The organism is Brucella haematophila, from assembly GCF_005938105.1.
GTDB classification, from domain to species: domain Bacteria; phylum Pseudomonadota; class Alphaproteobacteria; order Rhizobiales; family Rhizobiaceae; genus Brucella; species Brucella haematophila.
The window spans coordinates 1-48,551 of the sequence record NZ_VCPE01000025.1 but is presented as its reverse complement, the minus strand read 5'-3'; the positions used below and the strand labels follow the sequence as shown (position 1 = coordinate 48,551).

Genomic DNA, 48,551 nt, shown 5'->3' with positions numbered 1-48,551 from the left:
AGCCAACACTAAGTCAACCACTTTCACCAGAACTCAAGGACGAAGCAACCTGCCGCTAGCAGCGTCGCCGCCCTCGTTGTGGCGCTATATAGGCCCCCAGCTCTCAAACTGTCAACACGCGTTTCACCAAAAAAGCGATTTTCTTTTCCACAGAGAGAAAGACAGAAATTTACTCCTTATTCATCAATCTGAACAGGTGATTCTGACGCGGAAGCCCAGCCCATTCGCTCGGCGACATCATCCGCAAGCGCTCGCATCCGCCGGCCGATCTCAACAATCACTTCGGGACGAGCCTCTGCCGCCATCATGGAAAGAGCAATGCCCGCGCTGGGACGGTGCGGCTGTTCATAGATTGCAGCGCCAATACAGAACATGCCTTCGCGCAACTGGCCGTCATCAAGGGAATAGCCCTTCTCTTTTACACCAGCCATCTCGACTTCGAGTGCTTTCAGCGAAGCGACGCTCGCCGGTGTGGCGAGATCCGGCCAATGTTCCGGAAGATGACGCACCCGCTCCTCATCCGGCATTGCCGCGAGCATCGCCTTGCCTGTCGCCGTAAAGACTGCGGGAACACGCATGCCGATGCGGAACGTAATCCCGAGCGGCGCGGTGGAATTGCGGCAGGATAGATAGATGACATCCGGACCATCGAGATGTGAAAGCGTCAGCGTATAGGCGCCAAGCCCCTCTGCCTGCGCGACCGCCTCATGAAACACCTCGACAATATCGCTACCCGCCAGAAAGACATTGGCCCAGCGCACCGACTGCGGCCCCATGGAAAAGCTGCCGTCATTATTGAATTTGAGAAGCTTCAGATGAACCAATGTCTGGCAAAGCCCATGCACGCTGCTTTTGGGTAATCCGGCCTGACGCGCAATATCGGATAGTTTCAGCGCCCCGCTTATGCCGTCACCGGCCTTGGCGATTAGATCCAGTATCTGGGCCGCGCGCATGACCGCCGGAACCAGTTTGAGGGAACCTGCCTGGTCAGTCATCGTTTCATTCCTGTGCTTGCTCGCCATCTGCCCAACAGATCATCGGCTGAGTGATTGACTTTGGTCGGCATGATCTGTTTAATTCAATATATCGAAGACTGTTCAATATATTGAACAATTAATCAATGCAAGACCGGGACGGAACATCTGACATGATCACCTTGAAAGACCCCTCGCTGCTTCAATCGAAATGCCTGGTCGACGGTCGCTGGATCGATGCGGCTGACGGCAAGACCATCAATGTGACAAACCCGGCTGATGGCTCGGTGGTCGGCACCGTCCCGTCGCTGTCGGTGGACACGATCAAGGACGTTATCGATGCTTCCGCCAAGGCGCTGCCCGGCTGGGCCGCGAAGACCGCCAAGGAACGCGCCGGCATTTTGCGCAAATGGTTCGACCTCATTGTCGCCAATGCAGACGATATCGCGCTGATCATGACGTCGGAACAGGGCAAGCCTCTGGCCGAAGCGCGCGGTGAAGTGCTCTATGCCGCGTCTTTCATTGAATGGTTCGCGGAAGAAGCGAAGCGTGTCTATGGCGACACCATCCCTGCCCCGCAGGTTGGACAGCGTCTGACGGTGATCCGCCAGCCGGTCGGCGTCACCGCAGCAATCACACCATGGAACTTCCCTGCGGCCATGATCACCCGCAAGGCTGCACCCGCGCTTGCTGCTGGCTGCACAATGATCGTGCGCCCCGCCGATCTGACCCCGCTGACGGCTCTGGCGCTTGGCGTTCTGGCTGAAAAGGCTGGCATCCCTGCTGGTGTGTTGCAGATCGTGACCGGCAAGGCACGCGATATCGGTGCCGAACTGACCAGCAATGATATTGTGCGCAAGCTTTCCTTTACCGGCTCGACCGAAGTAGGCCGCCTGTTGATGGCGCAGTGCGCACCGACGATCAAAAGAGTGTCGCTCGAACTTGGCGGCAATGCGCCGTTTATCGTCTTTGACGACGCCGATCTCGACGCCGCTGTGGAAGGCGCGATGATTTCCAAATATCGCAATGCCGGTCAGACCTGCGTTTGCGCCAACCGCATTTATGTTCAGCGCGGCATATACGACAAGTTCGCCGAAAAGCTCGCTGAAAAGGTCAAGGCGCTGAAGGTTGGCAACGGCACGGAACCGGGCGTCGCCATCGGCCCGATGATCGAGGAAAAGGCGATCACCAAGGTCAAGGCGCATATTGAAGATGCCGTTTCGAAAGGCGCAAAGCTCATCACCGGCGGCAAGGAACTGGGCGGCCTGTTCTTCGAACCGGGCATTCTCACCGGCGTCACGTCTGACATGGCCGTCGCGCAGGAAGAGACATTCGGCCCGCTGGCTCCGCTTTTCGCCTTCGACACGGAAGAAGAAGTGCTGGCCATGGCCAATGATACGATCTTCGGTCTCGCCGCTTACTTCTATACAGAGAACTTCAGCCGTGCGATCCGCGTCGGCGAAGGCCTCGAATATGGCATGGTCGGCCACAATACCGGCCTGATCTCCAACGAGGTCGCTCCATTCGGCGGCGTCAAGCAATCGGGTCTCGGCCGCGAAGGCTCGAAATACGGCATCGAGGAATATCTAGAAACCAAATATATCTGCAGCGCCTACAAGCGCTGATCGTTGCAATGTAATGAATGAGACGGCGCGCATTGTTCGCGCCGTCTTTTTTATTTATAGACGGTGCAATCGCAACGACGGCTATCCGCCGCACATTATCCGGACAATCCATGCTGCGCCGCCTTTACGACTGGACGATCTCACTTGCCTCCCGAAAATCAGCCGAATGGTGGCTGGCCATCATCGCTTTCGTGGAAAGTTCGGTTTTCCTTGTCCCGGCAGATGTTCTGTTTCTGCCAATGGCACTGGCCCGTCCGGAACGCGCCTGGCGCTATGCCTTTATCGCCACCGTTTCGTCGGTGCTTGGCGGTATTGCGGGCTGGTATCTCGGCTATCACGCCTATGAACAGATCGCCAAGCCGGTGCTGGAAATGTATGGCAAGCTCGACACGTTCGAGCAGCTGCGCGGCACGACCAGCGCCGACGCCATTTTGCTGATGCTCATTACATCTGGCCTTGCCCATCTGCCGCCGATCAAGGTGGTGACGATCCTGTCGGGCGCGGCCGGCGTCAATATCTGGCTGTTCATCGCATCGGCAATCGTAGCACGCGGCGCGCGCTTCTATTTTCTGGCCTGGCTGCTGCGCCGCTATGGCGAGCCGATCCGCCATTTCATCGAAAAACGCCTTGGCCTGATCGCCAGCGCCGTGGCGGTGGTGCTCATCGCCCTGTTTTTTGCTGTGAAATATCTTCACGCCTGATCCGGCTGCCTCACGCCGGTCAAAATAAATTGCTTGGAAACAAGCCTCTATCTTAGTTTAGCTGCATATAAAGAGCTGCGTCAGGAAATTTCAGATGGCATTTGCACTCAATAATCCGGTTGGCAAGGTTCAGGTTTGGACCGCTGGCATCATGACGGTCGGTCTGGCCGCAACCGTCGGCACCGCCCTTGGCTTCGAGCACCTTGCGGGCTTCATGCCATGCAAGCTCTGCCTTGAAGAGCGCATGCCTTATTATATTGGCGTACCGGTTCTGGCAGTAGCGTGGCTTTCTTATGGATTGAAGTGGCCGCCAATCCTGACGCGCGGCCTGATCCTGATCGGCGCGCTGCTGATGACCTATGGTCTGGCGCTGGCCGCCTATCACACGGGCGTTGAGCTGAAATACTGGCCCGGCCCCACCGATTGCAGCGCGGCGACGATGAAAGTCACGCTGGATGCGGGTAATCTCTTAGGTGACCTCAACACGCATCCGCCTGCATGCGACAGCGCACCCGGCTTTTTCCTCGGTCTGTCCTTTGCCGGATGGAATGTCGTCGCAAGTCTGCTCTTTGCAGCCATCGGCTACTACGGCGCTTTTGCGAAGAGTGGGAAGTAAGGGAAGATTCTGAGGGGGCTTAGGTCTTCTTTTTTCGCATATTGTTGTCGCAAGATTGCTACGCGGTTTTGCGCAACATGCGTCAAGGCTCCAGTTCGACATCCCAATACAGAAAATCGAGCCAGCTATCGTGCAGATGGTTGGGCGGGAAAAGACGACCATTATTGTGCAGATCCTGCACGGTCGGCATGACCGGCTTTTGACGCGGCCACATATGCGCAGCGGCAGGCATGAGACCGCCCTTGCGCAAATTGCATGGTGAGCATGCGGCGACCACATTTTCCCACGTCGTCTCGCCGCCATGGCAACGCGGGGTGACGTGATCGAAGGTCAGGTCATGCGGCGAGCCGCAATACTGGCACTCAAAACGATCACGCAGGAAGAGATTGAAGCGCGTAAACGCCGGATAGCGTGGCGGCTTCACATAATCCTTCAGGCAGATCACACTCGGAACACGCATGGAGAAAGACGGCGAGGAAACGATCTGATCGTATTCCGCGACGATATTCACGCGTTCGAGAAAGACCGCCTTGATCGCATCCTGCCATGACCAGAGCGATAAGGGATAATAACTGAGCGGACGATAATCCGCATTGAGGACCAGAGCGGGCAAGCCACTCGTCGAGACGGTCCGGGGTGAGACTGCAATGGTCAAGGACGCACCTCCTTCAGAGCAACTCCGAGAAAGGGCGAAAACGACGACTTTCCAAGCGGAATTGCGCTCTTCATCGGAGCGCCGCGCGTCCATTGTGGGCGCAACAACGACGCTCCAACCTCGCGAGGACGGGACTGCAATCAGCAGAAAATCAAGCTTCTGCGAATCGAAATACCGTCATCAGCTGATGCGGATAATGTAAGCCCGACGTGACAGGATTGTGAAGCGGAAACGCATTTATGCCACCGGAAACACGCAACATTTACAGAAGCATCTACAAAAGTGGGGCCGCCTCGCGCCCCTTGATTGCCGCGTAATAGGCCCAGAACAATCGCGCCGCAACGCCGCGCCAGGGCGCCCAATCTTCCGCCAAAAGCCGCAACGCTTTGGCGTCCGGGCGCGTTTCATGCGCGAAGGCATGGCCGACGGCTGCTTGCAGCGCCACATCGCCCGCCGGAAACACATCCGGATGACCGGCTGCAAACAGCAGATAGACTTCAGCCGTCCACGGCCCGATGCCCTTTATCGCCGTGAGAGCGGCAATAGCTTCCTCCGCAGGCAAGTCGCAAAGCCCGTGCAGATCAAGCCCGTCATCCGCCAGCGCCTGCGACACAGCCAGAAGCGTCCTTTGCTTGGGCCGCGACAGGCCGGCAAACCGCCATGCCTCCTCGCCGCCGTCAATATAGGCCTGCGGCGTCAGCGGATCGATCGCCTGTTTCAACCGCGCCCAGATGGCCGCAGCGCTTGCGGTTGAAACCTGCTGCGCCACGATAATGGAAGCCAGACTTTCAAAGCCGGGCTGTGAGCGGCGCAGCGGCACGGCATGGGCGCGGCTGCGAATATCGGCCAGCCGCTCATCGGCAAGCACCAGCGCTTCGAGGCCTGCCTCTATATCGTCCAATGTATCGATGCGCTGCATGCTGTGGCCTTTCATTTCAATCACCAACAAAGTACCAATGTGCCTCAATGACAATCAATAAGAACCGGCAACTGCCACAATCATGACCAGACCCGTCTTTCGCTTCGCACCAAGCCCCAATGGCCAATTGCATCTCGGCCATGCCTATTCAGCCCTTCTCAATGCACGCATGGCGAACGAAATCGACGGTCGCTTTCTGCTGCGCATGGAAGATATCGACACGGCGCGCTGCACGCCGGAGCTTGAACAGGGCATTTACGACGATCTGCACTGGCTTGGCCTTTCATGGGAAAAGCCCGTGCGCCGCCAGTCGGAACATTTCGGCGAATATCGCAATGCGCTGACAAAACTGGCCGACAAGGGCCTCGTCTATCCAGCCTTTCTCAGCCGTGGCGAAGTGCGCGAGCGGATCGGTGAAGCCCACGCCAAGGGCAAGGACTGGCCGTCCGATCCCGACGGGACGCCGCTTTATCCAAGCGGCGAGCGCAACCTCTCCGAAAAAGAGCGGCTGGAACGGATCGTCTCGGGCGTTGCCTATGCCTGGCGTCTTGATATGGAAAAGGCTCTGGCCGCTGCGGGCGAGCCATTGTTCTGGGAAGAAAGCGGCACGGGGCCGGATGGCGAAACGGGGCGCATTGCCGCCGACCCCGCCAAATGGGGTGACGTGATCATCGCACGCAAGGACACGCCAACCAGCTATCATCTTTCCGTGGTGGTGGACGATGCCCTGCAAGGCGTTACCCATGTCGTGCGCGGCAGCGATCTCTTCCAAGCGACCGCAGTGCATCGTCTCCTGCAAAAGCTCCTCGACCTGCCGGAACCACTTTATCACCACCACCATCTGGTGTTGGGTGATGACGGGCTGAAACTGTCGAAAAGCCGCAAGGATACCGCTCTTGCATCGCTACGCGAACAGGGTTCCACCCCGAACGATATTCGCGACATGTTGAAACTGGAGCGGTGATTTTCGCCCCAGCGTCACAAATGATGTGCCCGCGCACCGATTGACGAAAGCGCGCCAAAGCGGTTCAAAGGCAACAGGATAGCTGGCGGTAAAAGCGCTGGCGATAGTTGTGTTTATTCTGAAGGAGGCCAAGCCATGAGCAATTACGTCGAAATCGAAGGTTTGCGTGTTGCCCCGGAACTCGTGGAGTTTCTGGCGAAGGAGGCCGCCCCCGGCACCGGTGTAGATCCGGACACGTTCTGGAAAGGCTTTGCCGCCATCGTTCGCGATCTTGCCCCGAAGAACCGGGCGCTTCTGAAAAAGCGCGACGACATGCAGGCGAAGATCGACAGCTGGTACAAGGAAAACCGCGACAAGGGTTATAGCCAGGCGGATTACCAGCAGTTCCTGAAAGATATTGGTTACCTCCTGCCGGAAGGCGGGGAGTTCTCCGTTTCGACCGCCAATGTCGATCCGGAAATCACCCATATTGCCGGTCCGCAGCTCGTCGTGCCGGTCATGAACGCACGCTATGCGCTCAACGCCGCCAATGCACGTTGGGGTTCGCTTTATGATGCGCTTTACGGCACCGATGCGATTTCCGATGCCGATGGCGCGGAAAAGGGCAAGGGCTACAATCCGAAGCGCGGCGAAAAGGTTATCGCCTGGGCGAAGAATTTCCTCGATGAAAGTGCTCCGCTTGCCTCCGGCAAATGGGCCGAAGTTGCTGGCCTTTCCATCAAGGATGGCAAGCTCGACATCAAGCGCACCGATGGCTCCGCCACGGCTCTCAAAGACCCAAGCCAGTTCAAGGGCTATAATGGCGATGCCGCCAACCCGACCAATGTGCTGCTAGCCAAGAACAACATGCATGTCGATATCGTCGTCAATGCCGATCATCCGATTGGCAAGACCGATCCGGCGCATATTGCCGATATGGTTCTGGAATCGGCCATCAGCACGATTCAGGATTGCGAAGATTCGATTGCCGCCGTCGATGCCGAAGACAAGGTTGCGGTCTATCGCAACTGGCTCGGCCTGATGAACGGCAAGCTGGAAGACACGTTCGAAAAGAACGGCAAGCAGATGACGCGCCGCCTCAATGGCGACCGCAGCTATCACGGTGCCGACGGCTCCGGCCTGACGCTCAAGGGCCGCTCGCTGATGCTGGTTCGCAATGTCGGCCACCTCATGACCAATCCGGCCATTCTCGACACTGAGGGCAATGAAGTGCCGGAAGGCATCATGGATGCAGCCTTCACCAGCCTGATCGCCCTGCACGATATCGGCCCCAATGGCCGTCACATGAATTCGCGCGAAGGTTCGGTCTATATCGTGAAGCCGAAGATGCACGGCCCGGAAGAAGTGGCTTTCGCCAATGAAATCTTCACCCGGACCGAAGAACTGCTCGGCATGCAGCCCAACACGCTCAAGATGGGCGTGATGGACGAGGAACGCCGCACGACCATCAATCTCAAGGAAGCCATTCGCGCCGCCAAGGATCGCGTTGTGTTCATCAATACCGGCTTCCTCGACCGCACCGGCGACGAGATCCATACCTCGATGGAAGCTGGCCCGATGATCCGCAAGGGCGACATGAAGCAGGCCGCTTGGATCGGGGCTTATGAGCAGTGGAATGTCGATATCGGTCTCGAATGCGGCCTTTCCGGCCACGCGCAGATCGGCAAGGGCATGTGGGCCATGCCTGACCTGATGGCGGCAATGCTGGAACAGAAGATCGCCCATCCGAAGGCTGGTGCAAACACCGCCTGGGTGCCGTCGCCAACCGCCGCCACGCTGCACGCCACCCACTATCATCAGGTGGACGTTGCCGCCGTTCAGGCAAAGCTGAAGAGCCGCCCGCGCGCCAAGCTCGACGATATTCTGTCGGTGCCGGTCGCCAGCCGTCCGAACTGGACGCCGGAAGACATCCAGAAGGAAATCGACAACAACGCACAGGGCATTCTGGGCTATGTCGTGCGCTGGGTTGATCAGGGCGTCGGCTGCTCGAAGGTGCCGGACATTAACAATGTCGGCCTGATGGAAGACCGTGCGACGCTGCGTATTTCCGCCCAGCACCTCGCCAACTGGCTCTACCATGGCGTTGTCACGGAAGCGCAGGTCATGGAAACCATGAAGCGCATGGCCGCTGTCGTCGACAAGCAGAATGAAGGCGATGCGCTCTATCGCCCGATGGCTGCCAACTTCGACATGTCCATTGCCTTTCAGGCTGCCTGCGACCTCGTCTTTAAGGGTCGCGAACAGCCGAACGGTTATACCGAGCCGGTCCTGCATCGCCGCCGTTTGGAGCTGAAGGCGCAGGGCTGATTCTAATATTCTTGAAAACATACCTTTCACATTCTGAAACTGTGAAAGGTATGTTTCATGAGAGGACGCCTAATACCACAAGTCGATAAGTGCTGATTCTGAATCTGATTTATAGTTCAGGAAAAACACAACAAACGGAGTCTCTTCTTTTGAGCCGCTGAAAATTGAAATTACAGTATTTAGCTTGATCTGCATTGCAAAATCATCATTTGAAATGAATAATCTAAATGCACCTCCGCCACTTCTGTATGCAACGTAAATTCCCTTGTCGCCGCCCTCCGGTGCCACGCCGTGATACTCAAGTGAAGAAATAATTACACTATACTTAGATCCTGAAATGAAATCATTGCCTTTATAGACATCTATATTTCTACGTAGACTCATATCTATATCCTTATATTTATTATTAAAAGTAATTTTTCTGATAAAGAAACAATATATTAAAAATATATTAAATTAAACTGCCATTCGTAGCAGTTGCAGCTCAATGTATCCGAAATCGCTTGACTCCATTATAATAGATATTATTTCTAACATAATGGAAAATGCAATCGAACAACTCGACAATGCCATTGGCGAGAACCTGCGCCGCCTGCGTCTGGCGCAAGGCATGACGCTGGATGCGCTGGGCGATGCTTCCGGTGTGAGCCGGGCCATGATCTCGCGGATCGAGCGTGGCGAGACAAGCCCGACGGCCCAGCTTCTGGCGCGCATTTGCGCCGCCCTTGGCACTTCGCTTTCGGCCTTTTTCGGCGATGCGGAAGCTCCGCCCTCGCCCCACCTTCCCCATGATCGCCAGCCCGTCTGGCGCGATCCCGACACCGGCTATGTGCGCCGGTCGGTTTCTCCACCCGGCACCGGCTCGAATGTCGACATGATCGAGGTCGAGTTTCCAGCTGGCGGCAAGGTCACTTTCGCGCCGCAGACCGCCAATGCTGGCATCACGCAGCATATGTGGCTCTTTGCCGGTGAGATGGAAATGACCGTTGGCGACACGCATTACAGCCTCAAGCCCGGCGACTGCCTTTATATGCCGATCATGGCTGGTATCACCTTTCACAATCCAGGCTCGACCCTTGCGCGCTACGCCATCGTGCTCGAACGCCGCGGCAGCCTCTGAAAGACCGACCAATGATTCACGTTCTCAATGCGGAAGAAGCGAAACGAGCCATCCCCGCGCTCGCCGAAATCCTGGCGGATTGCGTCATGGGTGGCGCATCGGTCGGATTCATGGCCCCGTGCGAGCCGCAGGATTTTACGCCGTACTGGACCCGTATCGCCCGCGAAGCCGAGAACGGCGATACGCTGCTCATCGTTGCTGAACATGAAGGCGAGATCGTCGGCACGGTTCAGCTTGGTCTCTCCCAAATGCCCAATCAGCCGCACCGCGCTGACCTGAAAAAGCTGCTCGTCCACCGCAAGGCGCGCGGCCTCGGCCTTGCGCGCAAACTGCTGGAACAGGCAGAACTGCAAGCTCGCAGCCGAGGCAAAACACTCATCTGCCTCGACACAGTCACCGGCAGCCCCGCCGAAGCGATCTATACGCATCTTGACTGGCAGCCTGTCGGCATCATTCCGAATTACGCGCTTTTCCCCGATGGTAGCCCCTGCGCCACCACGATCTTTTACAAAGGCATCTGAAATGACCCTCTCCATCCGCCATGCGACGGCAGCCGACCTCCCGACGCTCCTCGCCATCTATAATGATGCGGTCGAAAACACGCTCGCCATCTGGAATGAAACACTGGTCGATCTGGAAAATCGGCGCCTATGGCTCGAAGGCCGCAATCGCGACGGGTTCCCGGTGCTGGTGGCCGAGCGCGACGGCAAAGTCGTCGGCTATGCCAGCTATGGTCCTTTCCGGCCCTTTGAAGGCTTCCGCCATTCGTCCGAACTGTCGGTTTATGTAGCAAGCGATGCGCGGGGCGGCGGCATTGGTCGCGCCTTGCTGGCCGAGCTGGTGGAAGAAGCGCGCCGCCGCAAGGTGCATGTGCTGGTGGCTGGCATTGAAGCGGGCAATGCGGCGTCCATCGCGCTGCACAGATCGCAGGGTTTTGAGGATTGCGGTACCTTGAAACAGGTCGGCCAGAAATTCGGCCGCTGGCTCGATCTGACCTTCATGCAGAAGATTCTCTGATCTATTCAATATAGAACAATAGAAAACGCAGCGGGTTATTGCCCTGCTGCGTTCTTTTTGTTTATACAAGCGCATTCGCAAGGACCCGGTGAAAGCCCGGGTGGCTCTTCTGGCCGCCTATCCGCCAGACAACGCAACAACATCCCCATTTTTACAATCGGCCATGTTGAATCGGACGGCTCTCAACGCCCGTCTTCTATTTGCGGAAAATTCAATGACACGTCTTGCTGCCTACCGCCGCGAGTGGTTCTCCAATATTCGCGGCGATATTCTTTCCGGCATCGTCGTAGCACTTGCCCTTATTCCGGAAGCCATCGGCTTTTCGGTCATCGCCGGGGTCGATCCGAAGATCGGCCTTTTCGCTTCCTTCGCCATTGCCTGCGTTTCCGCCTTTACCGGCGGACGCCCCGGCATGATTTCAGCCGCCACGGCTGCAACCGCCGTGGTGATGGTCTCACTCGTCAAGGAACACGGGCTGCAATATCTCTTTGCCGCCACCATTCTGATGGGCTTCCTGCAAATCCTTGCAGGTTTCCTGAAACTCGGACGCCTGATGCGCTTCGTGTCGCGGTCGGTCATCACCGGCTTCGTCAATGCGCTGGCGATCCTCATTTTCATGGCGCAGTTGCCGGAACTGATCCACGTGCCGGTCCAGACCTATTGGATGATCGCGGGTGGCCTTGCCATCATCTATCTGTTCCCGCGCCTGACCAAGGCGATCCCCTCCCCGCTGGTTGCCATTGCCGTTCTCACCGCACTGGCCTGGTGGAGCGGGATGGATCTTCGCACCGTGGGCGATCTCGGTGAATTGCCATCCGCATTGCCGGTTTTCGCCCTGCCACAAGTGCCGCTGACACTCGAAACCTTGCAGATCATTCTGCCCTATTCGATCACGCTCGCAGCGGTCGGACTGCTCGAATCGCTGATGACCGCCCAGATTGTCGACGACATGACCGACACGACCAGCAATAAGAGCCAGGAATGTATCGGTCAGGGCACGAGCAATATCGCCTCGGCGCTGATTGGCGGCATGGGCGGCTGCGCGATGATCGGGCAATCGGTGATCAATGTTTCGTCCGGTGGACGCGGCAGGCTTTCGACCTTCGTGGCGGGGGCCTTTCTGCTGTTCCTGATTCTCGTTCTCGACGATCTCGTGCGCATCATTCCGATGGCGGCACTGGTGGCCGTGATGATCATGGTATCCATCGGCACATTCTCGTGGCGGTCGATCCTCGATCTGCGCCGCAACCCGCCATCCTCGTCCTTCGTCATGCTGGCAACGGTCGTCACCGTCGTTTCAACGCATGATCTGGCGAAAGGCGTGCTTGTTGGCGTTCTGCTTTCCGGCGTGTTCTTCGCGGGCAAGGTCGCCAAGATGTTCCGCGTCACCGAGACCGAAAACAGCGACGGCAGCGAACGCATCTATACCGTTCAGGGCCAGATTTTCTTCGCTTCGGCGCAGAATTTTATCGCCGCGTTCGATTTCTCCAAGCCTGCCAAGAAGATCACCATCGATGTCAGCCATGCACATCTGTGGGACATCACTTCGGTTGGCGCACTGGACAAGATTGTCCTGAAATATCGCGCCAGCGGCACCAATGTGTCGGTGATCGGCTTTAATGAAGCCAGCGCCGATATGGTGGATCGCTTCGCCGTCCACGACAAGGAACCGGGTGCCGCCAAACTGGCGGCGCACTAAACATAAAAAAGAAAGGGCCGCTGATGCGGCCCTTTTGTTAGCTCCTGTGTGGAACAGCAGTCCCAACCGGCAGATCATCAAGGCCGATGGCCCCTTCCACCTGATCACTGCGCGCCATGAGATAGAGGCCGAGACCGCTGGTCAGCACAGCGATAAAGACCAGATACCAGGCGTGTGCCATCGGGTTGACCGCGAGCATCGTCGTCACGATCACGGGCGTCAGGCCACCGAATACCGCATAGGAAATGTTGTAGGAAAACGACAGGCCCGAGAACCGAACCGGGGCCGGGAATGCGCGCACCATGACATAGGGCACCGCGCCAACCATGCCGACGGAAAGTCCCATGACCGCATATAGCGCAAACAGCACCGGCAGCGACGTGCCGGCAAAGCTGTAGAAAACGAAGGTGGCGATGCCAAAGAACACACCGGCCACCGCAAAAAAGCGCCCGCTACCGATGCGGTCGACAATCGACCCGGCAGTCACTGTGCCGAACATCAGGAAAAGCGTGCCGAAGCTGGTCGCGGCAAGCGACTGCAACGGGCTGTAGCCGTAAAGCTTTTGCAGGAAGGTCGCGGTCATCAGCGTGGTCACGACGATACCGGCTGACAGAATCCAGGTTAGAAGCACGGAAATGATGACACCATGCATATGCTCGCGCAGCACCGTCTTGAGCGGCAGCTTGTCCTTGAGCAGATGGCTGTTCTTCATTTCGGTAAAGATCGGCGTTTCCGCCAACCAGCGCCGTAGATAAACCGCGAGCAGACCAAAAATACCGCCAATGAAGAACGGAATGCGCCATGCATAGGCGGACAGTTCTTCCGGGGTAAAAATCCAGTTGATTGCCGTTGCGATCAGCGAGCCAATCATGATGCCGAGCGTCAGGCCGGAACAGAGGAAGCCACAGGCCATGCCGACCCGGTTGGCAGGCACATGTTCCGCCACAAAGGTCCAGGCGCCGGGAACCTCGCCGCCAATGGCCGCGCCCTGCAACATGCGAAAAACGATCAGCAGGATCGGCGCGCCGACACCCAGCGTCGCATAGGTGGGCAGGCAGGCCATGGCCAATGTCGAGATCGACATCAGAAACACTGAGAAAGCGAAAACCCGCTTGCGACCGAACTTGTCGCCGAAATGCGCCAGCACAATGCCGCCGACCGGGCGCACCAGATAACCGGCTGCGAAAATGCCGAAGGTCTGGATCATGACCAGCCAGTCCGGCATGTCCGGTGGAAAGAACAGATGCCCGATCACACTGGCAAAGAATACGAAGATGATGAAATCATAAAACTCCAACGCGCCGCCAAGGGCCGAAAGGCCGAGGGTGCGGAAATCCTGTCCGGTGAGTGGACGGGGGCTATTGCCTTGCGCGTGTGTGTTCATCGATGCCATCGATCCTGTTCTTTTCTGGCTTTTCCGTCATGTCATTGCTTTACAAAACCCCGTTTTACCGGAGCCGAAATGTAATGCGCCAAACAGCACTGCATCGCAAGACTTGACTTTCAGCATGCTGATTATAAATTTAGAATAATTCTAAACTGATGGATATGATTATGCTGAGTCGATTTTTCCGCAACGGTCGCCGCCCGTTCGATTCGCTTTCCGAACAGGAAATACTGGCGCTTGCCATCTCGTCTGAAGAGGATGATGCGCGCATCTATCTTGCTTACGCCGATGGCCTGCGCGAAGAGTTCCCGCAATCGGCCAAGATTTTCGAACAGATGGCGGAAGAAGAGCACGGGCACCGCGATGCGCTGATCGAGCGGCACCGGGCGCGGTTCGGCGACCATATTCCGCTCATTCGCCGCGAGCATGTCAGCGGCTATTACGACCGCAAGCCCGACTGGCTGGTACGTCCGCTGGGCATCGACAAGGTGCGCGACGCGGCGTCTGAAATGGAAGATCAGGCCTACCGCTTCTATGTGGAAGCGGCGAAGCGCGTCACCGATGCGGGCACGCGCAAGCTTTTGGGCGATCTGGCGCTTCAGGAAAAACAGCACGAGGTGAAGGCCGAATCGCTGGAACATGAACTGACACCCGAAAACGTGCAGGACGAGGAACGCGCGCTTGAGCGCAAGCAGTTCATCCTCACCTATGTCCAGCCCGGCCTTGCAGGCCTGATGGACGGTTCGGTCTCGACCCTTGCGCCGATCTTCGCTGCCGCCTTTGCCACGCAGGATACCTGGCAGACATTTCTCGTCGGCCTGTCAGCCTCGGTTGGCGCGGGCATCTCGATGGGTTTCACGGAAGCCATTCACGATGACGGCAAGCTGTCGGGTCGCGGATCGCCGATCAAACGCGGCCTGTCCTGCGGCATCATGACGGCACTCGGCGGCCTCGGCCACGCTCTGCCCTATCTGATCACGGATTTCTGGACCGCTACGTCTCTGGCAGTCGTTATCGTGTTCTTCGAACTCTGGGCCATCGCCTTCATCCAGAACCGCTTCATGGAAACGCCATTCTTCCGCTCGGTCCTGCAAGTCGTGCTGGGCGGCGCATTGGTTCTGGCAGCGGGTATTCTGATTGGCAACGCCTAGGCTTTTATGTCCTGTGCGAGCGCCATGGTCCCCTCAAAGCCATCAATGGCGATGCGGCCCTGCCGGGAGACAGTGACAAAACTGTTTGCCGGTACAGCCATCCAGTTGGCGGCTTCGCCATCCAGCGGCTCCGACACCACACAAATGCCGGACGATGCGCCAAGCGTCGCGGTATAAAGCGTCGGCGCAAAAGCATCAGTGGCATAGCGGATCGCGTAAAGCTGGTTGCCGTCTGAGAAGGCAGCGGTCAACCGCAGAAATGGCGGCACATCGGCCTTCCCGGCTTCGTCCACAATCGTGGCGACCATGCGCTTCATCGCCTGAACCGGATCACCGTCGAGGCCGAATTCCAGCATCAGCAGAAAGATCAGTTCGGAATCGGTTGCGCCGTGCTTCTGCGCATAGACGTGATCGCTCAAATGCGCTTCAAGCCTGCGGCGCAATCGGTCGAAACTACCGATCTGCCCGTTATGCATGAAGCTCCAGCGCCCCGAAACGAAGGGGTGACAGTTAGAACGGCTGGTCAGCCCGCCTGTCGAGGCGCGCACATGCGCAAGAAAAAGGCGCGACCGGATTTGTCGCGCCAAGCTACCCAGATTCTGATCGGACCATGCGGGCAGAATATCCCGATAAAGGCCCGGCTCGGTGCGATGCCCATACCAGGCAACGCCAAAACCGTCGCCATTTGTGCGTGTTTTGGCTTCATGCGCGTCGTGGCTCTGCGCCACGAGCGAATGACAGGGAGACGAAATAATGTCTTCCAGATAGGTCTCAGGTCCGAGATAGGCTGCCCAACGGCACATGTGCGATCCGATACAAACGTGTCGCCCGAAAGCGGAAACCGCGTAACTCAGCGACCTCTGTTATGCGTCCGCTCGTAAAGCTGACGGACAATGGTGCTCGCAGTCTTTTCGAACAAAAATGGCAAAAATGCATGGATCAAAGCAGCAAATGCCGCTCCAAACAGCTTGAATGAAAACCGCGATGCAAAGGCCATATGCTCGAAATAGGTCTCATCGACCGATGAGGGATGTTCGGTGAAAATGCGGGTAATACGCGTGGTCATTGCAAATGCTCCCGTTTGATTGAGAAATTCTTTCTCTTTTGTCTGGCGCCAAAGCGCCCTTCTGGAAAATCATTTTAGCAAGAATGCGGAAGATGAAATCTCAAAATATCCTTGAAATTAGTATAGAATTGGGACAATCATCCCACCATGATAGCTTCACTTGACGAAATTGATCGCAAAATATTGGGAGAACTGCAGATTGACGGCACGTTGTCTGTTGATTCTCTATCGGAACGCGTGAACCTTTCGCGCAACGCCTGCTGGCGACGGGTGAAGCGCATGGAGGAAGAGGGCATCATCAAGGCGCGCGTCGCGCTGGTGGATGCCGAGATGGTGGGCTGCGGCCTGTCCGTTTTCATTCTGGTGCGCACATCCAGTCACGATCCGCAATGGCTGTCGAAATTCCGCAATGCCACGGCGCGGTTTCCGGAAATCGTCGGCGTCTATCGCATGACGGGCGATCTGGATTATGTGCTGAAGGCGCGCGTTGCCGACGTGAAAGCCTATGACCGGCTTTACCAGCAGTTGATCGCCAGCGTTCCGCTGTCGGATGTTTCGGCTTCCTTCGTGATGGAGGAGATCAAGGAAACCACCGCCGTTCCGCTCGATATGCGCTAAAACCGTTGCTTCTCACAACGGCATGCCTACATGGCAAAAGTGCGCATTCTCGTTGATGGCGCATTGACGGAAGGAAACCTCGTGAAAAGATTTGACGGAAAGCGGGTACTCATCACCGGCGGAACGAGCGGCATGGGGCTGGCCGGCGCTCGCCGCATCATTGCTGAGGGTGGCACGACCGTCATCACGGGACTGAACGACGAACGCCTCGCATCGGTTGCGCAGGAACTGGGCGACAAGGCGCAGGTGTTGAAGAACGACGCTGCCGATCCGGCCTCGGCAGAAGCGCTGGCTGCGGCTATTCGTTCGAAGGGCGGACTGGACGGCCTGTGGCTGAATGCTGCCTTCGCAACCATCGGCGCGCCGGAACAGATCACGGCAGCCGCCTTCGATGACATGATGGCCGCCAATGTGCGCGGGCCGGTTCTCCAGCTTGCCAGCCTGTCCGATCTTCTCAATCCGGGTTGTTCGGTGGTTCTGACCTCCTCCAGTTCCACATATGAAGGCGCTGCGGCGACAAGCCTTTATGCGGCCACCAAGGGCGCCGTTGTCGCCATGGCGCGATCCTGGGCTTCGGCGCTGGCCCCGCGTGGCATACGGGTCAATGTTCTGGTGCCCGGCCCCATCGAAACCAACTTCCGGCATTTTCTGCCCAAGGAAGCCCGCAACGGTTTCGAGCGTTTCGTGCTGGATCAGGTGCCGCTCGGTCGCGCTGGCACCGCCAACGAGGCAGCGGCGGTGGCTCTGTTTCTGCTTTCCGACGATGCATCCTATGTCACGGGCAGCCAATATGCTGTGGATGGCGGCCTCATCATGCACTGACGGGGAACACTCCATCCGATAAAAACATGATCCTGTGCCGTACTATCATTGCAAAACGCCAAATAGGCGGTACACCTTTGATCTGTTTTCACGTATGAGCGTCGCCAATTTGAATCCCCGCAGGAAAGGCTCCCTCATGACCGCAGCATCCGCTCAAGCACCAACGCTCGGCATCATTCGCCTCGAACATGCGAATGGCCTTGATCTCCCCGCCTATGAAACCTCCGGTTCCGCAGGCATGGACCTGCGCGCGGCCGTTGCCGAAGACCGGCAGATCGTGCTGTTGCCCGGACGGCGGACGCTGGTGCCAACCGGCCTGATTTTCGAAATCCCGGAAGGCTATGAGGTGCAGATTCGCCCGCGCTCCGGCCTCGCCTTCAAAAATGGCATCACCTGCCTCAACACGCCGGGAACCATCGATTCCGATTATCGCGGCGAAGTGAAGGTGCTGCTGGTCAATCTGGGTGACGACGATTTCCGCATCGAACGCGGCATGCGCATCGCACAGGCGGTCTTTGCGCCGGTGGTGCAGCCGAAAATCGAGGAACGCGCCGAAGTGACCGAGACCGCACGCGGCGCTGGCGGCTTCGGCTCGACCGGCACAGCCTGATCGAGTGAGAACGACGATTGAAAAAGCCGGGCATTTCGCCCGGCTTTTTTGTCTGGAGTTTACTGCGTCAGCGCCGCCTGTTGGCAGATCACGCCGGTAACCTGCACATCAGCTTCACCCAACTTGACACCGAGGAGATCGAGTAGACCGAAGATCAAGTTGTCAACGGCAGGTGCGACCGGGGTCAAAATCGCGCCAACGAGGCCGAGCACTTCTCCCAGAGACAGTTTGATGATCCCAAGTATAGACAGATCAATCTGGATATTCTTCAAAAGAGAAGCTGAAAGCGATGACACCACCTCTTGGGAATATGCGGTTTGCGTCTTTTTATTTTCGATGTCGCTATAATTAAAAGTCAACAACGTTGTCTTCTTATTTCCTAAACTGATCGCCGCCTTAGCATTGAGATCGATTCCGTTTATTACGGGAATACCCAGCACAACAACCCTCACAGAGGCAATACTTGCCTGCTGCACTGACGGTCTTTGATTGAAATCAGTAAAAGAGCTACCAACATCCCCAAGGTAAACACCGGCCAAACCTGGCGTTGCAGCAACAACCACTTTCGCGCTTTTGGGACCTGAGGGACAGCTTACACTTTTCAACTCGCCCTCAGCCGAAGCAATATCAATTGCTAACGGCAAGTTCAGATTGAGTAATTCAACCCCTAGGAGAGCACCCGAGCCGGTGCCTATAGTTATGTTGAGCTGCAGCCTGATTTGAGCTGTCCGCACGAAGGAGCCGGCAGCACCAACTCTGAAAAACGGTGTCTGCTGTGCAGGCTCTCCGATCGTGAGGCTAACAGTGATTTTGGTTAACCCCAAAACGCTCACACCACTACCCAAAGAGATTTGATGCTTTCCGCCGAGCATGGCTGCGGCAGTAATCATCTGCAACACATTGGCTGTTATGTTGTAATTGCCCGCTGACCCGATGCTGGCGTTCGCCAGAGAACCAAGCCCCAACAGTTTTCCTACCGGCAATTTGGTGGCAAGCGCCGCCGCGTCTTTTCCCAAAAGATTAAGTGCCGCCTTGGCCGTCGCATTGTTGGTCACGACATCGGCCATCACCTTTGCCAGCACGCCCACCGAGACGTTTGTATTCAACAACTGATCATATGTTCCGGCGGTCAAGCCGACCTGCGGAGCAAGCTTGTCGAGAAAGCCAAGCAGATTGATATCGGTGGCGGCTAGCGCGTTATAATCCACCAGCTTGAGATTGAGAGAAGTGCCCAGCAAGCCGCCCAGCAGCCCATTGAGTACGCTCTGATCCGTGTTCAGACTGGCCAGTCGTGAACCGATGGAAAAAGCCGCTTCCGCATGGGAGGCAGCCATACCACTCGCACCAACTGCAGGGCGATCCATCAGCGCCTGACCGAAATAGAGATTGCCGGGCTTTGCGAGCGTCACCCGCACAGCATCAGGGCTTGTGCCGCCCGCCACGAAACGCGACCCCACAGCCACCGATTTATCGGCGGTGTAGTTGCCGGTCTCCACCCAGACACGTGTGAGATTATCCGTCTTGCCCTTGACCACAGAGGGGGCATACGTCCCCGTCATCATGACGGGAGTGAGCCCATTGGCCAGCAATTGCTTTTTGACGGCGTCGCTGGCAGTTCCAATCGCGCTTGCACCACTGATCGCGGCGAGATCGGCCATGTTCTGCAATTGTCGTCGCTCCAGATAGAGCGAGCTTGAATCGATGGTGAGAGCGGCAATTGCCAGAAATATCGGCGTGACAAGGGCTGCCATGGTGGCCAGATTGCCGTTGCGCGCCTGAAGAAAACGTAAGGCCCCCGCCCACATATCATGTTCCCCCGAGCCGGATTGTCGAAGCACGCGTGATCGTCTTGCCGGGTAGCGGCAATCCGGTCATCAAATTCCAGATCGGCAGATTGGCCGCGTTATAGCTGATCGTGACCGTAAACTGGCTCGGATCCGACGCCGCATTGTCAATCGTGGTCTGTATCTGCGCTGGATTGATCAGCGAATATTTGGCCGCGTTTTTCTGGATATAAGTCGCAGCCAGCGTTTGCCGCTCCGTCGCGTCAATCCCCGCAAGCGCCGTGCGTGTTGCGTCCGCAGCAAGTTGCTGCACCGCATTTGCCGCCCCCAGATAGATGCCGAAGGCGATGACGCCCATCAGCAGCAACAGAAAAACCGGTGCCAATATCGCAAACTCAACTGCCGCAGTTCCCGCTTTATTGCGGGAAAAAAGAACAGTCGATTTTAAACTATCAGGAAGCCGTATTTTTCTTTTCAATAAGGGGAGATTAATCGTTCTAACTGTGCCCCCACAGTCCATATGCCCTCCCGTCCAAGAGCAGATAAACTTAGTTGTATATACATTACGAATGAACGTGCTTCATGCACGCGCACTCAACTGTTCGCCAGAAGAAATGCGTTCGATTTTATTATCGTAATTACTCATGATATCGCCGTCTACACCATATCAACATAAAATAATTTAATAAAAGCTAAATAGATAGAAGCAGCAAAACCTTATTCAACTCAAGGTAAATTATAACTACAGGTTGCATAAGAAAATAACTAAATGAGCGCCTATCCTTGTCTACAAGCACCTGCGCCCAACGCTTGCCCCTTCCCGTCCGCCAGCGCGCGCAACGCCGACAATGGCTGGTTGCATGACAAATATTTAAGGTGAAATCTTGAGTGCGAAAGTTTAGATACCGCAAAGCACCAATTTGTTGGGATAAACATTCGCGCGCACCAGCGATCAGGCGCAGCGGCTTTCATCCCTCAATGGTGTTTTCAGGGACAAATAAGAGCTTTCCCGCGTGAGTGGGGACTCAGGAATTCAGGGGGTTTTCGTTGCGCACATCTTCCGCTTCATCCGGTTCTGACCAGAAGGCTGCATCGCCGCAAAAGCGCACTTCCGTCAGGCGTCGCCGCTGGTGGTTGTGGCTGCCTGCCGCGGCCATTGCTGTGGGTGCTGGCTGGTATTTCTATGATGCGCGGGCCGCCGTGAACGAAAAAGGCAGCTATCTCGCTGAAACCGTTACGCGTGGTGACATCGAAAATGCGATTACCGCCGTTGGCACACTCAGCGCCCTGCGCAGCATCAATGTCGGCGCACAGGTCTCGGGCCAGCTCAAGGCCGTGAAGGTGGAAATCGGCGATCAGGTCAAGGAAGGCCAGTTCATCGCCGAAATCGATCCCTCTCCCTTTGAGAAGAAAGTCGAAATCGCCAGCGCGCAGCTCGACAATCTGAAAGCCCAGCTTCTCAGCAAGGAAGCGCAGCTCACGCTGAAGAAGCTGAATGCGGCGCGGCAAAAATCCCTGCTTGCCACGCAAGGCGTGTCCCAATCGACGGTCGATCAGGCCGAAGCAGACCTTTCCATAGCGGATGCCGATGTGAAAGCGCTTGGCGCACAGATTCGCCAGCAGCAATCGCAATTGGCCAGCGACACGGTTGATCTCGGCTATACCAAGATTAACAGCCCCATGGAGGGCACGGTTGTCGACCAGTCCGCCAAGGAAGGCGAAACGCTGAATGCATCGCAGACGGCGCCGACCGTCGTGACGGTCGCCGACCTCAAGGTCATGACAGTTGAAGCGCAGGTTTCCGAAGCCGATATTTCCAAGCTCAAGCCCGGCATGGAGGTCTATTTCACCCTGCTCGGCCAGCCGGACAAGCGGTTCGCAGGCACCCTGCGCCAGATCAAGCCGACACCAGCGACGGAAAACAATGTCGTGCTTTATTATGCGCTGTTCGATGTGCCGAATCCGACCGGCGAACTCATGATCAATATGAGCGCGCAGGTCTATTTCGTGATCGATTCGGCCAAGGATGTGCTGCTCGTTCCGACCTCCGCTCTCAGCTTCAAGCGCCGCGATCCATCCGGTAGCCTGGAAGGCCAGCAGGCCGAACGCCCACAGGGCCAGCGCAAGGGACCAGGCAATGGCGACCGCCCACGTGACGGGCAGTACCGCGGAAAGCCACAAGTCATCGTCAAGGTTGTCGACGCCAGCGGCACACTCACCGAGCGCACAGTTGAAATCGGCGTGCGGAACCGTGTGCAGGCCGAAGTGAAAAGCGGTTTGGAAGAAGGCGACAAGGTCGTCGTCACCAGCGCTTCCAGTGGCGGACCTGCCGGAAGTTCAAACGCACGTGGCGGTCGTCGCCCCGGCGGCATGTCCTTCTTCTGATGACAGCGCCCATGCAAGACGCGCCCCTCATCCGGCTTGAAGGCATCAGCAAGACCTATCACAACGGCGACCTCGCCGTTGAGGTTCTGCATGGTATCAGCCTCGATATCCATGCCGGCGAATTCCTCGCCATCATGGGTGCATCAGGTTCAGGCAAATCCACCCTCATGAATATTCTGGGCTGCCTCGACAGCCCGACAGGCGGGCGATATCTGCTCGACGGCGAGGATGTCTCGACACTCGATGCCGACGCACTTGCCGCATTGCGCCGCCGCACATTCGGCTTCGTCTTCCAGAGCTATAATCTGATCTCGACATCAACCGCGCAGGAAAATGTCGAGGTTCCGGCGATCTATGCCGGAATGCCCGCTGCCGAACGTCACGAACGTGCTGCCGAATTGTTGAACTCGCTGAAGCTCGGTGATCGTATCGACCACCGCCCCAACCAGCTATCAGGTGGCCAGCAACAGCGTGTTTCCATCGCGCGCGCCTTGATGAATGGCGGCCGCATCATTCTCGCGGACGAGCCGACAGGCGCGCTCGACAGCCAGAGCGGCGAGGATGTGATGGAACTGCTGCGCTCCATGCACCAGCAGGGCCATACCATCATTGTCATCACCCATGCCCGCGAGGTGGCGGAGCGCGCAGACCGGCTGATCGAGATCAAGGACGGTGAAATCCTTTCCGATACGACCAAGCGCGACATTCCGGACCGGCAGGCTCCGCAGCGTTTGCAACAGGCGGGCGACGGGCATGCGGCGCGCATTGCCGATATTTCGGAAGCCGTGAAAATGGCCATGCGTGCCTTGCGGGCCAATATTTTCCGCACGGTGCTGACGCTTCTCGGCATCATTATCGGTGTCAGTTCGGTGGTGACGATGCTGGCCATCGGCACCGGCGCGCAAAACTCGATCCTCGACCGCATCAACGCCATGGGCACCGATCTGGTGCTCGTGCGCCCCTCCATGCCGGGCTTTCGCGGGGGCAGTATTGCAACGCTTGTGCCTGCCGATGCGGACGCGATTCTCGAACTGCCGAACATCAAATCGGCTGTGCCGGAAGTGACAGGCACGGTCACGCTCAGACGCGGCAATGTCGACTATCAGTCACAGGCCAACGGCACGGTTCCGGCTTTCTCGGAGGCCAAGTCCTGGAAGCTCGCGACGGGCGATTTCATCACCCAGAACGATATGACGTCCTATGCGCCGGTCGCCGTTCTTGGGGCCACGGTGGTCAAGACACTGTTTCCGGATGGCAGCAACCCGATCGGACAACATATTCTGATCCAGAAAATCCCGTTTCAGGTCATCGGCACGCTGGAGCCGAAAGGTGCGGGCTTCGGCGGCACCGATCAGGACGATGTGGTTGTCGTTCCGCTTTCGACCGGTAATCTGCGGCTGTTCGGCCAGAAATATGTGCGCACCATCACTGTTCAGGTGAAGGATTCGGATCTGATCAACACAACGCAGGAACAGATTCAGGAATTGCTCGACCAGCGCCATAAGCAGCGCGACACGATGATCACCAACATGTCGTCGGTGCGTGACGATGCGGCGGCCATGGGCAGCACCATGACGCTGTTTTTAGGATCCGTCGCCGCCATCTCGCTTCTGGTCGGCGGCATTGGCGTGATGAATATCATGCTGGTCAGCGTGACAGAGCGCACACGCGAAATCGGCGTGCGCATGGCGACCGGCGCGCGGCGGCGCGATATCCTCCTGCAATTCATCACGGAAGCGCTCACCGTTTCGGCCATTGGCGGCGCTTTCGGCGTGGTCATCGGCCTTGGCGCTGCTGCCATTGCCGGTTGGGCAGGTCTTTCGGTCGGTTACAGCATTGGTCCGGTTCTGCTGGCGTTCGCATGCGCCTTCGCCACTGGGTTGGTCTTCGGCTTCCTGCCAGCTCGCAAGGCGTCGCGCCTGCTTCCAGCCGTGGCGCTATCGTCGGAATAGGCCAAAACAAAAGCCGGTCTGGACAGAACCAGACCGGCTTTTCACTATCGATAATCTGACTGCTGCTTTACTTGAACATCAGCGGCACGCTGACCGTTTGACGTGCCTCGGCAAGCGCTGGCGGCGGAGCGGGTACAGGCGAAGCGCGGCGTACCGTTTCCAGCGCGAGTTGATCAACAGCTGGGTCACCTGATGAACCCATCACACGAGTCGACAAGACGTTACCCGAAGGGTCTATGGTGAACGTTACCGTCACAAGACCCTTAGCATTGCGCATTTTACGCTGAGCATACCGGGCATTGCGGATCATATGGGCCTGCACCTTCGACTTCCACTTGTTCGAAGCGGCACCAGCCGATGCGTTGTTTTCGCCACGACGGTTTGCAGCAGCGCGGGAACCATTGTCGGCATCCATACGCGGTGCACTCGCCTGTCGGGTTTCCTGAGCCTTTTCAGCCTTCTTGGGCTTCGGCTTCTCAACCTTTTGCGGCTTTGGCTTTTCAACTTTCGGCTTTTCGACCTTCTTGGGTTCCGGTTTCGGCTCGGGCTTTGGTTCCGGCTTTTCAACCGGCATAGGCACGGCCACTTCCGGCTTTTCGGCCTCGACCACATCCGGAATGATCTCTTCCGGCTTCTCCTGAACTTCTGGCTCTGGTTGCGGCTCGGGTTCCGGCGGTGTCACCTGTTCTGGCTCCGGCGGCGTCGGTTCTTCAGGCTGCGGTTCCGGCTGAACAACGGGTTCAGGCTCGACTTCTTTCGGAGCTTCTGCCGTTTCCGGCTGCGCCTCGTCGGCAACCTGCTCTTCCATCGGAGCCATAGGCTCCGGCGCAAGCTCGACCACCATGGCCGCGACCTGCCCGCCATCCGGCTGATCTTCTTCCTGCGCCAGATGAATGGCGTAGGCTCCAGCCGCATGCACTGTCAGGACAAGAATGCCCGCGCCGATCCAGCGTCCCGCATCATGCCAGAAGGAATGATGATGGGCGTCGGCAGAAGCCACCTTCACGGGAGGATGATCGGGCGGTAGAGCATTCATTGGGCAACTCCGGGCGTAGCTCCGGGTGCAGCCCCTGCCGGGGCAGGCGTCTGAGTTGGCGCTTGCGCAGGGGCTGCCGCTGGTGCCGATGCACCGACGGTTTCAAGGCCGACCAGCGCGATCTTCAGATAGCCCGCCTCTCGCAGCAAATTCATGATGCGCATCAGTTCTTCATAAGGGACAGCTTTGTCGGCCCGCAGGAAAATACGCGTTTCCTTGTTCTTCTCGGACAGGCCGTCCAAAGCGAGGCCGAGACGCTCGCGTGCAACCACATCATTGCCGACGCTGATGCTCAGATCGTCCTTCAACGTCACATAAAGCGGCTTGTCGGGACGTGGCGCAGCAGCAGCGGTCGACGCAGGCAGGTCAACCTTCACATCCACGGTCGCAAGCGGCGCTGCCACCATGAAGATGATCAGCAGAACCAGCATGACGTCGATGAAGGGCGTTACGTTGATCTCGTGATTAAGCTCGAGATCGTCACCGCCGCCTTCGCGAATTTTACTCGCCATGACGCCTACTCCGCTGCGTGCAGCGTGCCTTCACGCACGCCGGCTGCCCTGAAATCCAGATCACGGCTGACCAGACGTTCGACACCAGCCGATGCATCGGCCAGAAGCGAACGATAGCCAGTGATCGCACGGGCAAAGACGTTGTAGATCACAACCGCCGGAATAGCGGCGACGAGGCCAATAGCGGTGGCGAGCAGCGCTTCAGCAATACCCGGAGCCACAACGGCCAGATTGGTCGTCTGCGCTTCACTGATGTTGATGAACGAATTCATGATGCCCCAGACGGTGCCGAACAGACCGACAAATGGTCCGATGGAGCCGATGGTGGCCAGAATGCCTGTGCCCTTGGAGAGGCGACGGCCAGCCTTGGCTTCGATACGCGACAGGCGCGACGAAACGCGCTCCTTGAGGCCCTCGCCCCCGGCGCGTGCCAGCGCAGGGCTGGAGAGACGAACCTCATCTTCGGCAGCGCGCACCATGATGGCGCCCGGGCCCTTGACGCCATCAAGTGCACGGACAGCATCGGAAAGCGTTGCGGAATGACCGATGGTCTTCAGCGCCTTGTTGGCGCGGCGGCGCGCACCCGCCAGTTCGAGCGACTTGGCGACCCAGATGGTCCATGTTGCGAGCGAGGCAAGACCGAGACCGATCATCACCGCCTTCACAATCCAGTCGGCAGCCATGAACATGCCCCATGGCGACAGGTCATGCGGCAGGCTGGCATCTCTTTCTTCTACTGCTGGCTGACCAGCGATGACGGGCTGCGGTTCGGCCTGTGGGGCCGGAGTTGAAGCAGGAGCCTGCGACTGTTGCTCTACAGGCGCTGGCTGTGCTGCCGGAGCGGATGGCGCAGACGCTGCTGGCGCTGCTGGCTGGGTGGTCGGCTGAGCGGCTGCGGGAGCCGCTGAAGGATTGGGCTGCGTCGCCTCTTGAGCCAATGCCGGACCAACGCCCAGCAAGACAATGCCCATCGCCGCAGCCATGAAGCCCTTCCGACAGAAACCAGTCATCTTGATCGCCTTTTGATTGTTCAACTCGGGCGCCAAGGACGACCCATCACGCAGGCCGTGGCGCTGCTTGTTGGCCTCTTTTTAACCCCCAATAATATGATGATGCAAGTCATGTTTTATTGTGACAGCCATTTTCTGCAACCTTTTGGGTAAGCGCGGCCTGTCAAACCCCTTATAAATAGCTGTTGCATAATGTGGGCAAATCAGACCTGATGATCATGCCGGAAGCGTTCATCTCCCCCAGGAGGCGTATGGACCGGCAGGAGGAGCATGCACATGATGCACAAAGACATTCAGGCACTCGAACATGCGGCAAGAACCGCCATGGCGGGCAATGATGATCCGCTGCCGGCTCCGCAGCGCGCGCTGAAACCAGCCCATGTCGGCCTCGCCTTCCTGATGATCGCTGGCGCGGCCTATCTGTTTCTCGTCTGATATTGTCTGACTGGCCGCGATGAACGCGAACGGACCTTGTTCTCAACAAGGCCTGTGGCAGACTTGCCCGTTTACCATGACGCATAAGAAGTGGCGCGCAGCGTTGCCGCGATCCGCTATTGCGTGCAACCATTGGTGACGAAAAGCGTTGTTACAACGACAATCCGTTATGACAGGAGGCCAGACATGGCGCGTGCATCCGCGAAGACGAGCAAGATCGAAGAAAAGATCGAGGAAGCGTTGACCGATTCGACGACCGAGGACTTGCAGACGCAAGTCGAGCAGTTGAAGGAAGACATCGCAGCCATCGCCGCGACACTCGCCAACCTTGGCAACCAGACCGTCCGTGATGCCAAGCGCAGCGCGAAGGAAACCTATAAGAGCGCCTATCTGCAAGGCGGCGATGTCGTCGATGAACTCTGCGGAAAGGCGCAGGATCTGGAAGCGCAATTGACAGCAACCGTGCGCGAACGTCCGATCACGTCGCTCGCAACCGCGCTCGGCATTGGCTATCTGCTCGCCCTTCTTTCCCGCCGCTGAGGCGTCCCATGCTTAAAGCTTTGGCACCCATTCTGACCGCTCTGGCTGGCGAAGAAGTGAAATTTGCCGTCAGCCAGACGCGACGCGCAGCGATTTTCGGCGTGGCGATTGCCATTCTCGGCATCATCACGGTCACATTTCTCTGTGTCGCCGCCTTTCTGGCGCTGGCACAGGCCTATGGCGGCCCGCTTGCCGCACTGATTCTGGCCGCGATTTCGTTGATTCTGGCGCTGCTTGTCCTCGCGGTCTTGAAAATTCAGGCCGCAGCCGAAGCCAAAAAGCGCAAGCAGCGGATCGAGGCAGACAAGTCGGCGATGATGGCGACAGCCGCATTGGCGACTATCCCTTCGATCCTGAAGCGACCTATATTGGCAGCAGCCCTGCCGCTGGCAGGTATCGCATTGGTGTCGCTGCTTTCAGACAAGAAGAAGCGCCCACCCAAGGCCTGATAACAGAGCCATGAAAACGAAAACACCGGAACCTGTTCCGGTGTTTTTCTGTTTTCGACAGGAGTTCTTTTTTACTGCGCAGCCGCGTCGGCATTATCCACCAGTGAAGCAAGACGCACCGATACACGTGAACCGGGCCGACCTTCTGCCTCGCCATAGACCGGCTTTTCACCGAACTGCATGCAAAGCTGCTCGACCACCAGCGTGCCGAGACCGTTCTTGTCGCCAGGCTTCGCAGTCCCCTCCGCACCCCAGCCGACACCGTCATCTTCCACCGCCAGAACCGGCACGCCATCCGCATCCGCCTGGAAACTGACGGCAATCTGCCCACCGGGTCTCCCCTTGAAAGCATGTTTGATGGCGTTGGTGACCAGTTCGCCGACAATGATGCCGATGGTCGTCACATCACGGGCTTTCAGATCAAGCTGCGCAAAATTCGTCACGATCTCGATCTGGCGGTCCTGACCGATGGCGTTGCGGATATCGTTGACAACCGTGGTCAGAAACTCGTCGACGCGTGCGGTTTCCATGTCCTCGCCCAGCCGCAAACGCCGATGAGCCGTTGAAACCGTCTGCACCCGGTCGCGCGCTGCCGACAATGCGGCCCGCGCATCTTCGCTGCGCGCCTGCCGCATCTGCAAGCCCAACAGGGACGAGACGGTCGCCAGAGAATTGCCGATACGGTGGTTGGTGTCCTGAAGCAGAAGCTCGACGCGATAACGCTCGCGCTCCGCAATCCGGCGCTCTTCTTCCAGTTCGGCTGTGCGTTCGCGCACCCGCTGTTCGAGAATCTCGTTTTCAGACCGAAGGGCCGTCTGGCCTTCGAACATGGTGCGCGCATAACGCTGCACCCGGCTGAAAAGAAGCCAGCCCAGCACTGCCGCCGAAGCCAGCGCCACAATGGATGTCGCCGTCATCCAATAGCGCATCCGGTTGATGCGCTCATTGCGCTCGGCAAGCTGCTTTTCTTCCACATCGATGAAGTCCGACACGGTGGTGGACAATTGGTCCATCAGGGCCTTGCCTTCATCGCTGCGTACCCGCTCCATAGCAGCAGCGACATTGCCGGACGACGCCAATTCCACCGTCTCACGAACATCCGCCTCTTCCCGCTCGATCAGAGCGCGGATCTGCTTGACCCGCGCATCCTGCAACGGATTGGGGCCCGACAGCGCTTCCAGATCGGTCAATGTCTGATCGACGGACAGAATCGAATTGCGATAGAGATCGAGATGCGCCTCATCCAATGTCAGGAGATAGCCGCGACGGCTCATCTCGATATTGTTGGCAAGCCGGGCAACCTTATCCACCTGCTGGCGCAGGGTATAATTGCGTGAAATATCGACAACCTGATGCGTAACACTCGATGAAAGAAACAGCGTCATCACAGCCGAGAGCAGCACGAGTCCGAGTGATACGATAACCGCGATCGGTTTCGGCGAAGACTGAAGCAATCTCTGCAACACGGCTGATGGCAAAACGCGCCCCAATACAAATTGATGACCCACCTCTGATAGCAAATATCAGTGACGGCTAACCTTCAAGTGGCTGGAGCAAAAAACTATCATTGCGAGCGAAAATAAATGTCGCCGGACGGCGGCATCGCGCTTTTTAGATCAAAACGGCACAGAAACCTGTGCACCTTTGTAAAAATCTGGTCCCTTGAGTCGGGATTGCAGCTCTAACCTTTTGTTAAAACCGCATTTTATACCGCCGGATCACGAAGCCCGGCGGCAAAATAAATCAGGCAAAGCTTCGCAAGGTCACGCGGGAGGAATCCGCATCCGGACCGTAATCGCCTTCACCCTCGATCTTGAGGATTTCCTGAAGACGGGTCCGCGCGCGGCTGACACGGCTTTTGATCGTGCCGACGGCGCAACCGCAAATCTCGGCCGCCTCTTCATAAGCAAAGCCTGAAGCGCCGATCAGAATGATCGCTTCGCGCTGATCGTCTGGCAATTGTTCCAGAGCCGCACGGAAATCCTGAAGGTCGAGCGTGCCATATTGCGAAGGATGCACGGCAAGCTGTTCACTGAATACGCCATCCGTATCCTGCACTTCGCGTCCGCGCTTGCGCATCTGGGTATAGAATTCATTGCGCAGGATGGTGAAGAGCCAGGCCTTCATATTGGTGCCCATCTCGAAGGTTTCCTGCTTGGCCCAGGCCTTCATGATCGTGTCCTGCACCAGATCATCTGCCTTGTCATGCTGCCCGATGAGCGACACGGCAAACGCACGCAAGCTTGGCAACGAAGCCAGCATCTCGCGCTTGAACTGCGCCCCCTGCGGGGCATTGCCATCAACCGACGGACCGGGTGCTCTGTCCACGCATACTCTCCTGTTCAGCCTGATCGAGTTTTTCGAGAAGATCGAGGAAACGGTCCGGGATCGTCTCATCTTGAATCGAGGCGTATAACGCCTTGAGTTTCAATCCGACTTCACAATTGGGTCCTAATATGTCCTTCGGGACGCGCCGCGATACTGTGGCGCCATTCGTATGAAGGTTATCTTTATCTGTCATATTCTATCATTCTAGGCGGGGAGCCCTGTCCTGTTTGTTACAAAGCTTCTGTTGGACGAGGAATGCACCAGCCCCAAAAAAGTTCCCCGAATTATGCCGATAGTTCGGAACTTTTTTCAAGCCGCGTCGTTTTGATCCGTAATGCCGCGCCCGGTTGCGCGATGATCGCGCTTGGCCAAAAGCTGGTTCAAGCCGGTTATTCCAACCGGATTCATGCGAATGTAAAACAATGCGGCACATGAGGAGTTCCATTATCATGACGTTATCGACGCGTATCGCGCCGCACCTTCCCTATCTTCGCCGTTTCTCCCGTGCCCTTACCGGTTCTCAGGCCTCCGGCGATGCCTATGTGGCTGCGGCGCTCGAAGCCCTGATCGCGGATGTGAGCATTTTCCCGGATACATCGTCGGACCGTATCGGGCTCTATCGCCTGTTCAGCGACCTTTATAAGACCGCATCGATCCGCGTTCCGGAACAATCGTCAGAGATCGGCTGGGAAAAGCAGGCAAACCGCAATCTTGCGCATATCGCGCCCCTCCCGCGTCAGGCATTCCTGCTGGTGGCGGTGGAAGGCTTCAATGACAAGGAAGCCGCCGAGGTGCTCAATGTCGACGACGCCGAACTGGGCCGTCTTCTTTCCTCCGCCTCGACGGAAATCTCGCGTCAGGTCGCAACGCGCCTGATGATCATCGAGGATGAACCGCTGATCGCCATGGATATCGAGCAAATGGTCGAAAGCCTCGGTCACGAGGTCGTTGGCATCGCCCGTACCAAGGACGAGGCGGTTGCGCTTTATGAAAAAGAAAAGCCGCGTATGGTTCTGGCCGATATCCAGCTTGCCGATGGCAGCTCGGGCATTGATGCCGTGAACGAGATTCTGAAAGACGACACGATCCCGGTCATCTTCATCACGGCCTTTCCGGAACGCCTGCTCACTGGCGAACGTCCCGAGCCGACCTTCCTCGTCACCAAACCGTTCAATCCTGACATGGTGAAGGCACTGATCAGTCAGGCACTGTTTTTCGAAGAGGCCTCTCAAGTCGCGGCCTGATATCGGTCCGCAATCAACACGTTTGGAGAATTTGACCGTCTCCGGGAGTAGGGAAATCCCTCTCCCCGGAGCGGATTTTGTTTCCCATCTTGCAACCTAAAGGCAAACCCGCCTTCAACCTGAGATGTTGCTTTTTACACGCTGGGCAGGAACCGAATGCATAGCAAAGACGTTTATTCCTCATATAAAAAAGAGGAGATTGGATATGCTTTACTACGCGCTCGTATTTCTCGTCGTGGCACTGGTCGCAGGTGCGCTGGGCTTTGGCGGCATTGCCGGGGCATCGGCGGGTATCGCTCAGATTTTGTTCTTCGTGTTCCTCGCCCTTCTCGTCGTGTCGCTGATCGCTTCGGCAATCCGCAAGGCTTGATGAACCGACGAAAGGTCCAGCTCGAAACTGGTCTGTTTCTGGCCGCAAACCGGCCGTACCGATATGATCAACCGCATACCGTCGCGCAAGACTGCGCGGCGGTTTGCTTTCTGGAGCGAAATGAGACCCACCGCATAGACCTTCAGTCAAAGCACGCCTTCCGGGCCAATCGACAGTCATCGAGACTATAATGAGCGCATCAGACCTGCCATTACGCGAAGCCGAACCGGATGCAGCCCGTCTGCGCGCGCTCCTTCGAGCCGTTCGTAACAGCAATGTCTGCGTGCTCTACCAACGCCCCGATCTGGCCTATGCCTGGGGCGAAAATCTCCCCTCCTATTGGCAGAAGAGCTGGAAAGCCGGCGGCATTGATGAGGATTTCATCGTTTCCACCTCACTCGCCAAGTTGAAGGCGGCCAAGCAAATCGCGCTTGAAACCATGACCGCGCAAAATGTCGAACTCTCTGTCATGGATGGCAACAAGCTCCATTGGATGGAACTTCATATCGATTGTGACCGCGATACGGACGGCAATCTGCTCGGTCTGGTGACGACAGCGCTGGAAATCAGCGAGCTGAAGCGCCGCGAACAAGTGCTGAAAACCTTATTGCGCGAAGTCAGCCATCGCTCCAAAAACATGCTGGCCATCGTGCAGAGCATTGCCAGCCAGACGGCGCGTTTCACCGATACGATCGATGATTTTCTGCTGAAATTTCGCGGGCGCATCCAGTCACTGTCCTATTCGCAGGGTCTGGTGACCGATTCCAACTGGCGTGGCGCGCTCTTCCGCGATCTCGTCCATTCCCAGGTCGAAAAATATATCGATGTCACCGATGAGCGCCTGAGCCTTGAAGGCGACAATCCGTATCTGTTCCCCGGTGCAGCACTTCATGTTGGCCTGGCGCTGCACGAGCTAGTGGTCAATGCCACGTCGTTTGGCGGGCTCTCCATACCCTACGGCCGTGTGGCGATTTCGGCACATGTCATCCGGGCCGAAAACGAAGAAGAAAAACTGGTTTTTCTTTGGGAAGAAACCAATCCGGCCATGCCCGAAGTTTACCAGCACGACCCGCGATTTGGCAGCGCCGTTCTGCAACGCATCGTTCCCGCCTCGGTCAACGGACAGGCGCAATATCGCATCGATGGCACCGGCGCAGTCTATTCGCTGACCATACCTGCCGAACAATTTGATTCCTGAGCTTCCTATCCGGCCAAATAAAAGCCGCCATGGGTGAACCATGACGGCTTATTAAAATGAGCGAAACGCCTGCTGGCACAACGGTTCACCGTTTGCGCGGCGTTCACGCCGTCCACCCTTTGGGGGAGTTCGGGCGAACTATGAAGACCGTGTTGGGGGGCGGGGTCACGGTCTTCATGGATCAAAAACGCGACCGCCGAAAATTAGTTCCATCAGGATTTTATTTTTTTGCAATAAAGTTCAAGACGGTGATGAACGATCTCATAGCCAAGCGACCGGGCGATCTCTTCCTGCAATTTTTCAATCTTGTCGGAGCGAAACTCGACCACATCGCCGGAATCCATATCGATGATATGGTCGTGATGCGCGCCGCTTGCCTGTTCGAAGCGCGACGGGCCGCCTGCAAAAGCATGACGATGAATGGCGCCAAGCTCTTCCAGAAGTTTCATGGTGCGATAAACGGTCGACAGGGAAATACTGCTGTCGATCTCGACCGCCCTGCGGAAGATCTCCAACGCATCGGGATGGTCTTCCGTTTCGGTCAAAATGTTCAGGATGATACGGCGCGGGCGCGTGATGCGCACACCGGCCTGTCGCAGTTCCTGTTCGTAATCGGGCTTTTTGTATCGTTCGTTCATGAGCTGATTATGCACCTTCACGTCGCCAGTTGCAAATTTTCGCAACTGGAATGATGCCGATCTCCCCAGTGATCTAATGGGGACCTCTCAAGCGCCATATTTGTTACCAGTGGCTTTTGGCGGAGAACCTATTGTGATTGCGAGGAATGCCTGCCGAAAATATTTTCAAAATCATTCATGAGGCTTATTTGGAGGATTTTTACATGAGAACTTTTGTTGGCTTGGCATTATATGTGGCCGTACTAACTGGTGCATCAATGTCGGGAGCAGCTGCAGAGCAACGAGGCTCTTGTTATTGCATAGAGGGTACCAATAAATGTTTGATCGTTGATGGTGATAAGGGCATCACGTATGTCGACGAATCTCAATGCCCTAAATAATCACAAACAACCACATTCCTTCTGATATAGACCCCGCTTCAGGCGGGGTTTTTATTCTGTTCAGAAAGGAAACACCTCAGTCTGTTCAATATTTTTCCCTGTCAAACCCGCCAGCTGATCAGTCTCCCAAAATTCAAATTAATGTGGACGACGATTATCGGGCATATGGGCGTTTGGGAGGGCTTCCATGTACTGGTTCAATGTTGGGCTGACGGCATTTTTCGTGATGGTCATTCTGCCGGCTGTCATATTGCTGGTCGTCGAGGAACTGCGCGGCAAAGGATAGCTCCGCCAGAACACATCCGAATTCAGACGGACCTGTACCGCAACCGCTGCCATTGCTGCCGTTTGAAGCCTATCGGGAAAATATGTCGAAGGTGACTGGTACGCCCAAGGGGAATCGAACCCCTGTTTGCGCCGTGAGAGGGCGCCGTCCTAACCGCTAGACGATGGGCGCACAGGGTCTGTTGTTGGCTGATATAATCGCCCTTACAGAAAAGCGCAATCCGGGAATATAAAAAGGCGGCCATTGGCCGCCTGTTTAAGTGTGCAACGCACCCCGATCTTACTCGACGCTGCCGAGCTTGATGCGGCCAATCACGCGGGACTCGCGATAATCGTAAATGATGAGTTCGGTGCCGCCATCGGGCAGCAGCGTTTCCAGCGAAAGCTGATTGCCGGACAGGCTTTGCGACAGAAGGCGCGTGCCGGGAACGAGGTTGATCTGCGACTCGATCAGCTTCGGCGGTTCCGGCTTCACAGGCTGGGCTGCGGCCTGGCCTGGAATATCTGAACGTGCTTCCTGCGTGGCAGGGGTTTCGGGCGCGCGATTGATCTTGTAGACAACGGCGGCGAGCACGGCCATAAGACCGATCAGCATGACGCCGATGGAAACAGCCAGAAGCCGGATCATCTTGCGGCGCACACGTTCCATAGCCGGATCAAGCACAGGCTCGGACGGTTGTTCGTCCTGATAATAGCCCTGCTGATAGTCCTGATATCCTGAATCCTGCTGATTCTGGTATCGCGGATAGTGTGGATCCTGCATTAAATGACTCCGGTTCATGCACCCGTGTGGCGCGTGATAACGAAGGGAAGAGACAATTGAAAGAACTAATTGCCGACACTGATGCTGCGGGCAAAAGATTGGACCAGTGGCTGGCCGCAGCATTAGGGCCGGAACTCTCCCGCAGTCGCGTTCAGTCCCTGATTGCCGACGGTCATGTGACCATCGACGGTGAACCTGCTCGTGAAACCAAGCAGAAGCTGCGCGAAGGCATGAAGATCGCCATCGTGCTGCCCGAGCCTGAACCTGCCGAACCGCAAGGCGAGAACATTCCCCTCGATATTCTTTTCGAGGACGATGATCTCATCGTGATCAACAAGCCTGCTGGCCTTGTCGTTCACCCCGGCAACGGCAACTGGACGGGAACGCTTGTCAATGCCCTTATATATCATTGTGGCGATAGCTTGTCCGGCATAGGCGGAATCCGCCGTCCGGGCATTGTTCATCGTCTCGACAAGGATACGAGCGGCGTCATGGTCGTGGCCAAGAACGACCGTTCCCACCGGCATTTAAGCGAGCAATTTGCAGACCATGGCCGCACCGGCGATCTGGAGCGCGCCTATCTCGCCCTCGTCTGGGGCATGACCGAACGCCCGCAAGGCGTCATCGACGCGCATCTCGGACGCTCGCATCGCGACCGCACAAAGCAGGCCGTGGTCAATGAAGAGCGCGAAGACGCGCGCCATGCCGTCACCCATTATGCGACGGTGGAAAAATTCGGCCCCCGTGAGGATGCCACGGCACTGGCTTCTCTGGTGGAGTGCCGCCTTGAAACCGGCCGCACGCACCAGATTCGCGTGCACATGGCCCATATCGGCCACCCATTGGTCGGTGATATGGATTATGGCAGCGCCTACAAAACCAAGGCCAACAAACTGCCGGAACCGCTGAAGGAAGCTGTGCGCGGTTTTCACAGGCAGGCGCTTCACGCCTGGCTTCTCGCCTTCACGCATCCCGCAACCGATGAATTGATGCGATTTGAAGCGCCGGTGCCCGAAGATATGGAGCACCTACTGGAAAATTTCCGCGCGCACTCCATATAATACTGTCAGGTCTTCCGGTTCTTCCTCGCTTCGCAGTGCATGTAAACATGGACCTGGAAGCGCATTGGGAAAGGCCGGACCAATACCAATCCGGGTGCAGTTGATGTCAACGCTGCGCCTGGATCATCAGGAACAGTCAAATCCAGCCCGCTTTACAGGATGCTTCTGCAACTTTTCGCGCGGATGAGCGTTCACATTGCAGTGACAGATTGTTTCATGAGTTAAAGGATCGTGTTTTCGCCAAAATCATGCCTATATATGGAGGCTCGCGTGAGGGAAGTGCAGGAGGCAGCCCCCGCGACAGGTTCGCCAAATGGGGACCTGAAACTATAAAGGAGGGTGCTCTATGGCCCAGATGAATCTTCCCAGCATTACGTCCGGCGACGGTGGCCTTACCCGTTACCTGGAAGAAATCCGCCGTTTTCCCATGCTTGAGCCGCAAGAAGAATATATGCTGGCCAAGCGTTATCATGAACATGCCGACCCGAAAGCCGCCCACAAGCTGGTGACGAGCCATCTGCGTCTCGTGGCCAAGATTGCCATGGGCTATCGCGGCTATGGCCTGCCCATTGGCGAGGTCATTTCCGAAGGCAATGTCGGCCTGATGCAGGCCGTCAAGCGCTTCGAGCCGGAACGCGGCTTCCGTCTTGCCACCTACGCCATGTGGTGGATCAAGGCTTCGATCCAGGAATATATCCTGCGTTCGTGGAGCCTTGTGAAGATGGGCACGACTGCCAACCAGAAGCGCCTTTTCTTCAATCTGCGCAAGATGAAGAGCAAGATTCAGGCGCTCGACGATGGCGATCTCAAGCCGGATCAGGTCAAGCAGATCGCGACCAAGCTGAATGTCAGTGAAGACGAAGTGGTTTCCATGAACCGCCGTCTGTCGGGTGACGCCTCGCTCAATGCGCCGCTGCGTGCAAGCGAAGGTGAATCCGGCGAATGGCAGGACTGGCTGGTCGATGACAGCAACAGCCAGGAACAGGTTCTGATCGAACAGGACGAGCTGGAAAACCGCCGCTCGATGCTTGAACAGGCCATGGACACGCTGAATGATCGCGAGCGTCGTATCTTCGAAGCCCGCCGCCTTTCCGACGATCCGATGACGCTGGAAGATCTTTCCAGTGAATTCGGCATCAGCCGCGAACGCGTGCGCCAGATCGAAGTGCGTGCCTTCGAAAAGGTGCAGGCTGCCGTCAAGGCTGCTGCATTCAAGCAGCAAAAGGCGCTGAACCACGTCGAACCCGCTCACGCATAAAAGCGCATCCCGAAAAGTGTGAAGCGCCTCCGCAGGGAAATCAGTCCACTGGACTGATTTCCAATCCTGCTTCGATCGGGTAAGATGCGCTTTGATGCAAAAGAATAGAGCGATGTGAACTGTTTTCTGCCGCAGGATGCGTGAAGCGCCCTGCGGCAGACTTGTTTCTGAACGCGGCTATTCCCCCGCCTCCGCCGTTGCCAGCGCAAAACCTTCATCGACCCAGCCGGTTATCCCGCCAGCCATGATCTTGACCGGCCTGCCGAGGTCGGCAAGCCGCAGAGCGCCACGCGCCGCGCCATTGCAATGCGGCCCCGCGCAATAGGTGACAAACACCGTTTCATGCGGCCACTCCGCCATTTTCGAACTGATGATCTTGCCATGCGGCAGGTTGATGGCACCCGGAATATGCCCTTTTGCAAACAGGTTCGGGCCGCGCACATCGAGAAGCACGAAATCGGCACCCTTCGAAAGCGCATCGTGTACATCCCAGCAATCCGTCTCGAAGGCGAATTGTGCTGCAAAATGTTTCCGTGCCACAGCACTTGGCGCGGCTTCTATGACAGTCACGGCGGATTTGGCGGCAGTCTTCATCGCTATGGTCATGGCGATCTCCTATTGTGTTCGCCATTCTTTTCGCTCGAACGACTGCCCGCTTGCAATTGGCGTGATTGACAATATACGTAAAGATCATGCCAAACCTGAAGCCACAACTCACCGGCCCACTGGTCGTCGCCCTTCTCTATGATGGCCTCTGTACGTTCGAATTCGGCATCGTCGCCGAAATCTTCGGCCTGCCGCGCCCGGAAATGGGGCCAGACTGGTATCGCTTTGCCAGTTGCCCGATTGAGGACGGCCCATTGCGCGCGCATGGCGGCTTTGTCATCACCCCTGACCATGGGCCGGAACTGATTGACGAGGCCGACATCATCATCGTGCCCGGTTGGAAAGGCGCGGATATTCCCGTTCCCGAAGCGATCTGCGAAAGACTGCGGCACGCATATCAACGGGGTGCACGGCTGGCTTCGATCTGTTCCGGCGCATTCGTACTGGCTGCGACGGGTCTGCTTGACGGAGGTGAAGCCACGACCCATTGGCGCTATGCGCAAGCCCTGCGCGACAGGCACCCGAATATTGCAGTCGATGATGCATCGCTCTATCGCGAGCACGACCGCATTTTGACCTCGGCCGGAAGTGCCGCCGGAATGGACCTGTTGATCGAAATCGTGCGGCAGGACTTTGGGCCTGTGGCCGCCAATTCCGTCGCCCGCCGTCTGGTCATGCCAGCCCATCGCACGGGCGGACAGGCGCAGTTTCTGGAAAGACCGGTCGCCAAACGTGAAGGCACCGAAATCAGCCCCCTCCTCGACCGGATCAGGAGCAATCTCGCCTCGGAATGGACCATCGAACGGATGGCCAGCGAATGCCGTATGAGCGCCCGCACTTTTCTGCGGCGTTTTGCGGAGGCGACCGCGACCACACCCGGCGACTGGCTGGTTGCCGAACGGGTGACGACGGCCAAGCAACTGCTCTGCCAGAGCCCGGCCAACATCGACGATATCGCCGCTTCCGTGGGCTTCGGCAGTGCCTACACGCTGCGCCATCATTTCCGGCAGAAGGTCGGCATCAGCCCTGCGGAATATCGCAGGCGCTTCCTCGCGGAACCGTCATCCAACCGCAATAAAAGCTTCAAATAACTGCAATGGAAGGCCTTTAGGCAAAAAGCGTGTTTCACCGATGCCTAAAGGACATCCTATGAAAAAGCTCCTGCTTGCCGCAGCCCTCGCCTTGACCGCTGCCACTGCCGCATCTGCTTCCGACTATGTTTCCTATCTCGACTATCCGCAGAAGGAACAGGACGGGAAGGAATTCTTCACGGCCATCGAAATCCCACAGGGCAGCTTCACCAAATACGAAATCGACGATAAAACGGGCCATATCGTTGTCGACCGCTATCAGTCGATGCCGGTCGTCTACCCGGCCAATTACGGCTCGATCACCAGCACGCTGGCTGGCGACGGCGACCCGCTCGATGCGCTTGTTTACACGCGCGAGCCGATCGTACCGGGCGCCATCATCAAGGTTCGCCCGATTGGCGTCCTGAAGATGATCGACGGCGGTGAAAAGGACGACAAGATCGTGGCCGTTCCGACCTCGAAGATCGATCCGACCTACGACAATATCAAGGAAATCGCCGACCTGCCGAAGATAGAGCAGCAGCGTCTGGAAGCCTTCTTCCGCGTTTACAAGCAGCTGCCGGAAGGCCGCAAGGCCGTGGAACTCGGTGGCTTCGATACGGCTGAAGCCGCACAGAATGAAGTTGCCGGAGCCATCAAGAATTTCACGGAAAAGAACAAGAAATAAGCCGATATTTTCTAGAGCGGTTCCGGTTAAAACGGAATCGTGGAACCGCTCTATCTATTTGTTTTTACGCATCGAAGCGGGATCAGAAATCAGTCCAGTGGACTGATTTCCCCGCGTAGGCGCTACGCACTTTTGCTGGAAATGCTCCAGCTCGCATCACAAGAGCTTCGGGATGCGTTTCATCTACAAACAAAAAGGCCGCTCAACGCGGCCTTTCTTCATTCTGCTGTCAGCGCTTTAGTTTGCGCCCAGAACATCGGTGAAGGCTTTCTCGCCCGGCACACCCTTTTCAAGGCTGATCAGCGCGCGGCGACCATTGCGATAGGATACCGGAATGTCGATCCATTGCAGACGGCGCATCAGCGACAGGTTGGTATCCTGCGCCGTGCGGGCATCGTTGAGCCAGATGATAAAGAAATTATCCGCGATCTTGGACGGAACCGCGATCAGCGGGTTGCCCGCCGCCTGTTCCGTATCCTTGAAGGTGATGCGCTGGACATTGTCGATTGCGCCGCCGGAAAAACCATCCGGAACAGTGAACACCATCTCGATCAGATGGCTGGCCGGAATAGACTGATCCGTATTCTTGCGGATGGTCATTTTCAGCTGAACATTGCTCGTCGGCATCGTCACCATGCCGCGCACCGCCGGTTCTTCCGGCTGCCCGTCACCCGGGCTTTCCTGAATGACCGACCAGACGACGTTGCCCTTTTCCACGGAACCGGACTCCGTGCTGCCGCGCTCTTCATAGAGCAGCGCCTGCTGGCCAACAGCCACAGCCTGCTGCGAAGCTGGCGTCTGTTCGCCCGGCGTCGCCGGAGTGCCAGCTTGTGAGCCAGCCTGCGCACCAGCGGATGTCGAAGCTGCTGTGGACTTGCCTTCGCCGAGACCTGCCGCGCCGCCAGCCGGACCTTCGTCCGTCTCGCTGCCATCCGGCATCAAACGCTGGGTAAGCTTCTGCTCGCCAACCGGTTGCTGCGTCTGATGTTCAGCCGGCAGCGTGGTTTCTTTATCTGCTTCGTGGCTCTCGGTGGGAGGTGGCGTCGCAGTGCTGTCACCGCCGCTCGCAGTCGGGGTCGACGGCGCATCATTGCGGCCAAGGCTCGATGCGAGTTCCTGAATCTTGTCCTTGTTGGCCCAGACGCCATAACCTGCGCCGCCCAGAACGAGTACGGCGATGAGACCGGCAATCAGGCCCTTATAGGAGCGCTTTTCCTTGACGGCACTGCGCTCGATATACTCACTGCGGCGTGCTTGCGCCTTTTCCTTGGCGCGGTCGATCTTCCAGTCGCCGCTGCGTTCCGCGCTGAACGACGCATCTTCATCATGTTCGGACGCGCGCGTTTGGCGCTCTGCCGCTGGCGTAGCGGAAAATGCGCTGGCGTCATCGTCTTCATGGTGAGCACGCGACGCGCTTACACCCTGATTCGCTTCCTGCAGGAAATCCTCAAGCGCATCATTGACCGGATCCGGGGCAGCAGCAGCGGCGGGCGCGTAAAAGGCTTCGACTTCTGCAATCGCATCTTCAAGAATATTGCGCTGGCGTACCGCCACAGCCTGCGAGGCATTTGCCGTCACAAGCTTCTGCTCGATCGTCGCGCGCGCCTTCGCGTAAACGCGCTGGCGCAATTCAGGCGATTTGTCCGCCTGCGCATCGATCGTCTTTTTCAGTACAGCTACAAAATCCGCCATTCCGTCTTACCCGGTTTATTGCCCGTTCAGATACCACAAGCACTGGATGCAATTAAATGTCCCAATAATCACAATAATCAAGGGAAAGCAAAGTGTCTGGCAGTAATTAAGCGAAGCTTTTCAAAACGATGAGGCGAAATAGCGGCAGATTTGACAAAGCTTCGAGCATTTTCTGGCCAATCTGAACCACCGGACACCGCTGCAACGCTTAAAAACTGAAAACCCGAAGCAGTTTATGCAAAACTGCTTCGGGTTGATCAATAGCGCGACCTTGAAAAGATCAATCCTGGAACGGATCGGTAACGAGAATGGTGTCCTCGCGTTCCGGGCTGGTGGACAGCATGGCCACCGGAGCGCCGATCAGTTCTTCGATATGGCGAACATATTTGACAGCCTGCGCTGGCAGATCGTTCCACGAACGGGCACCTGCGGTCGTTTCCGACCAGCCCGGCAGCGTTTCATAGATCGGCTTGACGCGAGCCTGCGCGCCCATGGAGGACGGCAGATAGTCGATGCGCTTGCCATCGAGTTCATAGGCAACGCAGATCTTGATTTCGTCCAGACCATCGAGAACATCAAGCTTGGTCAGTGCGATACCGGTAATGCCGGAGGTACGAACCGTCTGACGCACGATCACGGCGTCGAACCAGCCGCAGCGGCGCTTGCGGCCCGTCACCACGCCGAATTCATGGCCCTTGGTGCCGAGGAATTCGCCGATTTCATCATGGAGTTCCGTCGGGAACGGACCCTCGCCAACGCGGGTCGTGTAGGCTTTGGTGATGCCCAGCACATAGCCGATCGCTGTCGGGCCGAGACCCGAACCGGCAGCAGCCTGACCGGCAACCGTGTTCGACGAGGTCACGAACGGATAGGTGCCGTGGTCGTTGTCGAGCAGTGCGCCCTGCGCACCTTCGAACAGGATGCGGGCGCCAGCCTTGCGGCGTTCATCGAGGACGCGCCAGACCTGATCAATATAAGGCAGAATCTCATCGGCAACCGAGGTCAGTTCCTTGAGGATCGTCTCAACGGCGATTTCCTCGAGGCCCATGCCGCGACGCAGCAGATTGTGGTGCGACAGCAGGCGCTCAACCTTGGGCTCCAGCGTTTCCGGCTCGGCCAGATCGATGACGCGGATGGCGCGACGGCCGACCTTGTCTTCGTAAGCAGGACCGATGCCGCGCTTGGTGGTGCCAATCTTGAGGCCCGAATTGGAGCCTTCGCGCATGGCGTCGAGGTCACGATGGATCGACAGAATGAGCGGCGCATTTTCGGCAATGCGCAGAACGTCCGGAGAAATCTCGATGCCCTGTGCGCGAAGCTTCGCGACTTCAGAGACGAAATGATGCGGATCAACGACGACGCCATTGCCGATGACGCTGAGCTTGCCGCGCACCAGACCGGAAGGCAGCAGCGAAAGCTTGTAGCTGACGCCATCGATAACAAGCGTATGACCGGCATTATGACCGCCCTGATAGCGCACGATGACATCGGCGCGTTCGGACAGCCAGTCCACGATCTTACCCTTGCCCTCGTCGCCCCATTGCGACCCGACGACAACCACATTTGCCATTTAAGAAAACTCCTCGGTCGGCATTACAGCCGTTGATAGCCCAAGGATCGCAAGCTTCCCCGAAAGGTTCGCGGGGTGCTGATCCCTCGTCTCTATACAGACTGAATCCCGCTTACGCGACTCTTTCGTGCAAAAAAATCACGATTTTTGAGAACACGGTGGACGGAAGAGGCGCTTAGGTCGCTTGAGCTTCCGTTTATGACGAGGCGAAAATGGTGGGATTTGAGAACCGGAGCGGAATGTACTTCCATGCATAGTCCCGAAAAGTTGCAGACTTTTCGGATAAGACTATGCGTAAAAGAGAACGACATGAGCACCGGAAGCGAAAAATCACGCCATTTGCAGACCGTCAGAAGCGGAATATCTGCGAGTTTTTTCTCACGCACATCCAATCCGAAAACCGGTTCCCACTTTTCGGGATGTGCTCTATCCCGCGCGAACCATATAGATGGCATCATCCGAATAGCTTTTCAGCTTTTCTTCCAGTGCAGGCAGGTCGCGGGAGACGAAGCCCTTCTTTTCCCAAAAACCTTCGGAATTATTCACGGCCACCAGTGACATGGTGAAAAAGCCATCGGTCTCGGCCTGGGCGGCCATCAGCTCAAGCACGCGCGTGGCAGCGCCTGCGGAGCGGGCAGCAGGCAAAAGCGCAATATCGTGGATGTAATAGGTGCTGGTATCTTCCGGCAATTCGCCGAGAACGGAATTCAGCGCGGGAACCGTATCGAGTTTCCAGGGATGGCTGATGCCATAGCCCAGAATGTCATTGTCACGGGCATAGACGAAACAACCCGCCGGGTAGAGCTTGAAGCGGTCCCGGAAGACCGCCTCATCCTCGAAAAAGTCGAGATGGACCACATTGGCTACCACAGTCACGCGCTCGATATCCTGCTCGTGCATGCGCCGCCATTCCGGCTGTGCCATCTCTTCAGTCATGTTTTCAAACTTCTCCGACGTTGAACTCAAGCGGTGTTGCCGCCTTGATTGCCTCCTGAGCTATCAGTTCGTCAAGTGCTGCATGCGGAATCTGTTCATCCACATAGAGCATGGCAATGGCGTCACCACCGGGATGGTCGCGTCCAAGCGAGAAATTTGCGATGTTGATATTGTGCTTGCCGCAGATCGTGCCGAGCAGGCCGATCATGCCCGGAACGTCCTTATTCGTGACATAGAGCATGTGCGGACCAACCTCGGCATCGAGGTTGATTCCCTTGATCTGGATGAAGCGCGGCTTGCCGTCCGAGAAGCAGGTTCCCGCAATCGAGCGCTCGCGCAGCGTCGTGCGGACGGTCAGCTTGATATAGCCGTCAAAAATGCCGGACTTGTCGCGCTTCACTTCCGAAACGATGATGCCGCGTTCCTTCACCATGATCGGTGCCGAAACCATGTTGACATCGGCAACCTGCGGGCGAATGAGACCGGCCAGAGCGGCACTCAAAAGCGCGCGCGTGTTCATGCCGGAAGTGGAGCCGTCGAACAGCACTTCCACTTCCTCGATCGGCTCGTCGGTCACCTGACCGACAAAAGCGCCGAGAACTTCCGCAAGCTTCACAAACGGGCGCAAACGCGGCGCTTCTTCAGCCGTGATCGACGGCATGTTGATGGCGTTGGAAACCGCGCCCTTGACCAGATAGTCCGACATTTGTTCGGCCACCTGAAGCGCAACATTTTCCTGCGCTTCCGAGGTCGATGCACCCAGATGCGGCGTGCAGACGACATTCGGCAGGGAGAAAAGTTCGTTTTCCGTCGCTGGCTCGACTTCGTAGACGTCGATACCGGCACCGGCCACATGGCCCGATTTCAGCGCAGCGATGAGGTCCTTTTCGACGATCAAACCGCCGCGTGCACAATTGACGATACGAACGCCCGGCTTGGTCCTGTCAAGGCTTTCCGCATTGATGAGGTTGCGGGTCTTGTCGGTCAGCGGCGTGTGCAGCGTGATGAAATCGGCGCGGGCGAGCAGCTCGTCCAGATCCACTTTCTCCACGCCCAGTTCCTGAGCGCGTGCTTCGGACAGGAACGGATCGAAAGCAACCACATGCATCTTGAGGCCAATGCCGCGTGTGGCGACAATTGAACCGATATTGCCGCAACCGACGACGCCGAGCGTCTTGCCGGTGATTTCCACACCCATGAAGCGGTTCTTTTCCCACTTGCCTGCGCGGGTGGAGGCGTCTGCTTCCGGCAACTGACGCGCCACGGCGAACATCAGCGCAATGGCATGTTCTGCAGTGGTGATCGAATTGCCGAACGGCGTGTTCATCACGATGATACCGCGACGCGATGCAGCCGGGATATCGACATTGTCCACGCCAATACCGGCGCGACCGACAACCTTGAGATTTTTGGCAGCAGCGATCAGCTTTTCCGTAACCTTGGTGGCCGAACGAATTGCCAGACCATCATACTGACCGATGACTTCGAGAAGCTTTTCCTTATCCTTGCCGAGATCGGGCAAGTAATCGACTTCAACACCGCGATCCTTGAAAATCTGGACGGCAGTGGGTGAAAGCTTATCGGATACGAGAACGCGAGGTGCCATTTGGGCCTCCTTTTGTTTTGAGCACATCTTGTCCGAAAGCCGTTTCACACTTTTCGGGATGTGCTCGAACATGTCCTGACCAAGCATTTCAAGCAATGAGCTTGCAGATGCGCAACGCATTTGGCTCATTCTGGCTCATGCGAAATGCTGCAAATATTGGGGAATGCGAGCCGTGGCCTAACCGGTGGCCAGCCACGGCCTAAGCAAGAGCGCGCCTCAGGCAGCAGCCTTGAGTGCAGCTTTCTGCGCTTCAAAAGCCCAGTCGAGCCAATGGGTCAGTGCTTCCAGATCGGAGGTTTCGACCGTGGCGCCAGCCCAGATACGCAGACCCGAAGGCGCATCACGATAAGCGCCGATGTCATAGGCGACGCCTTCCTTTTCCAGCGCCGTGACGATGCCCTTGGCAAAAGCTGCCTGAGCTTCGGCAGGAAGCGCCGTCACTTCGGGATCAACGATGGTGAGGCACACGGAGGTGTTGGAACGATTTTCCGGCTTGGCGGCCAGATTGGCGATCCATGGCGTCTTGGCCACGAAAGCATCCAGAACGGCAAAGTTGCTGTCGGCACGTCCGACAAGCCCGTCAAGACCACCAATCGACTTTGCCCAGTTGAGCGCGTCGAGATAGTCTTCCACGCAGAGCATGGATGGCGTGTTGATGGTTTCACCGACGAAGATGCCTTCGATCAGCTTGCCGCCGGAAGTCATGCGGAAAATCTTGGGCAGCGGCCATGCCGGCTTGTAGCTCTCCAGACGCTCGACCGCACGCGGGCTGAGGATCAGCATGCCATGTGCGCCCTCGCCGCCCAGAACCTTCTGCCAGGAGAAGGTGACGACATCGAGCTTCGTGAAATCCAGACGCTGCGCGAAAGCTGCAGAGGTTGCATCGCAGAAGGTCAGACCCTTGCGATCAGCCGGGATGAAATCGCCGTTCGGAACGCGCGCGCCAGACGTGGTGCCGTTCCAGGTGAAGACGACATCGCGGTCGAAATCGACCTGCGAAAAATCGACAATCTCGCCGTAAGGCGCTGTGAAAGTGCGCACATCTTCGAGCTTGAGCTGCTTGGTCACATCCGTCACCCAGCCCGCACCGAAGCTTTCCCACGCGACCATATCGACGCCACGCGCGCCGAGCATGGACCACAGCGCCATTTCCACAGCGCCGGTATCGGATGCCGGAACGATGCCGATACGATAATCGGCAGGCACCTGCAGGATTTCGCGGGTAAGGTCGATGGCGTCCTTCAGCTTGGTCTTGCCGATTTTCGCGCGATGCGAACGGCCAAGAGCGGCATCGACCAGCGCATTAAGCGACCAGCCGGGACGTTTTGCACAGGGACCGGATGAAAAATTAGGGTTAGCCGGGCGAACTACCGGCTTCGCAATCGTCGTCATGTTGTTTCTATCCTCTCAGATAGCACGCGTCTCGGTGGGGAGACGTGGCCCACTGATGGGAATAGCGGAAAGCGCATTTTTGCACAACATGGCTTTTCGGGAATATTTTGCCCTGAAATCAAGCAAGAGGCTGCCAACGGTAGAACGGTCTTGCAAGGACGGAAAAAGGGCCCGGAGGGGCCCTGTCTTCAGTCAGCTTCTGACACCATAAATTACCAGGTCGTGAAGCGAATACCGGCGCGCAGCTGATGCGACTTGATATCCTTGTCGCTGATCGTGATGCCGTTGCCGCTGACGACATCGCCACTGCTGATGACACCGTAACGGTAGCCGAGATCGAGCTTGATGTTGGAAGCAACGTCGATACCGACACCTGCCATCAGTGCCCAGGCAAAGCGATAATCATCGTCGGACTTGAAGTCGCCGGCGCCCGTGTCGAAGCTGTAGCGCACGTTGGCAAAGCCTAGACCACCGCCGAGATAAGGCGTGAAGCCGGAGAAATTGCCGAGGTCAACATATGCATTGGCCATCATGTCCCAGATGCGGGCTTCGGCCGGGAAGCCGTCCAGATCCTGCTTGGAATAGCTGCCGGTCACGTCGGCGCGCAGATAATCGGTGAACTGATAACCTATACCGACCGAAGGCACGAAATTCTTGTCCAGATCGAAGCTCTCGGAAACGCTGTTTCCAAACTGGTCTCTGGCCGAAAGCCCGGTTTTCGAAGAAATGTTATAACCAAGATCGCCGCGCAGATACCAGCCAGAGCCGACTTCCACAGGCTGCGCTTCGACGACAGGTTCGTAACCAACGGCATCGAGATCGGCCGCCGAGGCAACGGATGCAACACTGAAACCCGCCAGAGCAACCGCCGACAGGTTGAGAGCACGCCACTTCGCAAACATGATGAGATCCCCGCTCATAAGAATAGTCTCAATTATGAACGCCTATGGTTAATGCCTGATAAAAATCGGGAGATATTTAAGGAATGACGCAAAGTCATGACCTCCACCAGAGGTGGAGGTTTGGGACGCTACGCTTGAACCACTAGAAGTGGTTTTGTTATGTGTTAGTAAGAGCCCTTAAAAAGGTCGGCATGGTCGGAAGCCTTGTCG

Annotated in this window: 49 protein-coding genes, 1 tRNA gene and 1 other annotated feature; of the genes, 25 read left to right on the top strand and 25 right to left on the bottom strand. The window is 57.1% G+C overall.

The annotated features are described in order from the left end of the window. Positions 1-176: 176 nt before the first annotated feature. Positions 177-995 carry an IclR family transcriptional regulator gene (locus FGI60_RS24435; RefSeq protein WP_138787358.1) on the bottom strand — a complete coding sequence of 273 codons (819 nt, stop codon included), beginning with the start codon at positions 993-995 and terminating at the stop codon, positions 177-179. 152 nt (positions 996-1,147) lie between these two features. On the opposite strand from FGI60_RS24435, the gene FGI60_RS24430 reads away from it, so the two are divergent. The 3 genes from FGI60_RS24430 (at position 1,148) to FGI60_RS24420 (ending at position 3,916) form a co-directional block, all read left to right on the top strand. Beyond that, positions 1,148-2,599: an NAD-dependent succinate-semialdehyde dehydrogenase gene (locus FGI60_RS24430; protein WP_138787357.1), complete on the top strand. Its 1,452-nt coding sequence runs from the start codon at positions 1,148-1,150 to the stop codon at positions 2,597-2,599. 110 nt (positions 2,600-2,709) lie between these two features. Further along, positions 2,710-3,300 carry a YqaA family protein gene (locus tag FGI60_RS24425; RefSeq protein ID WP_138787356.1) on the top strand — a complete coding sequence of 197 codons (591 nt, stop codon included), beginning with the start codon at positions 2,710-2,712 and terminating at the stop codon, positions 3,298-3,300. Positions 3,301-3,394: 94 nt separating this feature from the next. Next, positions 3,395-3,916: a disulfide bond formation protein B gene (locus FGI60_RS24420; RefSeq protein ID WP_138787355.1), complete on the top strand. Its 522-nt coding sequence runs from the start codon at positions 3,395-3,397 to the stop codon at positions 3,914-3,916. A gap of 82 nt (positions 3,917-3,998) precedes the next feature. On the opposite strand, the gene FGI60_RS24415 is transcribed toward FGI60_RS24420, so the two are convergent. Continuing rightward, positions 3,999-4,571, bottom strand: a complete 573-nt coding sequence (locus FGI60_RS24415) for an HNH endonuclease (protein WP_078339434.1) — start codon at positions 4,569-4,571, stop codon at positions 3,999-4,001. A gap of 274 nt (positions 4,572-4,845) precedes the next feature. Further along, positions 4,846-5,490 carry a DNA-3-methyladenine glycosylase family protein gene (locus tag FGI60_RS24410; protein WP_138787360.1) on the bottom strand — a complete coding sequence of 215 codons (645 nt, stop codon included), beginning with the start codon at positions 5,488-5,490 and terminating at the stop codon, positions 4,846-4,848. Positions 5,491-5,572: 82 nt separating this feature from the next. On the opposite strand from FGI60_RS24410, the gene gluQRS reads away from it, so the two are divergent. Further along, the gene (gene gluQRS / locus FGI60_RS24405) at positions 5,573-6,454 is read left to right on the top strand and encodes a tRNA glutamyl-Q(34) synthetase GluQRS (protein WP_138787354.1); all 882 of its coding nucleotides are present in this window, start codon (positions 5,573-5,575) and stop codon (positions 6,452-6,454) included. Between the two features lie 135 nt (positions 6,455-6,589). Then, entirely contained in the window at positions 6,590-8,761 is a 2,172-nt protein-coding gene (locus FGI60_RS24400) for a malate synthase G (RefSeq protein ID WP_138787353.1), read from the top strand. Between the two features lie 69 nt (positions 8,762-8,830). On the opposite strand, the gene FGI60_RS24395 is transcribed toward FGI60_RS24400, so the two are convergent. Further along, entirely contained in the window at positions 8,831-9,145 is a 315-nt protein-coding gene (locus FGI60_RS24395; RefSeq protein WP_138787352.1) for a hypothetical protein, read from the bottom strand. 154 nt (positions 9,146-9,299) lie between these two features. Here FGI60_RS24395 and FGI60_RS24390 point away from each other — a divergent pair, with 154 nt between their 5' ends. The 4 genes from FGI60_RS24390 (at position 9,300) to FGI60_RS24375 (ending at position 12,597) form a co-directional block, all read left to right on the top strand. Then, positions 9,300-9,881 (top strand): helix-turn-helix domain-containing protein, encoded by a 582-nt coding sequence (locus tag FGI60_RS24390; protein ID WP_138787351.1) that lies wholly within the window; start codon positions 9,300-9,302, stop codon positions 9,879-9,881. Between the two features lie 11 nt (positions 9,882-9,892). Further along, positions 9,893-10,402 (top strand): GNAT family N-acetyltransferase, encoded by a 510-nt coding sequence (locus FGI60_RS24385; protein WP_138787350.1) that lies wholly within the window; start codon positions 9,893-9,895, stop codon positions 10,400-10,402. Between the two features lies 1 nt (position 10,403). Continuing rightward, on the top strand, positions 10,404-10,898 hold the full coding sequence (locus FGI60_RS24380) for a GNAT family N-acetyltransferase (protein ID WP_078339439.1): 495 nt from the start codon (positions 10,404-10,406) through the stop codon (positions 10,896-10,898). Between the two features lie 78 nt (positions 10,899-10,976). Then, positions 10,977-11,032: a sequence feature (sul1 is cis-regulatory element that is thought to sense ions involved in sulfur or methionine metabolism; They are found in Alphaproteobacteria), on the top strand. A gap of 80 nt (positions 11,033-11,112) precedes the next feature. Beyond that, the gene (locus FGI60_RS24375; protein WP_138787349.1) at positions 11,113-12,597 is read left to right on the top strand and encodes a SulP family inorganic anion transporter; all 1,485 of its coding nucleotides are present in this window, start codon (positions 11,113-11,115) and stop codon (positions 12,595-12,597) included. Between the two features lie 37 nt (positions 12,598-12,634). On the opposite strand, the gene FGI60_RS24370 is transcribed toward FGI60_RS24375, so the two are convergent. Next, the gene (locus tag FGI60_RS24370) at positions 12,635-13,990 is read right to left on the bottom strand and encodes an MFS transporter (RefSeq protein ID WP_138787348.1); all 1,356 of its coding nucleotides are present in this window, start codon (positions 13,988-13,990) and stop codon (positions 12,635-12,637) included. 161 nt (positions 13,991-14,151) lie between these two features. Between FGI60_RS24370 and mbfA the strand changes: the two genes are divergently transcribed. After that, the gene (mbfA, locus tag FGI60_RS24365) at positions 14,152-15,135 is read left to right on the top strand and encodes an iron exporter MbfA (RefSeq protein ID WP_138787347.1); all 984 of its coding nucleotides are present in this window, start codon (positions 14,152-14,154) and stop codon (positions 15,133-15,135) included. Here mbfA and FGI60_RS24360 read toward each other — a convergent pair. Next, positions 15,132-15,938: a class II glutamine amidotransferase gene (locus FGI60_RS24360; protein WP_138787346.1), complete on the bottom strand. Its 807-nt coding sequence runs from the start codon at positions 15,936-15,938 to the stop codon at positions 15,132-15,134. The two genes, mbfA and FGI60_RS24360, sit on opposite strands and share 4 nt — an antisense overlap. A gap of 47 nt (positions 15,939-15,985) precedes the next feature. Beyond that, positions 15,986-16,201: a DUF6356 family protein gene (locus tag FGI60_RS24355; RefSeq protein ID WP_138787345.1), complete on the bottom strand. Its 216-nt coding sequence runs from the start codon at positions 16,199-16,201 to the stop codon at positions 15,986-15,988. Positions 16,202-16,348: 147 nt separating this feature from the next. Here FGI60_RS24355 and FGI60_RS24350 point away from each other — a divergent pair, with 147 nt between their 5' ends. The 3 genes from FGI60_RS24350 to dut all read left to right on the top strand — a co-directional run bounded on the left by FGI60_RS24350 (position 16,349) and on the right by dut (position 18,251). Continuing rightward, a complete protein-coding gene (locus tag FGI60_RS24350) occupies positions 16,349-16,819 on the top strand; it encodes an Lrp/AsnC family transcriptional regulator (protein ID WP_138787344.1) in 471 nt (156 codons plus the stop codon). A 30-nt stretch (positions 16,820-16,849) separates the two neighbouring features. Beyond that, positions 16,850-17,641 carry an SDR family oxidoreductase gene (locus FGI60_RS24345; RefSeq protein ID WP_235889924.1) on the top strand — a complete coding sequence of 264 codons (792 nt, stop codon included), beginning with the start codon at positions 16,850-16,852 and terminating at the stop codon, positions 17,639-17,641. A gap of 136 nt (positions 17,642-17,777) precedes the next feature. Next, the gene (gene dut / locus FGI60_RS24340; RefSeq protein ID WP_078339446.1) at positions 17,778-18,251 is read left to right on the top strand and encodes a dUTP diphosphatase; all 474 of its coding nucleotides are present in this window, start codon (positions 17,778-17,780) and stop codon (positions 18,249-18,251) included. A gap of 59 nt (positions 18,252-18,310) precedes the next feature. Here the strand turns inward: dut and FGI60_RS24335 are convergent, their stop codons facing one another. Continuing rightward, positions 18,311-20,056, bottom strand: coding sequence for a pilus assembly protein TadG-related protein (locus tag FGI60_RS24335; RefSeq protein ID WP_138787343.1), 1,746 nt, complete (start codon positions 20,054-20,056; stop codon positions 18,311-18,313). 1 nt (position 20,057) lies between these two features. Beyond that, complete coding sequence (locus FGI60_RS24330; RefSeq protein WP_235889925.1) at positions 20,058-20,501, bottom strand: TadE/TadG family type IV pilus assembly protein; 444 nt, start codon at positions 20,499-20,501, stop codon at positions 20,058-20,060. Between the two features lie 581 nt (positions 20,502-21,082). On the opposite strand from FGI60_RS24330, the gene FGI60_RS24325 reads away from it, so the two are divergent. Both FGI60_RS24325 and FGI60_RS24320 read left to right on the top strand, forming a co-directional pair. Further along, positions 21,083-22,420, top strand: a complete 1,338-nt coding sequence (locus FGI60_RS24325) for an efflux RND transporter periplasmic adaptor subunit (protein WP_138787341.1) — start codon at positions 21,083-21,085, stop codon at positions 22,418-22,420. An 11-nt stretch (positions 22,421-22,431) separates the two neighbouring features. Continuing rightward, on the top strand, positions 22,432-24,372 hold the full coding sequence (locus FGI60_RS24320) for a MacB family efflux pump subunit (protein ID WP_138787340.1): 1,941 nt from the start codon (positions 22,432-22,434) through the stop codon (positions 24,370-24,372). Between the two features lie 67 nt (positions 24,373-24,439). Here FGI60_RS24320 and FGI60_RS24315 read toward each other — a convergent pair whose 3' ends face one another. From FGI60_RS24315 to exbB, 3 genes are read right to left on the bottom strand one after another with little or no spacing between them, the layout of a single operon-like run. Next, positions 24,440-25,408, bottom strand: a complete 969-nt coding sequence (locus FGI60_RS24315; RefSeq protein WP_138787339.1) for an energy transducer TonB family protein — start codon at positions 25,406-25,408, stop codon at positions 24,440-24,442. Further along, positions 25,405-25,920 carry a TonB system transport protein ExbD gene (exbD, locus tag FGI60_RS24310; protein ID WP_138787338.1) on the bottom strand — a complete coding sequence of 172 codons (516 nt, stop codon included), beginning with the start codon at positions 25,918-25,920 and terminating at the stop codon, positions 25,405-25,407. The genes FGI60_RS24315 and exbD overlap by 4 nt, the downstream gene beginning before the upstream one ends. A 5-nt stretch (positions 25,921-25,925) precedes the next feature. Beyond that, entirely contained in the window at positions 25,926-26,966 is a 1,041-nt protein-coding gene (exbB, locus tag FGI60_RS24305; RefSeq protein WP_138787337.1) for a tonB-system energizer ExbB, read from the bottom strand. A gap of 240 nt (positions 26,967-27,206) precedes the next feature. Between exbB and FGI60_RS26375 the strand changes: the two genes are divergently transcribed. The 3 genes from FGI60_RS26375 (at position 27,207) to FGI60_RS24295 (ending at position 28,354) form a co-directional block, all read left to right on the top strand. Continuing rightward, positions 27,207-27,365 carry a hypothetical protein gene (locus tag FGI60_RS26375; protein ID WP_167836095.1) on the top strand — a complete coding sequence of 53 codons (159 nt, stop codon included), beginning with the start codon at positions 27,207-27,209 and terminating at the stop codon, positions 27,363-27,365. A 186-nt stretch (positions 27,366-27,551) separates the two neighbouring features. Then, a complete protein-coding gene (locus FGI60_RS24300) occupies positions 27,552-27,905 on the top strand; it encodes a DUF883 family protein (RefSeq protein WP_078339454.1) in 354 nt (117 codons plus the stop codon). 8 nt (positions 27,906-27,913) lie between these two features. Further along, positions 27,914-28,354 carry a hypothetical protein gene (locus FGI60_RS24295; RefSeq protein WP_138787336.1) on the top strand — a complete coding sequence of 147 codons (441 nt, stop codon included), beginning with the start codon at positions 27,914-27,916 and terminating at the stop codon, positions 28,352-28,354. 71 nt (positions 28,355-28,425) lie between these two features. Here the strand turns inward: FGI60_RS24295 and FGI60_RS24290 are convergent, their stop codons facing one another. The 3 genes from FGI60_RS24290 to FGI60_RS24280 form a co-directional block, all read right to left on the bottom strand. Further along, positions 28,426-29,832: a sensor histidine kinase gene (locus tag FGI60_RS24290; RefSeq protein ID WP_138787335.1), complete on the bottom strand. Its 1,407-nt coding sequence runs from the start codon at positions 29,830-29,832 to the stop codon at positions 28,426-28,428. Between the two features lie 265 nt (positions 29,833-30,097). Further along, positions 30,098-30,682, bottom strand: a complete 585-nt coding sequence (locus FGI60_RS24285; RefSeq protein WP_138787334.1) for an RNA polymerase sigma factor — start codon at positions 30,680-30,682, stop codon at positions 30,098-30,100. Further along, positions 30,654-30,875, bottom strand: a complete 222-nt coding sequence (locus FGI60_RS24280) for a NepR family anti-sigma factor (RefSeq protein ID WP_078339457.1) — start codon at positions 30,873-30,875, stop codon at positions 30,654-30,656. The genes FGI60_RS24285 and FGI60_RS24280 overlap by 29 nt, the downstream gene beginning before the upstream one ends. 256 nt (positions 30,876-31,131) lie before the next feature. On the opposite strand from FGI60_RS24280, the gene FGI60_RS24275 reads away from it, so the two are divergent. The 3 genes from FGI60_RS24275 (at position 31,132) to FGI60_RS24265 (ending at position 33,494) form a co-directional block, all read left to right on the top strand. Next, positions 31,132-31,926 (top strand): response regulator, encoded by a 795-nt coding sequence (locus tag FGI60_RS24275; RefSeq protein ID WP_138787333.1) that lies wholly within the window; start codon positions 31,132-31,134, stop codon positions 31,924-31,926. Between the two features lie 205 nt (positions 31,927-32,131). Next, a complete protein-coding gene (locus FGI60_RS24270) occupies positions 32,132-32,296 on the top strand; it encodes a DUF1328 domain-containing protein (RefSeq protein WP_007876538.1) in 165 nt (54 codons plus the stop codon). Between the two features lie 190 nt (positions 32,297-32,486). Continuing rightward, on the top strand, positions 32,487-33,494 hold the full coding sequence (locus FGI60_RS24265; protein ID WP_138787332.1) for a sensor histidine kinase: 1,008 nt from the start codon (positions 32,487-32,489) through the stop codon (positions 33,492-33,494). A gap of 212 nt (positions 33,495-33,706) precedes the next feature. On the opposite strand, the gene FGI60_RS24260 is transcribed toward FGI60_RS24265, so the two are convergent. From FGI60_RS24260 to FGI60_RS24250, 3 genes are all read right to left on the bottom strand, one after another. Then, complete coding sequence (locus FGI60_RS24260) at positions 33,707-34,132, bottom strand: Fur family transcriptional regulator (protein ID WP_138787331.1); 426 nt, start codon at positions 34,130-34,132, stop codon at positions 33,707-33,709. Between the two features lie 762 nt (positions 34,133-34,894). After that, positions 34,895-34,969, bottom strand: a tRNA-Glu gene (locus tag FGI60_RS24255). Positions 34,970-35,077: 108 nt separating this feature from the next. After that, positions 35,078-35,560: a hypothetical protein gene (locus FGI60_RS24250; protein ID WP_138787330.1), complete on the bottom strand. Its 483-nt coding sequence runs from the start codon at positions 35,558-35,560 to the stop codon at positions 35,078-35,080. A 26-nt stretch (positions 35,561-35,586) separates the two neighbouring features. Between FGI60_RS24250 and FGI60_RS24245 the strand changes: the two genes are divergently transcribed. Together FGI60_RS24245 and rpoH are read left to right on the top strand one after the other, a co-directional pair. Then, on the top strand, positions 35,587-36,621 hold the full coding sequence (locus FGI60_RS24245) for an RluA family pseudouridine synthase (protein ID WP_374843754.1): 1,035 nt from the start codon (positions 35,587-35,589) through the stop codon (positions 36,619-36,621). Between the two features lie 346 nt (positions 36,622-36,967). After that, a complete protein-coding gene (gene rpoH, locus FGI60_RS24240) occupies positions 36,968-37,879 on the top strand; it encodes an RNA polymerase sigma factor RpoH (protein ID WP_138787328.1) in 912 nt (303 codons plus the stop codon). A gap of 177 nt (positions 37,880-38,056) precedes the next feature. On the opposite strand, the gene FGI60_RS24235 is transcribed toward rpoH, so the two are convergent. Then, positions 38,057-38,485: a rhodanese-like domain-containing protein gene (locus FGI60_RS24235; RefSeq protein WP_138787327.1), complete on the bottom strand. Its 429-nt coding sequence runs from the start codon at positions 38,483-38,485 to the stop codon at positions 38,057-38,059. A gap of 86 nt (positions 38,486-38,571) precedes the next feature. Between FGI60_RS24235 and ftrA the strand changes: the two genes are divergently transcribed. Both ftrA and FGI60_RS24225 read left to right on the top strand, forming a co-directional pair. Further along, on the top strand, positions 38,572-39,576 hold the full coding sequence (ftrA, locus tag FGI60_RS24230; protein ID WP_138787326.1) for a transcriptional regulator FtrA: 1,005 nt from the start codon (positions 38,572-38,574) through the stop codon (positions 39,574-39,576). Between the two features lie 58 nt (positions 39,577-39,634). Continuing rightward, positions 39,635-40,243 (top strand): inorganic diphosphatase, encoded by a 609-nt coding sequence (locus FGI60_RS24225; RefSeq protein WP_138787325.1) that lies wholly within the window; start codon positions 39,635-39,637, stop codon positions 40,241-40,243. Positions 40,244-40,480: 237 nt separating this feature from the next. Here FGI60_RS24225 and FGI60_RS24220 read toward each other — a convergent pair whose 3' ends face one another. From FGI60_RS24220 to FGI60_RS24195, 6 genes are all read right to left on the bottom strand, one after another. After that, positions 40,481-41,935 carry a transcriptional regulator gene (locus FGI60_RS24220; RefSeq protein WP_138787324.1) on the bottom strand — a complete coding sequence of 485 codons (1,455 nt, stop codon included), beginning with the start codon at positions 41,933-41,935 and terminating at the stop codon, positions 40,481-40,483. A gap of 280 nt (positions 41,936-42,215) precedes the next feature. Next, positions 42,216-43,505 carry an adenylosuccinate synthase gene (locus FGI60_RS24215; RefSeq protein ID WP_138787323.1) on the bottom strand — a complete coding sequence of 430 codons (1,290 nt, stop codon included), beginning with the start codon at positions 43,503-43,505 and terminating at the stop codon, positions 42,216-42,218. A gap of 426 nt (positions 43,506-43,931) precedes the next feature. After that, a complete protein-coding gene (locus FGI60_RS24210; protein WP_078339468.1) occupies positions 43,932-44,441 on the bottom strand; it encodes a GNAT family N-acetyltransferase in 510 nt (169 codons plus the stop codon). A gap of 4 nt (positions 44,442-44,445) precedes the next feature. Beyond that, positions 44,446-46,047, bottom strand: a complete 1,602-nt coding sequence (gene serA / locus FGI60_RS24205) for a phosphoglycerate dehydrogenase (RefSeq protein WP_138787322.1) — start codon at positions 46,045-46,047, stop codon at positions 44,446-44,448. A 216-nt stretch (positions 46,048-46,263) separates the two neighbouring features. Next, a complete protein-coding gene (locus FGI60_RS24200) occupies positions 46,264-47,439 on the bottom strand; it encodes a phosphoserine transaminase (RefSeq protein WP_138787321.1) in 1,176 nt (391 codons plus the stop codon). 212 nt (positions 47,440-47,651) lie between these two features. Beyond that, the gene (locus tag FGI60_RS24195; protein ID WP_138787320.1) at positions 47,652-48,341 is read right to left on the bottom strand and encodes an outer membrane protein; all 690 of its coding nucleotides are present in this window, start codon (positions 48,339-48,341) and stop codon (positions 47,652-47,654) included. Positions 48,342-48,551 lie beyond the last annotated feature (210 nt).

Bases quoted from the DNA above. Each gene is read 5' to 3' on its own strand.
- FGI60_RS24435 (WP_138787358.1), bottom strand. From the start codon at position 995: ATGACTGACCAGGCAGGTTCCCTCAAACTGGTTCCGGCGGTCATGCGC.
- FGI60_RS24430 (WP_138787357.1), top strand. From the start codon at position 1,148: ATGATCACCTTGAAAGACCCCTCGCTGCTTCAATCGAAATGCCTGGTC.
- FGI60_RS24425 (WP_138787356.1), top strand. From the start codon at position 2,710: ATGCTGCGCCGCCTTTACGACTGGACGATCTCACTTGCCTCCCGAAAA.
- FGI60_RS24420 (WP_138787355.1), top strand. From the start codon at position 3,395: ATGGCATTTGCACTCAATAATCCGGTTGGCAAGGTTCAGGTTTGGACC.
- FGI60_RS24410 (WP_138787360.1), bottom strand. From the start codon at position 5,490: ATGCAGCGCATCGATACATTGGACGATATAGAGGCAGGCCTCGAAGCG.
- gluQRS (WP_138787354.1), top strand. From the start codon at position 5,573: ATGACCAGACCCGTCTTTCGCTTCGCACCAAGCCCCAATGGCCAATTG.
- FGI60_RS24400 (WP_138787353.1), top strand. From the start codon at position 6,590: ATGAGCAATTACGTCGAAATCGAAGGTTTGCGTGTTGCCCCGGAACTC.
- FGI60_RS24395 (WP_138787352.1), bottom strand. From the start codon at position 9,145: ATGAGTCTACGTAGAAATATAGATGTCTATAAAGGCAATGATTTCATT.
- FGI60_RS24390 (WP_138787351.1), top strand. From the start codon at position 9,300: ATGGAAAATGCAATCGAACAACTCGACAATGCCATTGGCGAGAACCTG.
- FGI60_RS24385 (WP_138787350.1), top strand. From the start codon at position 9,893: ATGATTCACGTTCTCAATGCGGAAGAAGCGAAACGAGCCATCCCCGCG.
- FGI60_RS24380 (WP_078339439.1), top strand. From the start codon at position 10,404: ATGACCCTCTCCATCCGCCATGCGACGGCAGCCGACCTCCCGACGCTC.
- FGI60_RS24375 (WP_138787349.1), top strand. From the start codon at position 11,113: ATGACACGTCTTGCTGCCTACCGCCGCGAGTGGTTCTCCAATATTCGC.
- FGI60_RS24370 (WP_138787348.1), bottom strand. From the start codon at position 13,990: ATGGCATCGATGAACACACACGCGCAAGGCAATAGCCCCCGTCCACTC.
- mbfA (WP_138787347.1), top strand. From the start codon at position 14,152: ATGCTGAGTCGATTTTTCCGCAACGGTCGCCGCCCGTTCGATTCGCTT.
- FGI60_RS24360 (WP_138787346.1), bottom strand. From the start codon at position 15,938: ATGTGCCGTTGGGCAGCCTATCTCGGACCTGAGACCTATCTGGAAGAC.
- FGI60_RS24355 (WP_138787345.1), bottom strand. From the start codon at position 16,201: ATGACCACGCGTATTACCCGCATTTTCACCGAACATCCCTCATCGGTC.
- FGI60_RS24350 (WP_138787344.1), top strand. From the start codon at position 16,349: ATGATAGCTTCACTTGACGAAATTGATCGCAAAATATTGGGAGAACTG.
- FGI60_RS24345 (WP_235889924.1), top strand. From the start codon at position 16,850: ATGGCAAAAGTGCGCATTCTCGTTGATGGCGCATTGACGGAAGGAAAC.
- dut (WP_078339446.1), top strand. From the start codon at position 17,778: ATGACCGCAGCATCCGCTCAAGCACCAACGCTCGGCATCATTCGCCTC.
- FGI60_RS24335 (WP_138787343.1), bottom strand. From the start codon at position 20,056: ATGTGGGCGGGGGCCTTACGTTTTCTTCAGGCGCGCAACGGCAATCTG.
- FGI60_RS24320 (WP_138787340.1), top strand. From the start codon at position 22,432: ATGCAAGACGCGCCCCTCATCCGGCTTGAAGGCATCAGCAAGACCTAT.
- FGI60_RS24315 (WP_138787339.1), bottom strand. From the start codon at position 25,408: ATGAATGCTCTACCGCCCGATCATCCTCCCGTGAAGGTGGCTTCTGCC.
- exbD (WP_138787338.1), bottom strand. From the start codon at position 25,920: ATGGCGAGTAAAATTCGCGAAGGCGGCGGTGACGATCTCGAGCTTAAT.
- FGI60_RS26375 (WP_167836095.1), top strand. From the start codon at position 27,207: ATGATGCACAAAGACATTCAGGCACTCGAACATGCGGCAAGAACCGCC.
- FGI60_RS24300 (WP_078339454.1), top strand. From the start codon at position 27,552: ATGGCGCGTGCATCCGCGAAGACGAGCAAGATCGAAGAAAAGATCGAG.
- FGI60_RS24295 (WP_138787336.1), top strand. From the start codon at position 27,914: ATGCTTAAAGCTTTGGCACCCATTCTGACCGCTCTGGCTGGCGAAGAA.
- FGI60_RS24280 (WP_078339457.1), bottom strand. From the start codon at position 30,875: ATGACAGATAAAGATAACCTTCATACGAATGGCGCCACAGTATCGCGG.
- FGI60_RS24275 (WP_138787333.1), top strand. From the start codon at position 31,132: ATGACGTTATCGACGCGTATCGCGCCGCACCTTCCCTATCTTCGCCGT.
- FGI60_RS24270 (WP_007876538.1), top strand. From the start codon at position 32,132: ATGCTTTACTACGCGCTCGTATTTCTCGTCGTGGCACTGGTCGCAGGT.
- FGI60_RS24265 (WP_138787332.1), top strand. From the start codon at position 32,487: ATGAGCGCATCAGACCTGCCATTACGCGAAGCCGAACCGGATGCAGCC.
- FGI60_RS24260 (WP_138787331.1), bottom strand. From the start codon at position 34,132: ATGAACGAACGATACAAAAAGCCCGATTACGAACAGGAACTGCGACAG.
- FGI60_RS24250 (WP_138787330.1), bottom strand. From the start codon at position 35,560: ATGCAGGATCCACACTATCCGCGATACCAGAATCAGCAGGATTCAGGA.
- rpoH (WP_138787328.1), top strand. From the start codon at position 36,968: ATGGCCCAGATGAATCTTCCCAGCATTACGTCCGGCGACGGTGGCCTT.
- FGI60_RS24235 (WP_138787327.1), bottom strand. From the start codon at position 38,485: ATGACCATAGCGATGAAGACTGCCGCCAAATCCGCCGTGACTGTCATA.
- ftrA (WP_138787326.1), top strand. From the start codon at position 38,572: ATGCCAAACCTGAAGCCACAACTCACCGGCCCACTGGTCGTCGCCCTT.
- FGI60_RS24225 (WP_138787325.1), top strand. From the start codon at position 39,635: ATGAAAAAGCTCCTGCTTGCCGCAGCCCTCGCCTTGACCGCTGCCACT.
- FGI60_RS24220 (WP_138787324.1), bottom strand. From the start codon at position 41,935: ATGGCGGATTTTGTAGCTGTACTGAAAAAGACGATCGATGCGCAGGCG.
- FGI60_RS24215 (WP_138787323.1), bottom strand. From the start codon at position 43,505: ATGGCAAATGTGGTTGTCGTCGGGTCGCAATGGGGCGACGAGGGCAAG.
- FGI60_RS24210 (WP_078339468.1), bottom strand. From the start codon at position 44,441: ATGACTGAAGAGATGGCACAGCCGGAATGGCGGCGCATGCACGAGCAG.
- serA (WP_138787322.1), bottom strand. From the start codon at position 46,047: ATGGCACCTCGCGTTCTCGTATCCGATAAGCTTTCACCCACTGCCGTC.
- FGI60_RS24200 (WP_138787321.1), bottom strand. From the start codon at position 47,439: ATGACGACGATTGCGAAGCCGGTAGTTCGCCCGGCTAACCCTAATTTT.
- FGI60_RS24195 (WP_138787320.1), bottom strand. From the start codon at position 48,341: ATGTTTGCGAAGTGGCGTGCTCTCAACCTGTCGGCGGTTGCTCTGGCG.